The organism is Pseudomonas sp. S8 (assembly GCF_050473925.1).
In the GTDB taxonomy this organism is placed as follows: domain Bacteria; phylum Pseudomonadota; class Gammaproteobacteria; order Pseudomonadales; family Pseudomonadaceae; genus Aquipseudomonas; species Aquipseudomonas parakoreensis.
In genome coordinates this window covers 5590421-5648091 of the sequence record NZ_JBFDVZ010000016.1, presented here as the reverse complement: position 1 = coordinate 5648091, position 57671 = coordinate 5590421, and the positions used below count along the sequence as shown (strand labels likewise).

Sequence of the window (57671 nt, the reverse complement as noted above, 5' to 3'; positions counted from 1 at the left end):
CCGCCCATGCTGGCACCCAGCACGTGAAACTGCTCGATGTGCAGCGCGTCCATCAACCCCAGCGCGTCATCGGCCATGTCGCTCAGCGAGTACGGTGCCGACACCGGCAATCCGAGCTTGTAACGCAGCACTTCAAAGGTCAGGTTGGCGTCGGCCGGGGCCTGACGCCAGGTCGACAGACCGACATCGCGGTTGTCATAGCGGATCACCCGAAAACCCTGCTGACAGAGCGCAACCACCACCTCGTCCGGCCAGTGAATCAACTGGCCGCCCAAACCCATGACCAGCAACAACGCCGGATCCGAAGCACGGCCGATGCTCTGGTACGCCAGGCTCACCTGGGCCAGATCGACCCGTTCAGTCGGTACATTGACGTCGCAACGCGAAGCCGCCATCGACGGCAGGCCGAACAACAGCGCGGCCAACAGAAAAAATAAACGCATGAAAAAACACCGAAACGCAGAACCCCAGTAGAGCGCGAGTCTGATGAAGTTTGTTCAAGCGCGCTGCCACAGTTGCGTGACAGTTTGATGAAGTTTGCCGAGCGGTCATTCTCCGACAACGAATCAGGCCGGAACGGTCTGTACATCCTCTGCAACAAAACCACTCCCCCAGCGATAACCATGTACCGCATGGGCTTGTGACAGCGCGCCTCTAATAGGCATGAAAACCGGAATTACCCGGTCTGCATGCCCTCTGGAGCCCTGTCGCATGACCCATTCGCCTCCCCTTGTAACAGCCGACTTCGGCCTTGATCAGCGGCTACAGCCCAACGTCGATCAACATCTGCACCTGTTGGCCACGGCTCGTCTGAACGACTGTCACCAGCAATGGCTGGACCTCATGGCCCGGCATCCCGGGCAACCCGAAAGCGCCTGGTGGGATGCCCGCGCGCCCGGCACTGCGCTGTCACGACGCGAGCATGCCTTGAGTCTCTATCAGCAGCACTTTGAGGCCGCGCTTCAATGGGCGGCTGCCGAAGGCAAGCTCGACACCTCACAACGCCACAGGCTTGAGCAGCTTCTCACCCCGTCGAGCCAGGTCGCGGCGGATCTGCGGGTCGCGCAACCGGTACTCAATCGTGTCGATAACAGCCGGGTGCGCCTGTACGGCACGCTGCTGCTTCAGTTGGAGGAAACGCTGCTGCTTTACCTGCCCGCACACCCACAACCGTTGCTCCGCTTCGAAAAACAGGCCGACCTTGAGCGCTGGCTGGATCAGCAACCGGAGCGACTGCGAGTCTCCTCGCTGGACTTCATCGAATTCGGCAGTGATCCGCTCAAGCGCGGCGTTGAACCGCTGCTGTCGAGTTCGCCCGTCACTGGCGACAACGGGATCGCACTCGACAAGTTTTTCCCGATCACGCCCGCTCTGCCGCAAAGTGCCGGGCCAAGCGTCGATGAGGTCGCGCCCTTCGGTTTGCTGATGGCCGACATTCCCCTGGATCTGCGCCGGCAGACGCTGGCGCTTGAACAGCGTGCGCTTGACCGCTTGTTTGGCGACGCCGAGCCGAACAGTCCGCAACGTCAACAACTGGCACAACGACTCGTCGCCTTGAGCGAGGCTCAGCAGGCCAGTCATGACGCCGCATCGGCCCTGCTCGACAGTCACAATCCGCTGACCCTGCTCGAATTACGCCGCCGCTCAAACGAGCATTACCAGGCCTTGCTGCAGGCGCGTATCGCAGGGCTGCGCGCGGAGGTCGAACTGCAACGGACGCTGGAGCAACTGTCCGTCGCGGAACATCGGCGAGTCATCGCAATGCTGGACGCACCAGGACACCACCTGCCGCCAACGGACGGGGTCATCGCCTGCATATCGTTGGCAACGACAGACGACAACATCAGCGCCGTCGAGGAGCTGCCAGGTGTACTGATCATCGCCCCCCCTGCAGCGCTGGCCCCCGGTTCCACCGACAGCCTGCTGCTTTACTGGCCCGGCGAGTTTGGCGGCCTGCAATGTTTTGCTTCGCGTGCGGCACTGGAGCAGAACGTGTTCAAACACTCGCCCCAGGACGGCGGGCTGACCCTGCACCTGACACCACTGACCGATGACCCGCTCGCCTGGTCACTCGATCAGCAGCTCTATCAATGCGAACAACAGGCCGCACAGATCCTGCGCGACAACCCGCTGCCCGGCCGTGCCGGCGAGCGCCAGGCCGAGATGGAAAAGTTGCGCGAACAACACTTGCCACGCCTGACCGTGCCGATCGCGCAGGCCCGCGAACGGGCATTTGCCGAACGTCAGGCGCAAGACCGCAGCGCCGCGCTGGCCGGCAGCCTGCCCGAGTGGTTCGACAACCTCGACGCGGCGCACCGGACCACGCTCAAAGCGCTGATCAGCCACTACCTCGGCGCCATGCATCGCGCCCATGCGCTGCTCGAACGGGAGCTGCCGTCGCGTCAGGCGTTCGCCGAAAAACGCATCGACGCCCGCTTGCGCGCGGACTTCGCGCTCAAACAAAGCGTGAGCGTGAGCCTCGATCTGCCCGATTCGACGGTCTGGCAAAAAACCGTGATGGAAGGGGCTGCGCCTGGCACGCCGCAACGCAATGTCCTGACCGCGAGCGACAAGCGCAGCGATCTCGCCCTCGAACAACTGGCACAGCACAACATCGATCAAGCCATGTGGTGGCGACTGTCGTTCATGCAGGCCAGGATCCGTGCCGAGGACGAAACCGATCGGCAGCGCGTCGAAGCCGGACTCAACCCGGTCTACTTGCGCAAACTGGTGACCGAGCTCGATCTGCCCGGACGTTACGAAGAACAGATTCGCCAGGTGTTTTTCGGCGCGCCGGCAGAGCCTGCGTTTCAGCAGGCCTGGCGCCGCGAATGCCTGAGCGAGCCGTGGCGGCTGATGCTCAGGTTGCAAGGTGAATTCGCCCTGCTGCAACGGCACATCGACAGTGCCGGCCATGCCGTACTGAAGGTCGCCATCGACGCGACTTCACCCCAGGCGTATGCCGTTGATGGGAAGCGCATCGCGCTGCTGCCGGTGCACCTGACGGTCGGTGGAGAAGACACCGCGCATCAGGGACCGAGCACGCTCGCCGGGCTGACGTTCATTGTCGAACAGAACAGTGGCCTGACCCTGCTCTACCTGCCCGACAGCACCGACGCCATCTTCCTGCGGCAGTACCCGACGCTGGAACAGGCGCGAATGGATCTGTTCAGGCGTTGTATGGACAGCAAAATGGTCAATTACCTGGCCGGACGCGCCGTGAGCGGCGATTTTGCCAGCCATGTCAGCCGTATCAATCAGGCGCAATTGCGCAATTTCGACGCTCTGATCGGCGTCGGAATGGCCTGGCCGGCGACCACATCGCTGGCCATTCATCTATTGAACGTGCACATGGGCCGGTTGCTGGAAGCCCATCGCAGCAGTTCGCGTTCCAACGATGCGTTGTATCTGGAACGCTGTGCACTGAAATCCGGGGCGTTGTTCAACTATCTGAAAATGGCCATCGGCATGGTGCCGTTCGTGGGGGCGGCAGTGGCCCTGTATGACGCCTGGAACAGCGCCAATCTGGCCGTCGCGGCGTTCTTGCGCGGCGAGCTCGGGCATGGTCTGGCCGAGGTGGAAGCGCTGCTGCTGTCACTGATCGACGCGGCAATGGATGTGCTGCCCGGAACCGTCTCGGCCCCCGCAGCAGCACGTCTGGCCACCCGTCAGCGGCAACGCGCGGCCCTGGGCGGATTCGCCACCATGTCGTCGTCCTGGCAACGGGCCCGGCAGTCGCTCGACCGCTTCAAGGGTTACGAGTACGAATTCGACATTTCCCTGGCCGGCCTGCACCCGGCCACCCACGGTGTTTATCGCAACGTCTATCGTCACGCCGATGGCGATTTCATCGTTCGTCAGGGCCGCATCTATCGCGTTCAGCTCAGCGATGCACCGCGTGGCTGGAGGCTTTACGGCACTTGGATGCGCGGCTACAAACAACCGATCGCCCTCGACGACAGCGGTCAGTGGAACACCCACTATGCGGTGCACGGCACTGTCATGGACGGTGGCGGTCCTGGCGGCGGCGCAGTGCTCGGACATCTGGTCGACGGCCTGGATCCGCTTTGGCCTGCGCCGATCCGCCAGTGGCTACCGCGCTGGTGGACCGATCGACAACTGCGCCGGCAAATGACCCTGACCAACACCGCCGACAACTACACCCGGCGCCTCGATGCTCAGACCCGCGCCACCAACCAGTTGCTGGAGAACTATCAGAACCTCGATATTGCCCAGCGCAAGCCCCTGCAGACAGCCGTTGACACAGCCTGCCTGAATGACATCGACGTCGCGATCGCCCAATACGACAACCTTGTCGAATTGATGCCTCTGAGCCACGGCCGCAAACGTCTGCAGATTGAAGCCATCCAGAGCCGCTGCGCCTGGATCGTGGTCGACCGCGCCGTGCAGCGCGTCACCGTCGCTCGCGACCGCTTGCTGGAACACCTGAACCGGATCGACGCACTGGTCGCCGAGTCCGATGCCGTGCCCTTCGACCACACCAGCGTTCATATCACACTCATGGCCCGGCGCAAGCGCGCGCGCGAGGATTTCCTCAAGGAGTTCGATCAACTGCATGCGATCACCGAGCAGGCCAGACTGTGGAACAACCGCATCAGCAACCGCGCGCAGAAAGCCCGGATGGCGAAAGACATGGCCGCTATCAACCGCAACCTGGGAGACAACACGCATCACTACCTGAGAACTGCGCATCTGCTGGAAATCATTGCCCGCTACGATGCGGTCACTGACCTGTCCTGGGCGTATTTCCATACCCAGCTCAAAGACGCCCGGACCAAGGTCGGGCGCGCGTTGCTGACCCAGCATCACCTGCCAGAGGTCAGCGCCAGCCTGGTCCAGCGCAATCGGGTCCTTGAGGATTGCCTGCAGATCTATGCCGATTTCCGTCGTCAGTTGAACGCCTGGACACTGGGTTATGCACAGCATCTGGATCTGGAACAGGTCGGGCTGTTCCTCGAGGGGCTGACTCAGGTCGAAGCGCAGGCGCGGCATGCGATCAGACAACGTGCGCCAATCAAGCCGAAAGAGCCTGGCGGCAAGCAACTGTTCGAAACCGAGGACAACCAGTTGCTGATCGGCACGGAAAGCATCGACGCCGGCACCCGGGAAAAACGCATCACCATTGAAGGCATCGACGGATTCCGCGAAACCTGGCTGCCGCGCTCCGGTGGCAAATACCATCTGCAAGTGCGCACCGCCCCGACGCCAGCAACGTTGCCAACTGACGTTCAGCCACTGCTGGTCGAAGCGCGCAAACGTCTGGCAGCTGTTCCGGTTTACAGCAACAAGGTGCAGGGCTATGCCCGCCAGGACATGCTGCCGGTGGATCTGGAACACATGCTCAGCAGCGAAGCGACCGAACTGAGCACCCGTGCCCAGGCCATCGAGCGACTGTCGCCGACCGAACCGGTGGTGCTGCAACTGCACGACAAGGCCCGCGAACTGCGCCGTACCGGTCGTACGCTGCGCATTGATCAGTCACTGCGCAGCAAGACGCCCACTGAAGGCTATCTGGATTATCTGCTGCAACAGCAAGTGGTGGATATCCGCCGCGAAGGTCCGCTGCGGGCACTGGGCAAAAGGGCTGATGGACGCAAGGATTTCCTTCAGGAATACGCCGTGCGCGACCTCACCTCCACGCCGCCGCGCACGCTGTGGTACGCGCATTTTCACTACACCTCGGACAAGGTGCCGTTTGCTGACTTCGTCAAGGCGCACCTGAAATTGCCGGAGCAACGCAACCTCGGCCTGCAATGGCAGCAGGTTCAGGCCGCCAGCGGGGCACAGGTCGAGGCGATCTGGCGCGGCGATATCGGTAAACCGCTGGGTATCCGGCATTTCGCAAACCTCTAGGGCAAAAGCAGCGGGGCACGGCGATGCCCCGCTTCTGCTCGAGTGGTCGACACCACCGTCAACATGAGACAAACTCACCGCCTTCGAATTTGTCACAAGTTTTCCTCATGGGGCCAGCCGTGCTTGAAATCCGTCATCTGAAAACCCTGCATGCCCTGCGCGAGGCCGACAGTCTGGTCGATGCCGCCGACCGCCTGCACCTGACCCAATCGGCGCTGTCACACCAGTTCAAGGAACTGGAGGAGCGCATGGGCATGCCGTTGTTCGTGCGCAAGACCAAACCGGTGCGTTTCACCAGCGCCGGTCTGCGCCTGTTGCAACTGGCCGACGCGACTCTGCCGCTGTTGCGCGCCGCCGAGCGCGACATCAGTCGTCTGGCCGGCGGTACCGCCGGGCGTTTGCACATGGCGATCGAATGTCACAGCTGTTTCCAGTGGCTGATGCCGACCATCGACCAGTTCCGTGACGCCTGGCCGGAAGTCGAACTCGACCTCGCCTCGGGTTTCGCCTTTGCCCCGCTGCCGGCGCTGGCCCGCGGTGACCTGGATCTGGTGGTGACTTCCGATCCGCTGGACATCGCCGGTATCACCTACGTGCCGCTGTTCACTTACGAAGCGATGCTCGCAGTGGCGAACCAGCATCCACTGGCGAGCAAACCGTACATCGTTCCCGAGGACCTGCTGACTGAAACGCTGATCACCTACCCGGTGGAGCGCGACCGACTGGACATCTTCACCCGCTTCCTCGAACCGGCCGACATCGAACCGGCGCAGGTTCGCACCTCTGAGCTGTCGGTGATGATGATGCAACTGGTCGCCAGCGGCCGTGGCGTGTGCGGCATGCCGCACTGGGCACTGCACGAATACAGCTCGCGCGGCTATGTAAAAGCCAAGCGCCTGGGCGAAAAAGGCCTGTTCGCCACACTGTACGCCGCGATCCGTGCGGACATGCTGGATGCACCGTACATGCGCGATTTCCTGCTGACCGCCAAGGACACCTCGTTCTCGACACTGGATGGGGTTAGCGCGGTGCGCTGACACCAAGGTGCCTCATGACTGACGGTAAACCGAGAACATTTGCGAGACAAAAAGATTCATTGTGGTGAGGGGATTTATCCCCGATGGGCTGCGCAGCAGCCCTGAGACCTGTGCACTCGGTGTTTCAGATAGCCCGCGCTTGTAGGATTTGGGGCTGCTTCGCCGCCCATCGGGGATAAATCCCCTCGCCACAAAAACCTCTCACTTAGGGGGACGATCAGAGTTGTCGCCACATGTGAATCTTGTCGAAATAGTCTTCGCCGACCCGCACCGCCAATGGCTCAAGGCCGAACTGGATGAAGCCGCAACGCTGGTACAGGTTGAACGCGGCGTCGTTGCCGGCGGTGACGGTGAGCTGGAGGACTTTCAGTTCGGGATGGGTTTGGGCTTCAGCGATGGCAGCCTCGACCAGCTGATGGCCCAGGCCGTGCTGGCGAAAATCGGCTGAGACGTACAGGCCGAACAAGGTCGACTTGTGGCGGGCCTTCTCTCGCGGTTCGAACGCCAGGCCGACGATGCCGGCCAGTGTGCCTGCCTCGAACGCACCGAGCACCACATCCAGCTTGCTGGTCAGCCGCGCTTCCCACCAGCTCAGCGGCATCACCGCGCGCTCGCGCACGCTGGAGGTGAACGCCTGCGGATGGCGGTCGTAGGCTTCGAGCATCAGCTCGCGGTAAGCCAGCGCATGGCTGGCGTCGAGGCGTTCGATCCACATGCTCAGGCGGTCCTGCGTTGTTCAAGCATCAGGCGCACCGCCAGACCGGCGAGTACAAACCCCATGAAGTAACGCTGCAGCACCAGCCATGTCGGGTTGCGCACGAACCAGGAAGCAATGCCTGCCGCGAACAGCGCGATCAGCAGATTGACGCTGAAACTGACGCTGATCTGGGTCAGGCCGAGGAGGATGCTCTGGGTGAATACCGAGCCGTGTTCGGGGCTGATGAATTGTGGAAACACCGAGAGGTAGAACACCGCAATCTTCGGGTTCAACGCACTGGTGAGAAAGCCCATGGTGATCAGTTTGCGCGACGAGTCCGGGGGTAATTGCTGCGCCTCGAACGGTGAACGCGCACCGGGTTTGAGCGCTTGCCAGGCCAGCCACAGCAAATACAGCGCACCGGCCCACTTCAGTACCTCGTAGGCCATCGGCACCGCCAGAAACACCGCGCTCAAACCGGCAGCCGCGGCAAACATGTGCACGAAGAAACCACCCACCACACCGAGCAACGAGGTGACCCCGGCCTTGCGTCCCTGACAGATCGAACGCGAGATCAGGTAAATCATGTTCGGCCCCGGCGTCAGTACCATCAACAACGCGGCGGCGGCGAAGATCAACAGGTCTTGAAGCGGGATCATGGTGGACATCCTGTGCGTGGGGGATCAGGCGATCGCGGTCAGCGAGTGGCGATAAAACGGCAGGATCAGGTCGCGTGTCAATGGCGCCAGAACGACAGCAGGATCACTGACCGGATCGATCCAGATTACTTCCTCGATTTCGGCAGCGGGCGTCACATCGGCATCGATGGTCAGTTGAAAAATCTCCGCCTGCACCACAAACCCCGGCTCGTTGGCGGCGGGCGCCGAGAACTGGCCGAGAAAAGACGCCTGCGCCGGATCGATCGTCAGCCCCAGCTCTTCTTCCAGCTCGCGGGCCAGCGCGTGCACTGGCAACTCATGCGCCTCGATCTTGCCGCCCGGTTGCATGAACGCCGTGGTGCCACGCTTGCGCACCAGCAGGGTCTGGCCTTGAGGGTTGAGCAACAGCGCAGCGGCAATACGAATGAGGTTTGGAGCGACAACGGATGCAGAGGTCATGGGTCAGCCACCGGCCTGGAAAAAGCGCAAGGATCCCATGCCCGGGCTGATCACGTCACCTCACAGGTCACTCTCCCAACGCCTTGAGCGCAGTTTCATCCGCCTCCGGCAGCTTGACGAAAATCTGATACTTGCCGCCCTCCATGGCTTCAAAGGCAATCAGCTTTTCCACCAACAGCGCGCTGAGCACTTTGCCGGCGTTGAGCAGCAACATGCCGTTATCGGCATTCAGATTGCGCGCCAGAATCATCCCCGCCGCCAGGTCCCGGGTGGTCAGGACCTTGACCGACGGGTCGGCCAGGGTGATGTCGCCCAGAAATGCCGCACACACCTGAATGAAATCTTCGATCAGTTGCGGGTCATACAAGCGCCCGGCGTACTGGCGCAGGTACAGCAGCGCTTCATCGCTGTTCAAATGCCGTTCGAGGATCAGGCCGCGCTGCAACTCGACGAAATCCACCGCCAGTTTCAGCAGGCGCGAACCGAACGGAATGGCCTCGCCCTTGAGCCGGTCGGGAAAGCCGCTGCCGTCCCAGCGTTCCTGGTGATGCAGGATCAGGCGGGCCGCGTCCTTCATCGGGTCCAGCGTCATCAGCAGCGATTCGCTCTGCTTCGGATAGCTGCGATAACGTTCGCGATCGGTATGGCGCAGCAGATCCGAAGGCGTGGTCATCATGCCGTCGGTCCAGCTCAGTTTGCCGATGTTGTACAGCGCGGCGGCCATGGTCAGGTCGCGGCTGGTGGCCTCGTCCAGAGCATGCTGTTTGCAGTAGCTGCGCACCAGTTCGATGATCTGCCGATTGGTCTGCTTGGCAGGCGGCAGACGCAGATTGGCCAGCAGCGAAAACACTTCGGTGCCGGTGACGTAACTGTGTTTGAGCTCTTCGTACGCCAGATCGAGCATGTCGGCGGTCTGCTGCAGTTCAGCGGTACGCGCCGCGACATGCTTTTCCAGGGTGCTGTTGAGCAGTTTGAGCTGGTCGTTCTGCACTTGGGTCAGGCGCTCCAGACGCTGACGCTCCTGCTCGGAATGCTGATGGTCGAGCGCTTGGCGCAGGATCAGCAGCAACTCCTCGTCATTCCACGGTTTGCTGATGTAGCGATGAATCTGCCCATCGTTGATCGCCTTGATGATGGCCGATGGGTCGGCATAGCCGGTCAGCATGATGCGCACGGTCGCCGGATAGCGTTGACGGACATGCGCCAGTAACGAGGCGCCATCCATGTTCGGCATGCGCGCATCGCTCATCACCAGATCCACTGGCTGCTGCTCCAGCTTCTCCAGCGCCTGGGCACCGCTGGTCGCCAACAGGACGTCATAAGGTTGCCCCCGCAACAGGCGGCGCAGGCTGTTGAGGATTGATTCCTCATCATCGACCAGCAGCACCGTGGGGCGATGCGACGGCATCGGCGCGGATTGCTCTTGCATGGCATGGCCTCAAGCGAAACAGAGTTAACGACACACCGACCGACCGCCCCACTGGCCCGCGCCTGAGTCCAAGGCTAGATGATTTTTCAGTGCATTCACTTAAATCTTCGTCCGGCGCGGCCAGCGCAGTACCGAGGGGCCGACTATGCTGTACACGGCAAAGAACTCCATCGGCTTACAAAACAGGCAATGGCGAGGGAAAAGGATGCCCCGGATGATCACAGCACGCCTTCCCGAGGAGGGCGCGGCATGAACCCGCCCACCGCGCCGATCAATCGCCGCGTGCTCATTGTCGACGACAGTCCGGCGATCCATGACGACTTTGCCAAGATTCTCAGCCCCGTCGTTCCCGGCGACGATGGCCTGGGCGAAACCGAGAACCTGTTGTTCGGCACCCCGTCTATTCGGCACACCCCACACTTCGAGCTGGATTCGGCCTTTCAGGGCCAGGAAGCCCTGGAAAAACTCGAAGCCGCGCTGGCTGAAAACCGCCCCTACGCCATGGCCTTCATCGACATGCGCATGCCGCCAGGCTGGGATGGCCTGGAGACCATCGAACGGCTGTGGCAAGTCGACCCCAAACTGCAAGTCGCACTGTGCACGGCCTATTCCGACTACTCCTGGGAAGACATCGACCAACGCCTGGCACTGAACGACCGGCTCCTGATTCTGAAAAAGCCTTTCGACGCGATCGAGATTCGGCAGATGGCCAGCGCCCTCACGGTCAAATGGCAAATGACCGAAGACGCCGAGCTGAAAATGAGCCTGCTGGAGCACGCAGTGCAGGAGCGGACCCGGGAGCTGTCGGACGCCAACGTGATCGTGCAGAACAGTCCGACCATCCTTTACCGCTTGCGTGGCGAGCCCTCGTTCGCGCTGATGTATATCTCCCACAACATCACCCGCTACGGCCATGTCGCCGCCGATCTGGTGGGTTCGCCCGACTGGGCGAAGGTCCTGATTCACCCGGACGATCAGGCCAGCGTCGACGCGGCAATGGCCCGGGTACTGGATCGGCATGCGTCGGGCGCGTCCATCGAATTCCGCATGCGCACCGGCCAGGGCACCTGGCGCTGGGTGGAGAACCGCTACATCCCGGTACGCGATCAGGACGGCCGTCTGCTGGAAGTCGAAGGCATCATCCTCGACATCACTGAACGTCGTCAGGCCGAGGACAAACTGGCCTTGCTCGCCCGCTCCGATGGCCTGACGGGCCTGGCCAATCGCGCCACACTGATCGAACGCCTGCACCAGGCGTTTGCCGCTGCGCGACGCGGCGCGATGCCGTTTGCGGTGTTTTACCTGGATCTGGACCACTTCAAGCGGATCAATGACACGCTGGGCCACCCGGTTGGCGATCTGCTGCTGCAGGAGGTCGCCCGGCGCATCAAGTCCGGTGTCCGCGAAAGCGACGTGGTGGCGCGTCTGGGTGGCGATGAATTCGCGATCCTGCAACTGGACGTCAGTGACCCGACCCAGTCGGCGGCGATGGCCGCCAACATCCGCGACGCGTTGCTGGCGCCGTATAACCTGGCCGGCAATGCACTGCACATTTCGGTGAGCATTGGCATCAGCAGTTACAGCGAACTCAGTCTCGATGCCGACAGCCTGCTCGGGCAGGCCGACATGGCGCTGTACCGCGCCAAGGAAATGGGCCGCAATCAGTATCACTTCCACTCCGAGGACATCTCTCGGGAAGTGGCCGAGCGCATGACCCTGGTCAGCGAATTGATGACCGCCCTTGAAGGCAATCAACTGCGGCTGCATTACGCGCCGGAAGTAGATCTGCACAGCGGCAGGATTCTGGGCATGGAGGCACAAGTCCTCTGGCAGCATCCCCGGCGCGGCCTGCTGCCGGCAGCGGACTTTGTGCCGATCGCGGAGAAAACCGGCGCAATCATTCCGCTCGGACGCTGGGTGCTGGATCACGCCTGCCATCAGATGCATCTGTGGCGTAATCAAGGGGTGGCGCCGCCCGTGATGGCGATCAAGATTTCCCTGGCGCAACTCAAAAGCGGCCCGGAACTGATCTACACCGTGCTGCGCACCACCGCCCGCTGGGAGCTCGCCCCTTGGGACCTGCGGTTCGATGTCACCGAGGCCACGCTGGCCCAGACCAAGTGGACACACAACGACGCGTTGCCGCGCCTGCGTGAACTGGGCGTGACCATCGCCATCGATGATTTCGGCACCGAATATTCCTCGTTCGATTACCTGAAAACCTACCGGGTCAATCAGCTCAAACTGGCCCAGAGCGTCATCGACAATGCCGCTCACGATGTGGCCGGTGCCAACGCCTTGCGCGCCATCGTCAACTTCGCCCGGGACCTGGACATCGGTATCATCGCTGAAGGCCAGCCGTCGCCGGATCAGCCGTGCGCGCCACCTGCCGCAGCCCCGCTGCCCAGCGCGCGCGGGCTGTATTTCAGCGCGGCGGTCAGCGCCGAACAGGCCGGGCGATTGCTCAAGGACAGTGCTCACCCGGCACCGAAGGAGGACGAGTGATGAAAACGCCGTTCCCCCAGACCAACCGGCGCATCCTGATCATCGACGACACGCCGGCGATTCACGACGACTTTCGCAAGATCCTTGCCCCACAGGTTCAGGACGCCGTCGATCTGAATCAACTGGAACAGACGCTGTTCGGCACCCAGCAGACGCCGCACCTGAGCTTCCAGCTCGACTCCGCTTATCAGGGCCAGGAAGCTCTGGCTCTGGTCAAACAATCGCTGGTCAGCGGCAACCCGTATGCCCTCGCCTTCATCGACATGCGCATGCCGCCCGGCTGGGATGGCCTGGAAACCATCGAACAATTATGGCGGGTCGATCCGAACCTGCAGATTGCCTTGTGCACCGCGTACAGCGACTACAGCTGGGAGGCGATGGCCGAACGGCTGGAGTTCGGCGACCAGTTGCTGATCCTGAAAAAGCCGTTCGACAGTCTGGAAATCCGCCAGATGGCCAACGCGCTGACCTGGAAGTGGCAGCTGGCGCAGGACGCGGCGCTGAAGATGCTCAGCCTCGAGCAGACCATCGAGGCGCGGGTGCACGAATTGCTCAAAGTCTCGCATCTGCTGCAATACGACAGCCTCACGGAGCTGCCCAACAGCACCCTGCTGGGCGATCGTCTGAGCCAGGCGATTGCGGTGTGCCGGCGCCATGACAAGCAACTGGTGGTGATGTTCCTCGGTCTGGATCGCTTCAAGCGCATCAACAATGCACTGGGCCATCCGGCGGGCGACGAGATGCTCAAACGGGTCGCCCGGCAACTGCTGTCCTGCGTACGTGATTCCGACTCGGTGTTTCGTTATGGCTCGGACGAGTTCGTGGTGATCCTTGGCGACATCAACCATCCCCAGCAAACCCACGGCCTCGCGGAAAAACTGCTGGCCGCCATTCGCCTGCCGCAAGCGATTGCCGGCCACGACGTCAGCGTCACGGCCAGTCTGGGCATCAGCGTTTATCCCGCTGACGGCCTCGAAGCCATCGAGCTGATCAAGAAAGCCGAGACGGCGATGCGCAACGTCAAGGAGCACGGCCCTGACACCATTGGCTTCTTCATCGAAGCCATGAACCAACACGCCCGGGAACAGCACAGCATCGAGTCGGGCATCCGCCGCGCGCTGCATGAGCACGAATTCGTCTTGCACTACCAACCGAAAATCGACCTGCGCACGGCCACAGTGGTCGGTGCCGAAGCACTGATACGCTGGCAGAAACCGGGACACGGCTGGGTCTATCCTTCGGACTTCATCCCGGTGGCCGAGGACAGCGGTCTGATCGTGCCGCTGAGCAAATGGGTGCTGGCTGAGGCCTGCCGTCAGACCCGCGACTGGCAAGTCGCCGGACTGCCGCCGATCCGCATGTCGGTCAACACTTCGCCGATCGATTTTCGCCAGCGTGACTTCGTCGCCGGCATCGAGCGCGTGCTTGAGCAGACGGGCCTGGCCCCAGACTGTCTGGAGCTGGAAATCACCGAAGGCGTGCTGATGCAAAACGTCGAGGCGACGATGACCGCGCTCAAGCGCCTGACAACGCTGGGCACGCGCCTGGCCATCGATGACTTCGGCACCGGCTATTCCAGCCTGAGTTACCTGCGGCGGTTTCCCATCGATGTGCTGAAGATCGACCAGTCGTTCATTCGCAACCTGTGCAACGACCCCAACGATGCCGCACTGGTGAGCGCCATCATCCATCTGGGCAAGAGTCTGGGGCTGAACGTCATTGCCGAGGGTATTGAAACCGCCGAACAACTGGCCTTTCTCAAGGCGCATCACTGCGAGGAAGGTCAGGGCTACTTTTTCAGCAAGGCCCTGCCGGCAGACGCGTTTGCGCGCTTGCTGGCCGGCAGCGAACCCACGCCGTGGACGATTTGATCAACACGCTGAAAACGGCCCTGAGTCAGGGAGACGATTGCCGATGAGTCTTTTCCACCACGCCATCGTGTTGTTGCTGTGCGGGCTCTGCGCCGGGGCCAGTGCCGAGCCGCTGGACGAGCCGCTCAAACCGTTGCCCGCGGTGCCGCAGCAGGACGTCCGCCGCGTGGAACTGGGTCGGCGCCTGTTCCATGAACCACGGTTATCGATCAACAACACGCTGTCCTGCGCCAGCTGCCACCAATTGGACAAGAACGGTGCCGACAGCCGCGCCCTGTCACTGGGCTTCGACGGTAAACCGGTGGCGGTCAACACGCCGACCGTGTTCAACGCCGCCCTCAATTTCCGCCAGTTCTGGGATGGCCGTGTCGAAACGCTGGAGGAACAAAGCAACGTCGTCATCACCAGTCCCCATGAAATGGGCAGCGACTGGCGCACCGTTATCGAGCGGATCTCGAACGACCCCGACTACCGTCGCGATTTTGCCGCCACCTACCCGGACGGCGTGACCCAGGCCAATGTCCAGCAGGCGCTGGCCAGTTTCGAACGTACTTTGCTGACCCCCGGTTCGCGCTTCGATCAATACCTGTTGGGCAACACCGACATCCTCACCCTCGAGGAAAAGTACGGCTACCAGCGCTTCAAGGAATACGGCTGCATCGCCTGCCATCAAGGGGTGAACATCGGCGGCAACATGTTCCAGAAGTTTGGCGTGTTCGGCGATTACATTGCCGATCGCGGCAACCCGACCGTGGCTGATCAAGGCCGCTTCAACGTCACCCGGGACGAAGCGGATCGTGAATTTTTCAAAGTGCCGAGCCTGCGCAACGTCGCGCTGACCGCGCCCTACTTTCACGACGGCTCGGCGGACACCCTCGAAAAAGCGGTGGATGTGATGTTCCAGTATCAGTTGGGACGCACGCCGACCGAAGAGGACAAACGGCTGATTGTTCTGTTTCTCGAGACCCTGACCGGCCAAAGGGAAGGCAAGCCATGATCAACATTTCCCGTCGCCGTAGTCTGTTGTTGCTCACACTGGTCGTCCTCGCGTTGGCCTCGATCCTGCTGTTTCTGTACTTCAAGTCCAGCTCCGACCAGACCATGACATACACCGAGTCGCGGGATCTGATCCGGCAGATCAAACAGCAGAATTCGCTGTGGGAAAACGAGATTCTCAAGGCGCGGGTGGCGCTCACCCACAATTACGATCCGCTGGTGTCACCCATGACCGAGATGAACCGACTCTGGGCGCGCTTCGACGCGATCGAGGCCAGGCATGGCCGCAACGACTCGGCGCAATGGAACGACGCCCACGAGGGTTTTCTGCAGGCGATGCAGGAGAAGATCCGCCTGGTCGAACAGTTCAAATCGCACAACGCACTGTTGCGCAATTCCCTGGCCTTTTTGCCCACCGCCGAAGACGACATTCAGGAGCAACTCGCCAACCTGTCGGACCTGGATAAATTACAGCTGCAAAACATCACCACCGACACTTACGACCTGCTGCTCAGTGCCCTGGAGTTCGCCCAGGTCACTTCCGACGACAGGGCCGCCGACATCGAGGTCGGCCTGAACAAACTGAAGGTCAATGCGCAACGACTGCCGCCGGCGTTTGAAACCCCGATCAAAATCATGAGCAACCACATCAGCCTGATCGCGCGCGAGCAGCCGCTGGTCAATCAGTTGCTCGAAAGCATCGAAAACATTCCCGTGGCCGAGCGCCTGGACACCCTAACCACCCTGCTCGATCGCGATCAACAGCGCGCCGATCGGGTCGACCGCCAATACCACTTCTACCTGCTACTGTTTTCGGTGTTGCTGATGCTCTCGCTGGTGTGGCTGGCGATCCGCCTGATCGGCAGTTTCGCCGAGATCAATCGGGTCAACACGGCCCTGCAAACGGCCAACGATGCCCTGGAGCAACGGGTCGAGGAACGTACCCGCGAACTCAGGGACGCCCAGAGCGAACTGCTCGACGCGGCGCGTCAGGCCGGCATGGCGGAAATCGCCACCAACGTGCTGCACAACGTCGGCAACGTGCTCAACAGCGTGAACATCTCCAGCGACCTGATCACGCGCAAGCTGCGCAACAGCAAGACCCAGGGCCTGGGCAAGGCCATGCAGTTGATCAACGAACACCCGCATGACCTCGGCGCCTTTCTGTGCGAAGACCCCAAGGGCAAATTGCTCCCCGGTTACCTCAATCAGCTGGTGGGTGCGATTGCCCAGGAACAGCAGGAAATGGTCGACGAACTGAACCAGATGAACAAAAGCGTCGATCACATCAAGGACATCGTCGCCACCCAGCAGTCCTATGCCGGCGCCAACAGCATGACTGAACCGCTGTTCATCAATGAATTACTCGAAGACGCCTTGCGCATGAACGCCGGAGCGCTGACCCGACACCACGTCACGGTGGTCAGGGAGTACGCCGAGGTACCGCAGGTGATGGGCGATAAACACCGTTTGCTGCTGATCCTGATCAACCTCATCAGCAACGCCAAATACGCCATGTCCGACCTCAGCAACCGCCCTCGCACCATGACGCTGGCGGTAAAAATCGTCGATGACAGCTTCCTCGAAATCAGCGTCAAGGACGATGGCGAAGGCATTGCGCCGGAAAACATGACGCGGATCTTTGCCCACGGCTTCACCACCCGCAAGGAAGGCCACGGCTTCGGCCTGCACAGCTGCGCCCTGGCGGCCATCGAGATGAACGGGCACCTCACCGCGCACAGCGACGGACCGGGCAAGGGTGCGCTGTTCACCTTGCAGATTCCCCTGATCAGCGTCACGGAGAACGCATGAGCGAGCTGTCGAACCGCCGTATTCTGCTGATCGACGACATGCCGTCGATTCATGAAGACTTCCGCAAGATTCTCGCGCCACCGGCGGCGCAGTCAGTGGAACTGGACGAGATGGAGGCGGCATTGTTTGGTGCACAGGTGCGCGCCGAACGTCCGCCGTTCGAGCTGGACTCGGCCTACGGCGGCGAGGAAGGCCTGGGCAAACTGATGCAGGCCTTGCACGAACAACGCCCCTACGCACTGGCTTTCGTCGACATGCGCATGCCCGACGGCTGGGACGGCGCGAAAACCATCGAACACCTTTGGCAACAGGATCCGCTGTTGCAGGTGGTGGTCTGTACGGCCTACTCGGATTACTCCTGGGATGAACTGCTCGAACGGCTGCAGGCGCATGACCGATTACTGATTCTGAAAAAGCCGTTCGACAACATTGAAGTGCAACAAATGGCCAACACCCTGCTGACCAAATGGCAGATGACCGAACGCGCTTCCTTGCAGATGCATCACCTGGAACATCTGGTCGATCAGCGCACCGCCCAGTTCAAGCAGGCCAGCGAAGCTCTGCAGCGCGAAATCGATGAACGCAAGCAACTGGAAAGTCAGCTGGTGCAGTCGGAAAAGCTCGCTTCACTGGGGCAAATGGCGGCTGGCGTGGCCCATGAAATCAACAACCCGATCGGCTTCATCTCCTCCAACCTCGGCACCCTCGACGGCTACTTCAATCAGTTGCTCAGCGTACTCGATGCCTGGCAGACGCTGGGCGCCACGCCAGACAGCGGATCCGTGGCCCGGCTTGAGCAGCTGCGCAAAGACGCCGATCTGGATTTTCTGCTCGAAGACATTCCGGTACTGATCCGCGAATCCAAGGAAGGCATTGGCCGGGTCGGACAGATCGTCAAGGATCTGAAAGATTTCTCCCGGGTCGATACCCATCAGCAATGGCAGTGGGCGAATCTGCAGCAAGGCATCGAGTCGACCCTGAACATTGTCGCCAGCGAACTCAAGTACAAGGCTGACCTGATCAAGGAATATCAGCCGCTGCCGGATATCGAGTGCCTGCCGTCACAAATCAATCAGGTGATCATGAACCTGGTGGTCAACGCGGCTCAGGCCATGGGCCCCGAGCGCGGCACCATCACCTTGCGCACCGGGCAGCAGCAGGACACGGCCTGGGTGGAAGTCGCGGACACCGGCGCCGGGATTGCGCCGGACATCCTGCAGAAAATCTTCGATCCGTTTTTCACCACCAAACCGGTTGGCCAGGGCACCGGGCTGGGCCTGTCCCTGTCCTACGGCATTGTCAAAAAACACGGTGGTGACATTTCGGTCCGCAGCGAACCGGGCGTGGGCACGACCTTCCGCGTCGAGTTGCCGATGCGTCAGAGCCGGCCCGCGGCCTGAGGCGCCTCAGGTCGCTTCCTGAAAATCCATCTCCGGCGGCTGCCGCCGAAAGCCGCCAGTGAGCACCGCCAGATACACCACGCCAATCGCCAGCCAGCTCAAGCCCAGATACACCGCCAGATGATCAAGGCTGACCATCAGCCACACGTCCGCCAGCAGCCCGATGAACGGGAAGACCAGAAACAGCACCAGCTCACGCGGGCCTTTTTTCTCGCCTCCGATCCAGTAATGAAAAATCACCGACAGGTTGACCAGGCTGAACGCCAGGAACGCACCGAAGTTGATGAACGAGGTTGAGGTGGTCACATCGAGTTTCAGCGCCAGCAATGCCACGACCGCACACAGCAGGATGCTGTTGACCGGCGTGCCGAAGCGCGCATGCAAGGTACCGAAAAACGACTTGGGCAACACGCCATCGCGCCCCATGGCAAACAGCAGGCGCGAACCGCTGGCCTGGGCCGACAGCCCCGAAGCGAACTGGCCGACGATCAGGCCGATGAGGAAGATCGAGACGAACAGGTCGCCGCCGATGTTGCGTGCGATTTCATAGGCCGCCGAGTCGACGCTGTCGAACTGGAACGACGGGTGGGCGATCTGCACGAAGTACGACACGCCGACGAAGATCAGCCCGCCGATCAAGGTGATCAACATGATCGCCCGTGGAATGGTGCGGCGTGGGTCGCGGGTTTCTTCGGTCAGCGTACTGACCGCGTCGAAGCCGAGGAACGAATAACAGGCAATCGCCGCGCCGCTCATGATCAGCGGCATTTGCATGTCACCGTTGAAGAACGGTTTGATCGACCACAACGGCGTGCGCGCATCACCGCCGACGTAGTGCACACACAGCGCGACGAAGGCGATCAGCACCAGAAATTGCACCAGCATCAGCAAGGCGTTGATGCCGTTGGCCAGTTTCAGGCCAACGATGTTGATCGCGCTGGTGATGCCGATGAACGCCAGTACCCAGATCCACTGCGGGATCGACGGGAATGCCGAAGCAAGGTACGCCGCGCCGATCAGCCAGATCGCCATCGGCAGAAACAGGTAATCGAGCAACACCGCCCAACCGGCGATGAAGCCGAGCCTGGGGCTGATCGCCTTGCGCACGTAGCTGTAGGCGGAACCGGCAACCGGGAACGCGGCGGCCATGCGCCCGTAACTCATGGCGGTGAAGAACATCGCCACCAGTGCTGCCAGGTACGCTGCCGGGACCATGCCGGCGGTGGATTGCGCGAGGATGCCAAAGGTGCCGAGGACAATGATCGGCGTCATGTAGGCGATGCCGAACAGCACCACCGACCCTAATGACAGGGTGCGTTGCAAACGAGCCATGGGCGACTTACTCCGAATGTTATTGGATTTATGGCAGAGCCGAGTTCGGCGAATGTTTCGGGTGTGGCTTTGTTTTTTTGGGTGAGTCAGATGAATCGATAAAAGATCGCAGCCTTCGGCAGCTCCTACAGGAGTACGCAGTGCAATGGTGTAGGAGCTGCCGAAGGCTGCGATCTTTTGATCTTCAGCGCGCAGGAATCAGCAACTCACGCAATCCGCACGCGTGCTCCACCACCTCCCCCGGCAGCTTCAACCGCTGATCATCCAGATAGCGGTAATCCTGGCGCGCGACCTGCAACCGGTCGAAATCCAGCTCGACACTGAACGTCCCTTCTTCGCGCCCCGCCTCGAACAGCAACGTCCCCAGCGGATCGACCAGCGCACTGCCGCCGGCAAACATCAAGCCGTCATCCCCGGCCTCGACGCGATTGACCATCAGCGCAAACGCCTGGTTTTCCTGAGCACGGGCCATGATCGCGGTGCGGTGAGTCGGGGCGTACGGGTCCATGTTGCCGTTGGTCACGATCAGCAACTCGGCGCCCAGTTGCGCCAACGCGCGGGCGGACTCCGGGAACTCGATGTCGTAGCAGATCAGCAGGCCGACGCGCACACCGTTCCACTCGCAGGTGGCGTAGCGGTCGCCGGCCTCGAACACGCCGCGATCCGACGCCCAGAGGTGGGTCTTGCGGTATTTGAGGGCGATGCCTTCGGGGGTGATCAGCAGCGTGGTGTTGTAGAAGCGACCGTTGTCGTTCTCAGCCATGCCGATCACCACGGCGATGTTGCGCTCGCGGGCAGCGGCCAGCACCGCGCGGACGGTCGGGCCATCCAGCGGCTCGGCGATCTGTGCCACGGTGTCAGCCGTCGGGAAGCCCATCAGGTGGGTTTCCGGGAATACGATCAGTTGCGTGTCGGCACCGCACGCGGCAATCGCCGCGAGGGCGCGTTCGAGGTTGTATGCGGTGCCATTGTCACGGCCCGCCAGTTGGGCGAGTTCGACTTTCATTGCGAGTCCTTGTGGTCATGGCCGGGCCCTGAAAGATTGCCCGGTGGCTGTCTGTGGGCCAGTATGCGCAGCAAGCAACCGGCAGGGAATCACGCGGCCGGGGTAACCCGATAGGGGTAGATTCATGACCGTTTCGTTTGATGACATCACTTGGCACCGCGCCGTCGGGCAGTTGATCGACGCACTGGACAAGCCGAATTTCTGGGCACAACTGGTGCGTTTGCTCGACCAGTACGTGGCATTCGATAGCTGGGTGGTGTTGCTGTTCAGCGCCGATCAGCACCCGCAAGTGTTCGCCGAATGCCCCGCCGAGGACGGCAGCCCTGACCCGTTGTTTCAGGATTATCTGCGCGGGTTGTACTTGCTCGATCCGTTCTACATCGCCTGCCGCGAGCAGTCGCGCACCGGGCTGTATCGCCTGTCGGAGGTGGCGCCGGAGCATTTCGAGCTGACCGAGTATTACCAGCGATACTTTCGTCTGAATGTGGTCGCCGACGAAATCCAGTTCAATTGCCAGCTCGAAGGCGAACGCACGCTGTGCCTGTCGCTGGGCAGTGAACAACGTTTCACTGGCGAACAGATTGCTTTGCTGTCTTTGATCCAGCCGTGGGTGCTGGGTCTGTTGCGCCAGCGCCTGCCGTACGAAATCAACGAAACCGTGGCCCTCGCTGCCGCGCCTGCACCGGCCGACTGGCGGGTGCAACTGGAAGCGTCGGTGCAGCAACTCAAGGGTGCGCAACTGACTGCCCGGGAGCTGGATGTCGGGCGTTTGATGCTCAGCGGTTGCTCCAGTAAAGAAATCGCCCGTAAGCTGGAAATCTCCGTAGAAACCGTGAAAGTCCATAAGAAACACATGTACAGCAAGCTGGGGATCAAATCCCAGTCGGAGCTGTTTTCGATTTTTCTCCAGGCGCAGAACGCCTGATAACGCGTGGAAATGCTTACCTGTGGGAGTTGATTTGCTGTGGTGAGGGGATTCATCCCCTCACCACAATAAATCTCATCAACAGGCCCGCCTGCTGCCACAGGTTTGCAAACCATTGAGTCCGAACCAAGGAAACCGTATGAGCCTGTCACTCCTGAGCCGCTACGCCTTCTTTGCCGTCTGCGTGATCTTCACCCTCGCCAGCCTGCCCTTTCTCGAACACGACTGGCTGTGGCCAATCACCGCCGTCACCGGCGTGCTGAGCCTGCTCGGTCTGTTCGACCTGCTGCAGAGCCCGCACGCGGTGCGCCGCAACTACCCGATCCTGGGCAACATCCGCTATCTGGTCGAAGGCATCCGCCCGGAGATCCGTCAGTACCTGCTTGAATCCGACAGCGACGCCCTGCCCTTCTCCCGCGCCCAGCGCTCGCTGGTCTATTCGCGGGCGAAGAACGAAACCGCCGACAAACCCTTCGGCACGCTGATCGACGTCTATCAATCGGGCTTCGAATTCATCGGCCACTCGATGCGCCCGGCGCCCTTGAGCGACCCGAGCAGTTTCCGCGTCACCGTCGGCGGCCCGCAATGCACGCAGCCGTATTCGGCGTCGGTGTTCAACATTTCGGCCATGAGCTTCGGCTCGCTCAGCGCCAACGCCATCCGCGCGTTGAACCAGGGCGCCAAACTCGGCAACTTCGCCCACGACACCGGCGAAGGCAGCATCAGCCCGTATCACCGCGAACACGGCGGCGACCTGACCTGGGAACTGGGCAGCGGTTATTTCGGCTGCCGTACCAGCGATGGCCGTTTCGACCCGGAACGCTTTGCCGCCCAGGCGCAGAATCCGCAGGTGCGGATGATCGAAATCAAGATGAGCCAAGGCGCCAAACCCGGCCACGGCGGGATCCTGCCCAAGCACAAAGTTACCCAGGAAATCGCCGACACCCGCGGCATCCTGATGGGCGAAGACTGCATCTCGCCGTCTCGCCACAGCGCGTTTTCCACGCCGATCGAAATGATGCAGTTCATCCAGCAACTGCGTGAGCTGTCCGGCGGCAAACCGGTGGGTTTCAAGTTCTGCCTCGGGCATCCGTGGGAGTTCATGGGCATCGCCAAGGCCATGCTGGAAACCGGCATCCTGCCGGACTTCATCGTGGTCGACGGCAAGGAAGGCGGCACCGGCGCCGCACCGGTGGAGTTCACCGACCACATCGGCGTGCCGATGCGCGAAGGCCTGCTGTTTGTGCACAACACGCTGGTCGGCCTGAACCTGCGTGACAAGATCAAGCTCGGCGCCAGCGGCAAGATCGTCAGCGCGTTCGACATCGCCAGCGTGCTGGCCATCGGCGCCGACTGGGCCAACTCCGCGCGCGGCTTCATGTTCGCCATCGGCTGCATCCAGTCGCAAAGCTGCCACACCAACAAATGCCCGACCGGCGTTGCCACCCAGGATGCCCTGCGTCAACGCGCCCTCGTTGTCCCGGACAAGGCCCAGCGCGTCTACAACTTCCACCGCAACACGCTCAAGGCACTGGCAGAAATGTTGGCGGCGGCCGGTCTTGAGCATCCGTCGCAACTGTCGGCCAAGCACCTGGTGCGACGCATGTCGGCGACCGAGATCAAGCTGTTCTCGCAGCTGCATGTGTTTCTGAAACCGGGGGAATTGCTCACCGGAGAAGTGAATGGCGAGTTTTATTCGCGGATGTGGCAGATGGCGCGGGCGGACAGTTTTGAGGCGCAGGAAATAGCCGCAGCATGATGATCGATGCGCCAGCCCGATCGGCAGGCTGGCGCTCAGCTCCGTTGCTGGCGAAACAGCACAAACCGGAAAAAGCAGTACCCCAACGTCAGGTTCAGCACGCTAAACACCGTTACCGTCAGCAATCCATGCCAGCCATGCGTATCGGCAATCACGCCGATGCCGAAGCTCGCTCCCGCCATCAGCCCCATAAACAGCAAATAGCCCAACACCGACGTTTTGCTGTCAAAGGTGTAAAGCAGGTTCACGTAAAACGAAAACGCCGCCGCCACGCAGAATGCGGCGAAGTTACTGGCTGCCTGGGTCAACCCGATGGCGCTGCACAGGACGAAAAAAATCTGCCAGTGGATAAGTGCATCAGCGATGCCAATCACTGTCAGCGCAGGAAATCCTTTCATTACGGTTCCTTGCCATGGCTTGGTCCGGCTGACCTTCGAAGCTAGGGCAAGGCGCTTGAGTGGTCTACTGTCAGAAATTACAGGTGCGGGATGGATTGCGACGGACGGTCAGGATTACCACTGCAGCAACCTGCCGTGGGGCGGTTCCTTCATGACGATGAAAGCGTAATCGCCAATCAGGTAAATCCGGTAATACAGGCTGTCCACCAACGCAGGAAAACCCTGATAACCAACGCGTGTGGCGTTGCGCCGTTCGCGTTCGGCGACCACGTTGGTGATGCCTGCCGACGGCAGATTTTCCGCGAGGATGAAGTAGTCGACGTTGAGCAAATAGTGCAACACCGGCAGCTGTTTGAATGAACCGGCCGCACTGGCCAGCCAGCGATCGGAGTAGCTGACCGAGAGGTAAATCCGTTTCGCTTCACGCAGCTCACGATGGGCGGCGATGTCGTGGCTCAGGCTGTACAGCGCGCTGTTGGCAAAGGTTTTCTGCAGGCTCAGCACCCGGCCATAGGCGAAGGACAGCGAGAGTGTCGCCAGCAGCGCAATGATCAGCAGCAAGGGCAATCGGCGGTGCCCGGACGCCAGCGCAACGTGCGCCAGATAGAACAGCCCCAGCAGTAACACGCCGAACCCCATCAGGGTCCGCGCGCCTTCATTGAAATCCCGAAACAGCAGGGTGATTCCGGGCACCAGCAAGACCAGAACGGGCAGCGTGAGCAAACACAGCAGCAGGCTTGGCCAACGGCGTTGGCGGCCCCGAACCAGACGCAGACAGCCCGCGAATGCACACAACACCAGTGCAGCGAAAACCCACGAGTAGCCGCCGTGAAACAGCAGCGCAACATTCTGTAGCACCCGGGAGAAATTGATGCCGATCTGCAACAGCGGGTGGGTGTCCGGGTTCAACAGATCCGTTCTTCGCAACGTCTCCATGAACGGATAAGCCGTGATGCTATAGATCAGGATGCCGAGGCCCGCTTGTGCGAGCTTCCAGCCCAGCATCCGCAGGATCTGCGGCCACTGCGTTTGCCGCTGAACAGCCCTGATCAACTCGACACCACACAGACCGAGAAACACATTGAGGCTGATCTGATACAGCCCGATCGCCAGTGCCAGCAACGCCGCCGGTACCAGCCAGCGCTGTACCCGCGATGAAGCTTCGAACGTGATGGCGTAGATCACCGCGACCATGCTCAAGACCATGATCGGGCCATCGTATTGATAGGACAGGTTCTGCAGCAGAAACGGGTTGTACCAGAGCGGCAACGCGACGATGCAGCAGGCCAGCGTCGGTTCGACAAAGTAGTGAACGGTCAGCCGAGTCAGCGCCAGACTCATCGCCACGACGGCGAGCAACAGGGGTAACGGATAGATGTTCGGTGCCGCCCCGGTGAGCGTCAGCGCCTGATAAAACCAGTCGGCAAACAATCGGCCCTGCCCGGCCCAGGCATTCGCGGCGGCCAGCGTGCGCCAGTTGTCGTCAATGTAGGGGAAGTCGGCGAGGATCAGCGGCAGGGCGTACAACGCAGTGGCAAGCAGGAAGAACAGCATGACTTGCCGCTGACTGAGCTCTCGCTCGAGAAATGCGCTCGCCCTCATGTCTGCGCCTCGGTTACTGCCGCGCGGGAATGCTGAGTGATACAGGTTTGAGCCTTGCTTCTGGGTTTGTATCGCTCTTTCAGACCGGCGGTAACACGGCAAAAGATCGCAGCCTGCGGCAGCGCTTACATGGGAAATGTATTAACCCTGTAGGAGCTGCCGAAGGCTGCGATCTTTTGCTTTTGCTATCGACTACATCAAGTCGCCGAACGCACCGCGCCCTGCGTTTCACCGCTCGGCTGCAACTTGAACACGTAGAACAACACCGTCAGCAGCACCAGGAACGCCGGCCCCACGTACAGTGCCACGCGGGTGTCCGGGAAGTACGCCATCAGGCCGACCACCAGCACCAGGAACGCCAGCGCGAAATAAGAGCTGACCGGGTACAGCCACATCTTGTATTTCAGGCCGGCACGTTCGCTGGCGCTCAAACCTTTGCGGAATTTCAGTTGCGCCAGCAGGATCATGACCCAGGTCCAGATCGCGCCGAAGGTGGCAATCGACGTCACCCAGACGAAGACTTTCTCCGGCACCAGGTAGTTGAGCAGCACACCGATCAGCAGCGCGAAAATCGACAGCAGCAGTGCCCGGCGTGGCACGCCGTTGGAGGTCTTGGCGAAACCGGCCGGGGCCTGACCGTTCTGCGCCAGGCTGTACAGCATGCGCCCGGTGCTGAAGATGCCGCCGTTGCACGACGACAGTGCCGCCGTGATCACCACGAAGTTGATGATGCCAGCAGCGGTCTTGATGCCCAGACGCTCGAAGGTCATCACGAACGGGCTGCCTTGAGTGCCGATTTCGTTCCACGGATAAATCGACAGGATCACGAACAACGCGCCCACGTAGAACAGCAGAATGCGCCAGAATACCGAGCCGATCGCATCGGGAATGGTTTTCTGCGGATTCTTCGCTTCACCGGCGGTCAGGCCGATCATCTCGACACCGAGGTAGGCGAACATGACCATTTGCAGGGACATCAGCACACCGGTCACGCCGTTGGGCATGAAGCCGCCATGGGCCCACAGGTTGGAAATCCCCAGCGCCACGCCGTCGTTGCCAAAACCGAAGGCAATGATGCCGACGCCGCCGATGACCATGGCGATGATGGTGACGATCTTGATCAGGGCGAACCAGAACTCGAATTCACCGAAGGCCTTTACCGCGATCAGGTTGATCGAACCCATGCTGACCAGCGCCGCCAGGGCCCAGATCCAGCGCGGCACATCGGGGAACCAGATGCCCATGTACACGGCGACCGCCGTGATTTCCGCGACGCAGGTCACCAGCCACAGGAACCAGTAGTTCCAGCCGGTGAGAAAGCCCGCGAGCGGGCCGAGGTAGTCCTGGGCATAGCGGCTGAACGAACCCGCCACCGGGTTGTGCACGGCCATCTCGCCGAGGGCGCGCATGATCACCAGGATCGCCAGGCCGCCGAGAATGTAGGAGAGCATGATCGCCGGACCGGCCATTTCAATGGCCTTGGCCGAACCCAGGAACAGGCCGACACCGATACAGGCGCCGAGCGCCATCAGGCGGATATGCCGTTCACCGAGTTCGCGTTTGAGCGGGCCGCCGTGAGCGGTCTCGCCATGGGGCAGGTGATTGCCGACTGGCATAGGGATACAACCTCGTCTTGTTATTGGATATGACCGCCGAGTGGCGAAGCGTCGACCGATAGGCCTGAACTTCCCGAAACCGCGCCGGCCTCGTGGGCAAACGCGTCTCGCAGGTCCCGACCTGCAAGATCAGCGGGGCGTGCAGTATAAAAAGCTTGTGACAGGGCTTTTCACTCTATAAACCGCAACATTCAGCGGGAAATCTCGGCATTCCGCCGGTTTACGGAGAGGCATTACCTGGACTCCGTAGGATTTTTCCCCACTAAAAAGGCCAGCGAGTATTGCACAGCATTGGTGCACCGTCATGCCCCTGTGGTGACTTCAATTTTCCCAACCCCACCTGAAAAACGAAAATTCCTACGGCATTTACAGATCTCCCAAGAGCAATCCGCCGCTAGCCTTCAGACCTTGATTACTGAACGCAGGGAGCGAACATGCCAGTCAAACCAAATACCTACCGTCTTCGTTTAGGCCGACATTCCGAAACAGGCCGAGCCTATTTCGTCACTTCAGTTGTGTATGACCGCCAGCCGATATTTTCCGACTGGCGCACAGGCCGTTTATTGGTTGCAGAGTTTCGCCATGCCCATGAACAAGGCTTAATAGAATCCATTGCGTGGGTGATCATGCCTGATCACTTTCATTGGCTGATGCAGTTGAGCAGCGGCAGTCTGGGCGCTGTTGTTGGCGCGGTTAAGGCGCGTTGCACCCAAACCGTTAACAGGAAAACCGGTCGTCGCGGCCGATTGTGGCAAACCGGTTTCCACGACCGGGCGATTCGTGACGGCGAAGACTTGAAACCGTTCGCCCGTTACATCATTGCCAATCCGCTACGAGCAGGATTGGTGGAGCGGATTGGCGATTACCCGCTTTGGGACGCCTGCTGGCTCTAGGCCCATTACTGAAACTAAATTATGTCAATTCATCTGTGGCGAGGGGATTTATCCCCGATGGCCTGCGCAGCAGGCCCAAGCTCTTCAAATGCGGTCATCATTGGTGAGGGGCCGCTTCGCGCCCCATCGGGGATGAATCCCCTCACCACAGATAAGTCCCCTCGCCACAGATAACCTCCACAGCCAGCGACTTCAGTTTTGTTCAGATGACTTCCCCGCACATTTTTTTCCCCATCACCAACCACCGTCTAAGCTTCAGTCAAGTCCGATCAATCTGCGTGAATGGATCAATCGACTATGGGCGCTTTGTGGCAAACCGATTCGAGTAAAGCCGTGGTTCCGACTGAACGTGTGGATGAAGCGCCTGTCCCCCCCAAAAAACGCCGCAACCGGCATGGCTGGAAGGCGTTCTGGTTATTGCTGCTGATTATTGCCATCGTCGTGGGTCTGGCCGCGAGCAAGGAGATGCGCACCTCGCGTTTTCAGGCCCGGGAGCTGAGCCAGTACGCCGCCTCGCTCAAATATCAGCTGGAACCGGGCCCCAGCGAAGCGATCCGCTACCCGGGCAACGGGCCGTTCGATCTGCGTCTGGGTTACAGCTCTCTCGATGAATTCTTGCCGCGCCTGCTCAAGCGCGACTACGTGATCACCGAGCAGACGCGGTTTTCTCCGGCGCTGCTGAGCTACACCGACAAAGGCCTGTTCGTGCCCTATTCGGAAAAGATCCAGGCCGGGCTGTCGATTACCGATTGCCGCGCTGCGCCGTTGTATCAGTACAAGTACCCGCAGCAGCTGTATTCGAGTTTTGCAGCCATTCCGCCGGTGGTGGTCAGCAGTTTGCTGTTCATCGAAAACCGCTTTCTGCTCGATCCCAAGCAACCGCTGGCCAACCCGGCGGTGGACTGGCCGCGCTTCGGCATGGCCGCCTGGTCGCAGGTGGCGAAGCTGCTGCACCTGCCGGGGCAATCGGCGGGCGGCAGCACTTTGGCGACGCAACTGGAGAAGTACCGGCACTCGCCCGATGGCCTGACGGTGTCCGGTGCGGAGAAGATCCGCCAGATGATTTCCGCCAGCGTGCGCGCCTATCAGCCCGGGCCGCAAACCCTCGGCGCGCGGCAGAACATCATCCGCGACTACCTCAACAGCGTTCCCCTCTCCGCCGTGCCGGGGCATGGTGAAGTCCATGGCATGGCCGAAGGTTTGCGGGTCTGGTACGGCAGCGACTTCAACCAGGCCAATGCACAGCTGAACAGCCCGGCCACCGACCCGAAAACCATGGCCGACAAAGGCCTGGCCCTGCGCGAAATGCTCTCGCTGATGATCGCCCAGCGCCGTCCTTCGCATTACCTGACCAAGGGCCGTGAAGAACTCGCCGACCTCACCGACAGCCACTTGCGCCTGCTCAAGCAGAACGGCGTGATCGACAGCGCACTGGCCGATGCCGCGCTCGCGAGCAAGGTCACTTACCGCGACTGGCAGACCCAGCCGACCCTCCAGCCGATCGAAACCAACAAGGGCATCAGCGTTGCCCGCAGCCGTCTGGCGACGATGCTCAATCGCCCGCTGTACGACCTCGATCGGCTCGACCTGTCAGCCACCAGCACCTTGCAGGGCGATCTGCAAACCCAGGCCACCGACTACCTGAAAAAGCTCGCCGATCCCGCGTTCGCCGGGCAGATCGGTCTGATTGGCGAACGCCTGCTCACCCCCACCAGCACCACCCAGGTGCGCTACAGCTTCACCCTGTTCGAACTGACCCCGGACGGCTCGCGGGTACGCGTGCAGACTGACAGCACCGATCAGCCGTTCGACATTAACGAGGGCAGCAAGCTGGAGCTCGGCTCGACGGCGAAAATGCGCGTGCTCACCACTTACTTGCAGATCATCTCCGAACTGCACGACAAGTACGGCGCCATGAGCGTGCCGGAACTGAAGAAAGTCGAGGTGCCGGATCAGGATCGTCTCAGTCAGTGGGTGATCGATTATCTGATCCAGAACAAGGATCACGACCTGTCGAAAATGCTCGGTGCCGCGCTCGACCGCAAATACTCCGCCAGCCCCGGCGAGGCGTTTTTCACCGGTGGCGGCCTGCATGTGTTCCATAACTTTCGCAAGGAAGACAACGGCCGCATGCCGACCTTGCGCGACGCCCTGCGCGAATCGATCAACCTGCCGTTCATTCGCCTGATGCGCGATGTGGTGCGCTACGTCACCTACTCCGGCCCCAACAGCAGCGCCGAACTGCTCAAGGACGACCGCGACCCGCGACGTCAGGAATACCTGGCCAGTTTTGCCGATCGCGAGGGGACCTCTTTCCTGCTCAAGTTCTGGAAGAAGTACAAGAACAAGGACACCCAGGCGCGCCTCGACACCTTCCTCGACAGCATGCGCCCGACGCCGATCCGCATGGCCGCCGTGCATCGTTACCTGCTGCCCAATGCCAGTCAGGAAGACTTCAACAGCTTCGTGCGCGCGCACCTCAAAGGCGCCAAGCTCACCGAAAAACTCACCGACGATCGCCTGATCCGGCTGTACGACGCCTACGGCCCGGGCACCTACGATCTGCCGGATCAGGGCTTCATCGCCAAGGTGCACCCGCTGGACCTGTGGTTGATGGGCTACCTGCTGCACAACCCGGATGCCACCTTCAGTCAGGTCGTCAAGGCCAGCCAGTTCGAGCGTCAGGAGGTCTACAGCTGGCTGTTCAAGAGTAAACACAAGGGCGCCCGTGACAGCCGCATCCGCACCATGCTCGAAATCGAAGCGTTCCTCGAGATTCACCAGCGCTGGCAGAAAGTCGGCTATCCGTTCGACCATCTGGTGCCGTCGCTGGCCACCGCCATTGGCAGCTCCGGCGATCGTCCTGCCGCGCTGGCCGAACTGATCGGCACCATCCTCAACGACGGCGTGCGCATGCCGACCCTGCGCATCGACAGCCTGCACTTTGCCGCTGGTACACCCTATGAAACGCGCCTGACCAACGACCCGCACGTCGGCAAACGGGTGATGCCGTCGGAGGTCGCGACGGCGATGCGCGAAGCCCTTTCGCAAGTGGTGGACTCGGGCACGGCGAAACGCGTTTCCGGCAGTTTCAAAACCGCCGACGGCACGCCGTTGGTGATGGGTGGCAAGACCGGCACCGGCGACAACCGCATCGAAGCCATCGGCTCCGGCGGGCGGATCCTCAGTTCCAAGTCGATCAACCGCACCGCGACCTTCGTGTTCTACATCGGCAACAACCACTTCGGCACGCTTACCGCGTTCGTCCCCGGGCGTTCGGCGGAGAACTTCAAGTTCACCTCGGCGCTGCCGGTGCAGGTGCTCAAGGGCATGGCGCCGATCCTTTCGCCGTATCTGCAGCCGGGTACGCAAACCCTGTGCCAGCCCGACCCGATGACCGCAGCACGTTAGGCTGGCGCCTGGGTGGTAACGGAGTATTTTTTGCCGTTGAATTTCCGCTGTTTCGCGGCGTAAACACGCCGCGCTTCCAACCTGTTTTTGCGCTTTTTTCGCGCCGGGTCATTTCTTAGTCTGATCGTTCCATTTTGATCAACGGACGATCAGGCCATGCCCAACCCTTCCCTGACACTGTATCGATCGCAGCAGACGCCTTCTGCCCAAGGTCATAAAAGTGTCCATCACGATCTGGTTAAAGATGCCCTTCCCGACTGGCTGTACAAGGCTTCGGCAGCACGAGTCGAATCATTGAAAAACATCACCTTGACCATGCCTGCATGGCATCGCAGCGCTGCGGCCAGCGAGCATCAACGGCTCAAGGATGAAATGCGCCAGGCATGGACCGCGCAGAACAACATCGATCGCGCACTGAGCAAGCTGCAGGATGCGCGCACCTTCGCCAGACCCTTGCTGCAACAGGCCTTGAAGACGCGCTTCGGTGTCGAGGACGATGTCGAGGACACCTGGGTGCGGCTGTACATGCCAGTCAAAACGTCCTGGTGGGCGCATGACTTTGCCAACGGCACGCAGAGTCGCACGGTGTCGCTGCTGGACGCGGCATTGCATAACTTTTCCAGCGACGAAACGTTCACTGCCGACTCCTGCTTTATCACCCGTCCCGATGCGCTCGGGCAGTTTTCGGTCAAGGCACTCAAGCACAAGATCAGCTTCGAGCAGTTCAAGGCATTGTGTCGCGAGTTGGATATCGGCGCGCGCTACCAGGCCCACTTGCACGAATTCGTGCTTTCGAAAAACCAGGTAGCCCGTCAGTACCTGCAGCTCAAGGTGACGCACAGCCAGAAACAGACACTGCGAGTCGCCGCGCGCATGGCCCTGCTCAAGGGCGACATCGACCGTCAGGCATTTGAAGTGGTGCAAGGCATGCTCGAAGACCGTGCACAAGTACTGTGGCACGGCAAGGCTGTGCGCTATCACACGCTGACGATGATGGACACACCGCTGACAGGCATTGTACTGGTCAGCGCCGACCCGCTTGCCGCCACGCGGCCCCTGCCGGTTCTGGCCTATGTGCCCCACGACCCGGAGCACCCACTCAAGCAATATCCCGATTCACTGGCGTTCATGGCCGAGCTGACCCGCCAGTTGCGCGACACCTCTCCGTCCTCGTCTTACCAGCGGTTTTTCAGTCAGTTTGTCCCGCAGCGCCAGCGAGGCTATTTCTTCGCCCGACTGAATGAGCGCCTCAGCCATGTGACATGGCAGGCGACGCCCTCCGGGTCGAACTTGCCCAACTGGCGCGATACGCCTGTGAATCATCCCAACCTGCAATTTCGCGTAGCGCCGGTTCAACAGGATCGCGAAACACGCTTTACCGGCGACCTGTGGCAGTACCTCTACCAACAGAAACTCAACAAGATTCTCAACGATGCCCGGGAGATTGCGATAGCCACCGAATACGCCGACCGCATGGCCCGCTGGGCATGGTGGGACAATCTGGAAAAAATCCTGACGGACATGCTCAATCTGGCGATGCTGGTGGCCGTGCCCTTCGTTCCCGAGCTGGGCGTATTGATGCTGGCCTATACCGCGTACCAGGTCACCGATCAGATTGTCGAGGGAATCGTCGACCTGGCCGAAGGTCACTTGGCCCAAGCCGGTGCTCAAGCCATCGGTGTGCTGGAAAGTATCGTGCAACTGGGGATTTTCGCTGCCGGTTCCAAGCTGGGTAGCGCGGCACTGGTCAGGCTCTCGCCGTTTTTTGAAAGCCTGAAGCCGGTAAAACTCAGCGACGGCCAGACGCGCCTCTGGAACCCCGACCTCACTCCGTATCGTGTGACCGACCAGATACTGCCCGCCACCACCCGTCCCGATGCGCAAGGCTTGCACCCGCTGGGCAGCAAGCACGTGGTGAAGCTGGATCAGCAGGTGTTCGAGGTGACCCGGGATCCACTGAGCGGTGAACACCGGATTCGTCATCCACGCCGCCCCGACGCCTACGCGCCGACACTCAGGCACAACCGCCATGGCGCATGGGTCTGTGAATCGGAAAACCCGCGCCAGTGGCAAGGCCCGCAGTTGATGCGCCGAATCGGCCACGCCACCGATGGATTCAGCGATGCGCAACTGGAACAGATTCGCCAGTTGACCGGCACCGATGAGAACATCCTGCGGCGCATGCATGTGGAAAACGCGCCGCCCCCGCCTCTGCTGGCCGATACCCTGCTGCGCCTGGCAAGCCAGCCGGCACCGGAGGACGCGGCGCCGGCTCTTTCTGCCCCGGCCGCCCGGGTACTGCGTGACTGCCCGCAACTGACGCCGGTGCTGGCCGAACGTGTTATTAGCCAAGCCCGTCCGCTGGAGATGCAGCGGATCACCCTGCGACAGCAGGTGCCGTTGCGTCTGAAAACCCTGGCTCGCGAGCTGGAGTTTGAGGTGCAGTCGGTTCGAGCGGCGCAAGGGCTGCAACGCGAAGCGCTGATCACGGTCGAGAGCGAACGCCTGGCCTTGGGCGCGTTGCGTCATCACAGCGATGCCTTTGGCGCGCTGCGGATCGACATCCGTGACGGAACATTCGACGGCCCCCTGCGCAGCAGTGCCGGCGCCGAGTCGGCCGAGCGGGTCCGGGTGCTGGTGCGCACTGGCGAGAACCTTTATCAGGTGCGCGATGGCTCGAATCAACTGCTGCGCCGGGCTTGCGGTCTGTATGAAGCGATTCTCTACGCGAGCGAACATCAGGGCCGAAGCGTACTGGGTTACAGCACCGGCGATGCCGAGCAGCTCAAGCAATGGATCATTGCCAAAACCACCGCCCCGAGCGAACGGCGCACGGTGCTGGCCGAACCGCCGATCCGCCCCGTTGTTCAATTCGACACCCAACTGTTGGTGCGCGGAGGCGGTTTGAGCCGAGACGGCGCGAGCCTGCATGAACGCATCGAGGATCTGCATCCGCACTTCACTGCGCGCGAGGTCGATGCCTTCGCCCAGGCCTTGACCGAACAGGGCGAACCGCTCAAAGCCATCGAGGCGATGGAGAACGATCTGGATGAACTGCGTGAAACGGTCAATCGCTGGCGCTATCAGCAACCGGACACCTGGGGACCGGGCAGCCATGATTTTCGCGATGGCGGCGGATTACACATCCACAACCGTCTGCTGGCTTGTTTTGAACGCAAGACCGAACACTTGGGACAACGCAGCGATCCATCCTCTTACGCGCTGGATCTGTCGCGCGAAATGCTTCCCCTGAACCTGGAAACCTGGTGGGCCAAACGTCCGGAACTGAAAAAATTCCTCGACAAGGTCACCGTGCTCAAACTCGATAACACACGCTTTGCCACTGATTCCAGCGGCTTGCTCAAGGACTTCCCCCACCTGATCGAACTGAGCGCCAAAGGCTGCGACCTGCCCCGTTTGCCAGAGCGCATCGGCACGTCCTTGCGCCGCCTCGAGCGCTTGCGTCTGAGCGATAACAAGATTGTGCTGGATGCCGCCGCCGTCGAGCGTTTACGCAGCCTGACGTACCTGGAAGTGCTGAAACTCGATGACAACCCGCTGGGGCTGTCGCCGAACCTGTCACGCATGCCCAGGCTCAAGGTGGTGGGCCTGAAAAACACCGGGCTGACCGCCTGGCCTGAAGGCATTCTGGCCAGACCTCGTCCCCGTGGCTTTTTGCTCGACCTGCGCGGCAATCCGCTGACGACAATTGCGGAGGTGATCAGCGGCTCCGAGGCACAGTGGCTGGTGGCACGTACGCGCCTGGACGTGGTCAGCCTGTCTGAGGTCAATCAGGTGATCTATCAGACCCATCGACGCGCGGTGGGCCTGCCCGAGGAGACGGTGCTGCCGGCCGATCCCACGCGCAACTTCTCGATCATTTCCGCGTTTGGCGCCGATTATTGGAGTGACGTGCCCGGTTGGGGCATCAACCGGGAAACGCCTTGGTCGGAGCTGGTGGAGGAACCGGCTGCGCAACCGTTCATGGCGACGCTGCTCGGTGTACGCGAATTCGCCGACTACCGCGCCGGCGGTGAACTGCGCCAGCAACTGATGCAGCGTGTGTGGCGCATGCTCGATGCCGTGCACCACGACAGTCGGCTGCGGGAAAAACTGTTCACCATGGTGGTCGCTCCGGTGGACTGCGCGGACGCCGGCGCTCAGTTGTTCAACCACATGGGCATCAACGTGCTGGCTTCCGAGGCCTATGCCTACGCGATCGGCTCCCGGGAACTGGAAAACAGACTGGTCACCCTGGCCCAGGGCGCGGCGCGCCTGGAACAGGTGAACGACATTGCCCGTGCGGACGTCGACAGCCGAGGCGGCAATCCTGACGATGTCGAAGTCTATCTGGCGTATCAGACCGGCCTGGCCAGACGCCTGGGCCTGCCCTGGCAGACCGAATCCATGTTGTTCCGACCGGTGTCGGGCGTGACTGACGCGATGATTGATACGGCGTACGACACGGTGCTGGCACTGGGTGAAGGCGATGGCCTGGTGGACAAGATGCTCGAACAGGACTTCTGGCAGAACTACCTGCAAGAACAGTTTCCAGCGCGCCTGGCCTCGAACAAGCATCGCTACCTGAAGCTGTTCGAACAACTGGAAACCTTACGCGAAGTGCAGCAGGAATGGCTGGATTCGACCACGGATCAACAGCGCGCCGAGCGGCGCAGCCGACTGCGCGAACTCGCTGCCGATCTGCCGATCCCCGACACCGTGCTGTTCGCTGATACACCGATCAGCGAAGCGACCTATAACCGCGTGCTGATCGATTTGGTGGATGAGGAAAAGGCTCTGGCCAGACGCTTGACTCGTGATGCCATGAGACGCGCCGGTCTGTAACGGTAAACCGCGCTGGCACAATCGCAGGCGTGCGCCGCCGAGCAATGGTGCCAGCGCAGTCCGGTGGCAGAACGGCTTTCAGCCAGTCTGCCACCGGAAAAGGAGCGCCATGGCGGTGTTAGACACCCGAGGGAGGAGTGGCACTGAAGATCAGTTGTACGGTGCCATGATAGGTCCCGGGTTTGTAGCCATCGGCAGGCACCTTCGGCTGGATCTCCAGTGCAAAGCGCCCACCTTTTCTGGCCTGCTCCGCCGAAACCACTTCCCGGGGGATGGGATCATGGCTCAACGGCTGACCATTGAAACTGACCTGCAAAAAGATAGCGTCCCGCCCGTTGAACAGATAGGGCTCGGCGTCCAGCCGCGCTTCGATTGCGCTGGTGCTGTGTTTGACATCGAAATTCTTGCGCAGCCCCTGCAAGGTCGAGGTATGAATATTCCACGGCAACGTCTGTTGCAGGTGAATCCAGTTGGCTTCGGCGGGAAGCACATAGAAGTCCAGAGTCGGTATATCCACCGACACCTCGAACGTGCGCGCTTCCCTGGCCGCGAACGCTTGCGCACTTGCCAGCGCCATCACGCTGCACAAAGCGATGGTCGATTGCTTGATCATGTCAGCTACCTGTTGCGTCGAAAAAAGCGGCAGGGCGAATCCCTCGTTTGCCGCCGCGGGTTACTGGCTGGCGACGCGCAGCGTTTTTCTGGCTGCACCTTCGACCAGGTTGAAACGGTATTCCCGGCCCGGTTTCTTCTCGAATTCGAACGACTTGCCGGCCAGTAGGTGGTGCTTGGTGGTCGGCTCGCATTCGGTCTCTTTCTTTTGCGAGCAGTTGCGAAACTCATCGATCACCACCACCGTATTGCCGTTGTTACGCAGCCGATAAACCTCGGCACTGTCATCGATGACCGTGTCGAACCGAGCATTTTTCGGCCGGACAAAGAACACCGTGCCAAACCCGGTCATGACATTGACGCCGGCCGAGAGGTTTTCCTTGTAAGCCTCGCGTTCTTCGCTGGAAACGGCGAACTGGTCTTCCTTTTCCGGCACCACCGGCACGAAGCGCACCCGGAAATAGCGCTCGGTATCGCGCTTGCCCATCAGCACCAGACGGGTGGCCTGCATGCCGTTGGCCGGCACAATCAACCGTGCCGGACTGGCCATCAGTCCATCACGGCTGCTGCCATCGGCTTGCTGCCTGACCGGGACTTCGCGGTGGCTGCCATCAGCGTCGTAAATGATCTCCAGAATGTTGACCTTGACGAAGGCTGTGCCGTCGCCGCTGTTGAACACGCGCTTGAGATAGGTGCTCTTGTCGCTGTCGAGATAGTCGTAGACCGTTCCGACATTGATTTGCGGTCCGGCCTGAACACCTGAGCAAAACAGGCTCAATCCCAGTAAAACCCATAGACCTTTCATACCTGTGAACCTCATGAAGTTGAACACGGCGCTGACACGCCTCATCGATCTACGGCCCATCAAATGTCCGAATCCCAGATCACCGTGACATTGCCGACATAGGTGCCCCCCTGCCCGGGCATCAATATGATCGGCAGAACATATTCCGGGATCTCGAAGTGCAGGACACCGGCGCCTCTATCCACATAAAAACCGGGCTGGAACTGTTGCGCGCTCGCTTGACCTACATGCAGACGACGACGGTTGACCGGCTGTCCGGAAAGGTCGGTCAAGCCACTGGGCAACGTGACGCTGACCTGTACTTCGATGTAGTTGTTCGCCGAAGCCGGGTTGTGAATCACACATTCGAAAATGCCGCGGGAGTCGCATTCCAGATGCATCTTGAAACGCGATGAGGCCGAAATATGAAAAGGCTGATCGCGAAACAGTCGCACCGGTTTGCGTCCGGCCTGCAACCAGCTTTGCCAGCCACCGGCAGGCACCAGGCGGACTTTTTCCCCGCCGGGCGGAATGTCGACTTTCAAGGTGTGCTGAACTTCCAGGTTGAAATCCAGCGTCAGGTCGGTGTCGTCAGGAATCATCACGTCACCAAAATCGAAATCGCCTCCAGGTCCCATGCTGTATTTCAACGTACCGGTGTAATTGCCGGCCGACATTTTCAACGGGTCGGGGGTGCGTAATTCGTAGGCAAAATCGAGGTAGCCATACGTCATCCCGGGGATGTTGAATTGAGCAGTTTTGACGCAGGAACGTTCATCGGGAACCTTCCAGAAAAAAGCGTATGTCTCCGCCCCGAAGAAGCCTATTCCCGAGGTACCACAGGGCGGAGTCGGATTGACCCAGCTATACCCGTGCCACAGGCGGTTGTGACCTTCACTTGGGGTCGAGGATCCCGTCAGGCTGGCCGCTGAATGACTCAGCACATAATTGGAACCCACACCTGAGATACGCACCTGAAGATTGCTGGCTTCGCCGGTTTCGGTATTGTTGACGGTCAAGGTGCGCCATGCCCCCGGCACCTTGAACATTGCACTGTTGCGCTGGCTGGCATTGGCCTGCATGGGCTTATTGGAGTTGACCCGGGTCATCAGCCGCAGGCTGAAGGTATCGATGTCGCGGCAGATTTGCGGGTAGTACTCGCAGTACCCGGTTGAAGGTGTCTGGTTGATGAACTCGTTTTTCTGCGGGTTGGCCGGATCGGGTTTGAACAACGCTCTGATTTCCAGTGACGCCGCCTCAATGGGCGGTGCCGCCAACAACCCCAGCAGACACAACCACTGACCACGGCGCAGCCAGCCCGACGCGCATTTTTTGAAGCTGACCATTCAACTGGCCTCCTGTCGTGTGAACGAGACGTCGGCCAATGTGTCGGGGGAGCAGCGCAGATCGCCGATCATCAGCACGTTGCTTTCACTGCGGTGTTTGGCGGTATCGAGCCGGAACTGGCACAACAACTGGTCGGCGTAGCGCACTTCCAGGGTCGGTGAGCCGACATGCATTTCCATCGAGAAGAACCCGTCGACCTCGCTCACCCCACGGCTGGCGTGGTTGATCACGTGGTGGCCCTTGAGCGGCCGCCCCTGCGGATCAAGCAAGCGTCCAAGCACGGTCACGGTTTTCATCACGCGCACCTTGCGGTACTCCACGCCGCCCTTGTTCAGGTGGTAGCGGGTGCGTGCCGGTTCGATATTCGCGGCGGGGGCGTGATTGCCTTCGAAGTCAAAGCTCACCGAGCTGTTCTTGTAGGCGGTCAACGGGATGAAATTGCGCCCCACCCGCAACGCCGCGCTGCCTGCGCCGAGATCGTCGGCACGCAAGGCAATGTCGTCGATGTCTGACTCGACATCGACAATCATCCCGGCGCCGCGCCCCAGATGCTGGCTGGTCATGACCAGTTGCTGGCCTCCCATGACAATCGTGCTGTCGAGATTGAGGCCGCCAGTGAAGTTGCCGTTGTAGGACGAGCGCTGAAGAAAGCCGTCGCCATTGACCTGATCGGTGCGAAAGTTGGCCAGACTCGCCAGGCCGACACCGTACGTATCGGTCAGCGCGGTGACCGACACGCTTTGCAGAACATGGTCCTGCAGGTCTTTGCGATAGCCGAACGAGCCGTTGTTGTCGCGGCTGCCATCACGGGCGGTACGGCTGCCGATACTGGCGGACAATTGCTGGCTCGGCCCGCCCAGCGCCATGTTGATACTCAGGTCGATCCCGCGATTGCGTGCATCGCCGCTGCTGTAACTGCCCGGCCGATCAAACAGCGACAGGCGCCAATTGGCGTCGCTGCCAAACAGTTCGGTGCGTTGCGTCCAGCCCAGGTCCATGCCCACGCCTTCGACGTTGCCTTCGCTGTGCGAGACCCGCGCACTCAGAGAGTTCTTGCGACTGATGCGGTGGTTGAGCGCCAGCGACGAGTTGCTGGTTTCGCCGGTGAACACGTTGCGCTGGCGTACGCGGGTGCCATCGGGCAGCGTGTCGTAGCTGTTGCGGGTGTCGAGCCAGCTGCGGTTGTGGCTGACCACCAGACTGCCGGCGCCATAGTTGTACAAGCCCTGCACATCGGCGCCGGTGCCGTGATCTTCGGTCTGGTAAAGGTTGGCGTAGAGGCTGATGCTGTCCGCCAGGCTCCAGTCGATCGAGCTGCCGTACTGCAACGTATCGCGGACCTGGCGCGCCGACAGGCCGAGGATCACTCGCGGGTGCAACAAATAGTTGAGCGCGGCGCCGGCGGTGAGATCGCCGCTTTGCTGTTCCTCCCAATTGCTCAGCAGTTTGCTTTCCTGCCCGGCGAACACGTTGTAGCGCCAGCGCTCGTCGAGGTTTTGCCAGTTGACCGGTTTGTAGACCAGCTCCTGAGTGGTCGAGGTGGTCTGGCCATCCTCGATCAGACGCACTTCCACCTCATAAATGCCACCGGGCAGCGGCCGGGTGTCGAGGGTCTGCAGACCGGCAGTGACTGACTGGGTGTTGATCAACAGTCCATCGCGATAGATCTCCACCGATGCCTGGCGATTGGCGGTGACGAAAATCGGGTAGACGCTGGGCCGCGGGCTATCGACCGCCAGACTGTCGGAGCTGCCATACATCACGCCGACCGCCGTGTCCGGGCTGGTGCCGAACGAACGGGGCTGGCGGGTCAGGCCTTCGGAATTGGGGGTGAAATAGCCCAGACGGAAAAAACTGCCCTGCAGTTCGCGCTGGGTGTAGAGCTCGTGCACCGCGTGATAGGTCTTGGTGTCCGGCCCGCCGAGGCGCGCCAGCTGCATATTGAAGGACTGGCTCCAGTTGCCGAGACTGGCACTGGCTTCCAGGCCGAAGCGTCCGCCCAGATCCTGATCCTGGCCGCCGTTGAGGTTCAGCTGATTGCGCAACATCAAGCCGTGGCTGCCACCTTCCGGCTGTTCATGAAAACGCTGGACCTGCAGATCGCGCTCGGCGTTTGCAGTGGCGATCGACAGCAGCGAGTTTTGCAGGTTGTAATGCAACTCCAGCAATTGCTCGGGGCACTGTCCGCTGCATTTGCCGAGGGCCACACCGGGTTTGAGAATGCTGGCCCACGTTTGCTGTTCGATCGCGCTGAAACGGCTGTCACTGGTGTCGGTGAAGTCGAGCAAGGTAATGCGATCATCGCGTGACAACACAATCATTGCCTCGCCCAGCGGTTGTTGATCAAGTTCGACACGAACCGCCAAAGGCACATCAAAGAAATGCTCTTCGAAGTCCGCCGGCAGACCTTTCGCCTGAGCCAGCAAACTTCGCGGGGTATTATCGACTGGAGGCGGCGCCGCCAGTACGCTGCTGCTCAAAAGCAACGCAAGCGCAGTCGCGATGGGCGTCATCGGATACATGAATTAATACTCTGATTACCGGAAGTAAAAGCCCGGCCGGGCAACTTGCAAGTTGCAAATCGCCGACCGGTTACGCCACTTGAACAAGTAACGTCAGGTATTGCCGTTCTTACTTAAACCGAAGGTTCGACGACCAGCATGACCACACCGGTGTAGTCGCCTGCGGCCGGTTTGGCACCGGTGGCGCTGATCTTGAACGGTGCGCGATAACGGGTATTGGACTCGGTATCACCCACCACTTCCTGCGAAGTGGTGGTCAGTGTCTTGCCGTTGAGTTCAACCTTCAGATCGATGGTCTGGTTGCCGGCGATGAGCTTCGGCACGCCTTCCAGACGCGCGTGAACCTTGCCTGCGGTATGCAGCACATCGAAGTGGCCGTTGACTTCGCGCATCGAAGCGGTCGCCGGGTTGTAGCTCATGTCCTGATCCTTGTTGACCAGATCGGCATCCACCGGCACCGCATAGAAGTCGTCAGCCGGAACGTGCGCCACGATGCTGATCGAGTGCTTGGCTTCGGTCGCGGCAAACGCCATCGAGGCGCTCATGGCCAATACAGTCAGAGGGGCGGCAAAGGCGAGTTTCTTGAACATCATTGAATACCTGTCTTATATAAATTAGTTGAGTCGTCAACCAGTCAAGGCGAACGGAACAGTCACGAGCAGTCCGTGTTCACCGCTAACTTTCAACGCCGAAGCATGTTCAACCAATTCATCTTCAAAGTAAGCAGGCAACGTCCTGCGACCTTGTAGCCTGGACGCCATTAGATGAGAAAGAAAAAACCACGAAATTCAGGAAAGTTCCTGTCCGACTGTAAGATACAGGCTACAGCGCGCCACCCGAGTGACTGTACGCGCCACAACTTTGCAGCAACTTCCGTCAGACATGTACGACACTTTGCCGGAAATAAAGGGCGAAACAGAACATTAGAGACTCAGCACTAATCTGCGCCTTTGTCGGGGGATTTAATACTGCGTTTTCTTGATCATTTTGCGGTTTTTTTTGGCCGCAGATTCGATCGATCAGGTGTGCACCGTTGGTCAGTCCCCCTTGCACGACAGATAAGATATATCTTAAGTTGTATCTAAACACGACGAGAGAGAAGGAAAATGAGAGACCATCATGCCCCCCATCACCACCGCGAACACGGCGACGGCCGTGACGGCTTCGAAAAACGCCCCGGCCGTGAACGCGGCGGACGCGGCCCACGGGTGTTCGCCCCGGGCGACCTGAAATTGTTACTGCTGGCGCTGATCGCCGAACAGCCCTGCCACGGCTACGACCTGATCCGCCAGATCGAAGGCATGTTCGACGGCGCGTACAGCCCAAGCCCCGGGGTGATCTACCCGACCCTGACTTTCCTCGAAGAAAGCGACCTGATCAGTGGCGACGCCGAGGCCGGCAAAAAACGCTACAGCGTGACCGACACCGGTCGTCTGTCGTTAAGCGAGCAAGCCGTCGCACTGGACGGTGTGCGCATGCGCATCGACGTCAGCAAACGTTCGTTGCGCGGCCATGACCGGCCGCCGGAAATCCACGAGGCCGTGCACAACCTGCGCCATGCCCTGCAAATGCACCACGGGCGCTGGAGCGCCGAAGAAATCCTGCGTGTGCGTGACCTGCTCAACGACACCGCCAAAGCCATCGTCGACGGCCCCGCCGTTCAATCTGCCCCGGAGAAAGCCGAATGACTGCAGTCGATACGCAAACCATTCACCGCGTGATGCACGACATCAAACGCCGCAAGCTCGAAGTGCTGCGCGTGGTCGACCTGACCCCGCGCATGCGCCGCATCACCCTCGGCGGCCCGGAGCTGGCCGGGTTCATCAGCCTGGGCACCGACGATCACGTCAAACTGCTGTTCCCGCAGAGCGCCGAACAGGCTGCAGCGCTGGAGACCATGGTGCTCGGCGCGGGCAAGGACAATGGCCCGATGCCCGAGATGCGCGACTACACCCCGCGTCGCTATGACCTGGAAAAACTCGAGCTGGACATCGACTTCGTCCTCCACGGCGATGGCCCTGCCTCGACTTGGGCCGAACAGGCCCAGCCTGGGCAATTCCTGCACATCGGCAGCCCGCGCGGCTCGATGATCGTGCCAGACATCTTCGACAGCTACCTGCTGATCGGCGACGAAACCGCCCTGCCCGCCATCGCCCGGCGCCTCGAAGGTCTGGCGGCCAATCGCAAGGCGCTGGTGGTGATCGAAGTGGAGAACGGTGCCGAGCAACAGGTGCTGGAGAGCGCGGCGCAGGTCAACGTGATCTGGGTGCTGCGCGAGGGTGGCAAGGACAACCTGCTGACCACCGTCAAACAGTTGCAGGTGCCCAAGGGCAATCTGTATGCATGGGTAGCGACCGAGACCAAAGTCTCGCGGCAGATCCGCCGAGTGCTGCTGGATGAGCATGGACTCAATGAGCAGTTCGTCAAAGCCGTCGGCTACTGGCGCGCGGAAGGTTCCGCAGAAGAGTGATATCCCTTGTAGGAGCTGCCGCAGGCTGCGATCTTTTGATCTTGTTTTTGAACAATCAACGTCAAAAGATCGCAGCCTGCGGCAGCTCCTACAGGTGCTCTAACTTCGTGCAAATCTCCAGCGATCCAGGCCGATCACCAGCAAGCCAATCAGCACAAACCCCACCAATATCCCCCCGGCATTGATGAACACCTGTGCATAACCGAGCAGCGCCACATCAATGAACGGATACGCATACGCACCGAGCAGATGCCCGCGCAGCAACGCGTAAATGAAATACACCAACGGGTAAATCAGCCACAGCGGCAGGTGCCAAAGGCGCAACGTGCCTTTGGGTACGCAAAACCACCAGTAGCCGAGAAACAGCAGCGGCATCACGTCGTGCAGCAGTTCGTCAGCGATAAACTGCCAGCCCTGCGGATGCCACAAATGCCGCAGCAGAATGCTGTAGGCGAGACCGACCACGGCAATGCTCACGGCAATCCCGCTGCTGACCCACGGCTGCAGAAACCAGCGGCGCGCGGCGGATTCACGCCGGGTAACCGCACAGGTCAGCACGCTCGCCACCAAGGTATTGGTCAATACAGTGAAGTAACTGAAGAAGCTCACCAGCCCGCCCAGCAGACTGGCGTCGACACTCAGCCGTGCGAGGAAAATCAGGTACAGCTGAATGCTCAGCCCGGCCCAACCGAGGCTGGCGATGACCGTGATCAGGCGTCGCCGCATAACGGCGTCCATCTCAGAGCGGTCGCTTGGTGCGCATCAGTTTCACGTACAAGCGCTCGACCTTCTCCCGTGCCCAAGGCGTTTTGCGCAGGAACGTCAGGCTCGACTTGATGCTCGGATCGCTCTTGAAGCAGCGGATATCGATACGCTCGGCCAACCCCGACCACTCGTAATGCGCCACCAGCGCATTGAGGATCTGTTCGAGGGTGACGCCATGCAGCGGATCAGGAGAGTGGTCGTTCATGCCAAGCCTTTGGACGGAGTGAAAATGCACAAGCCGCGCACCTTAGCCGAGGGGCCGGTCAGGTGGAAGGCCTTGCATCAAATGTAGGCCAACCGGAGAAGATCGCAGCCTGTGATCCGCGCCACAATGCGCCCGTTTGACGCACTGTTACCGAATCCGAAACGCTGCATGTCTGCAAAAGCCCTTTGTCTTTTTGTTACAGATCATTATCCTGCCGCCCTTCAGCTGAATCGCTTCACTGCCTGCGTCAAATTGAAGCGCTCGGTTCACCCCCAGAAAACATCAAAAAAAGACTGATCCATGCCTGATTTTTCCTTCTCCCGAGACAGCGCTATCTCAGCCCTGCGCCTGCTCGGTGGCTGCACCGCGCTCGGCCTCGCCACCTTCGCTCAGGCGACCCCCGCCTTCGACAGCGACTCACCGTGGATGCTCGGTGACTGGAACGGCACCCGTAGCGAACTCGCGGAAAAAGGCTACGACTTCAAACTCGATTACACCGGCGAAATGGGCAGTAACCTGCACGGCGGCTACGACCACGATCGCACCGCGCGTTACAGCGATCAGTTCGGTCTGGGCACACACCTGGACCTGCAAAAAATCCTTGGCTGGGACGACGCCGAGTTTCAGCTGACCATCACCAAACGCAGCGGCAACAACATCAGCAACGACCGGATCAACGATCCGCGCGTGGGCGGCTTCACCTCGGCCCAGGAAGTCTGGGGCCGTGGCCAGACCACGCGCCTGACGCAGATGTGGTACCAGCAGAAATTCTTCGATCAGAAGCTCGACATCAAGGTCGGCCGTTTCGGTGAAGGCGAAGACTTCAACAGCTTCCCGTGCGACTTCCAGAATCTGGCGTTCTGCGGCTCGCAGGTCGGCAACTGGGTCGGCGGCATCTGGTACAACTGGCCAGTCAGCCAGTGGGCGCTGCGGGTCAAATATCACCTGACGCCAGAGTTGTACGCGCAGGTCGGCGCTTACGAGCAGAACCCGTCGAACCTCGATCGCGGCAACGGTTTCAAACTCAGCGGCAGCGGCACCCAGGGCGCCGTGCTGCCGGTGGAGCTGGTGTGGACGCCAAAGCTCAATGGCCTGCCGGGCGAATACCGCGCCGGTTACTACTACAGCAACGCCAAGGCCTCTGACGTCTATAAAGACCAGAACGGCCAGCCTGCCGCGCTGAGCGGCGAAGCCTATCGCAGCGCGTCGAGCAAGCACGGCGTGTGGTTCGGCGCCCAGCAGCAAATCACCAGCATCGCCAGCGATTACTCGCGCGGCTTGAGCGTGTTCGCCAACGCGACGATGCACGACAAGAAAACCAACGCCATCGACAACTACGTGCAGGCCGGCGTGGTCTACAAAGGCCCGTTCGATGCCCGCGCCAAGGACGACATCGGTTTCGCCCTGGCCCGCGTCCACGTCAACCCGGCCTTTCGCAAAAACGCCGAAGCGAGCAATCAGGCGCACGCCGTCTACGACTATGACGACCCGTCCTTCCTGCCGCCGCAGGACACCGAATACAGCGCCGAACTGTATTACGGCGTGCACGTTGCCAACTGGCTGACCGTGCGCCCGAACCTGCAATACATCCGCCATCCCGGTGGCGTGAACGACGTCGATGACGCGCTGATCGCGGGGATCAAGATCCAGTCGTCGTTCTAAAAAACACTGAAGAAACCTGTGGGAGCTGGCTTGCCAGCGATGGGATTTCACATTCGCCATTATCGTCGGCTGACACTCCGCCATCGCTGGCAAGCCAGCTCGCACAGGGATCGGGAAAAATTCGTTAGCTAGACAAGTTTTTATCTGAACCATACCCGCGCCCAATCGTCATCTAAAGTGACTACAGCGCGGGACTACATAAACGTCACGGAGAATCACACTATGAGCACCGAAAGTGCTTCGAGTCGGGGCCGTCTGCTACCGAGCCTGCTCGGCATTCTGCTTCTACTGATGGGCCTGGCCATGCTGGCCGGAGGGGTCAAGCTGAGCATGCTCGGCGGCTCGCTGTACTACCTGCTGGCCGGTATCGGCATCGCCCTGTCCGGCATTCTGTTGCTGCTGCGCCGTCGTGCAGCGCTGGGCCTGTACGCCATTGTGCTGTTCGCCAGCACGGTCTGGGCCCTGTGGGAAGTCGGTCTGGACTGGTGGCAACTGGTGCCGCGCCTGGCCCTGTGGTTCGTCCTCGGCATCGTGATGTTGCTGCCGTGGTTCCGTCGTCCGCTGCTGCTCAATGGCCCGGCGCCGATGGGCACTGGCGGTCTGAGTGTGGCCGTGGTGCTGGCCGGTGTCACCGCTCTGGCCAGCCTGTTCACTCACCCGGGTGAAACCTTTGGTGAACTGGGCCGCGACACCGCGGACATGACCAGCACCGCACCGCAAATGCCTGATGGCGACTGGCAGGCCTATGGCCGCACCGAATTCGGTGACCGCTACTCGCCGCTGAAGCAGATCACCCCGGCCAACGTCGGCAAGCTGCAAGAAGCCTGGCGCATCCAGACCGGCGACCTGCCGACGGCCGATGACCCGGTCGAGCTGACCAACGAAAACACCCCGCTCAAAGCCAACGGCATGCTCTATGCCTGTACCGCGCACAGCAAAGTGCTGGCGCTGGACCCGGACACCGGCAAGGAAATCTGGCGCTTCGACCCACAGATCAAAAGCCCGGTGGGCTTCAAGGGCTTCGCCCACATGACCTGCCGTGGCGTGTCGTACTACGACGAAGCGGCTTACGCCAAGTCGGAAAACGCCGCGTCCGCCGTCATCTCCGAAGCCGGCAAAGCCGTTGCTCAGGCCTGCCCGCGTCGCCTGTACCTGCCAACCGCCGATGCCCGTCTGATCGCCCTGAACGCCGACACCGGCAAGATCTGCGAAGGCTTCGGCAACAACGGCGTGGTCGACCTGACCCAAGGCATCGGCCCATTCACCGCCGGTGGCTACTACTCCACCTCGCCAGCGGCGATTACCCGTGATCTGGTGATCATGGGCGGTCACGTCACCGACAACGAGTCGACCAACGAGCCATCGGGCGTGATCCGCGCCTTCGATGTGCGCGACGGTCACCTGGTGTGGAACTGGGACAGCGACAAGCCGGACGCCACCGAGCCATTGGCCCCGGGCGAAATCTACAGCCGCAACTCGGCCAACATGTGGTCGCTGGCCAGCGTCGACGAAAAACTCGGCATGGTCTTCCTGCCACTGGGCAACCAGACGCCTGACCAGTGGGGCGCTGACCGCACCCCAGGCGCCGAAAAATTCAGCGCCGGCATCGTTGCCCTCGACCTGGCCACCGGTAAAGTGCGCTGGAACTACCAGTTCACCCACCACGACCTGTGGGACATGGACGTTGGCAGCCAGCCAACCCTGCTCGACATGAAAACCGCCGACGGCGTGAAACCGGCGCTGATCGCCCCGACCAAACAGGGCAGCCTGTACGTCCTCGACCGTCGTGACGGCACGCCGATCATCCCGATCAAGGAAATCCCGGTTCCGCAAGGCGCCGTGAAAGGCGACCACACCGCACCGACCCAGGCCCGTTCGGACCTCAACCTGCTGGCCCCGGAATTGACCGAAAAGGCCATGTGGGGCGCGAGCCCGTTCGACCAGATGCTGTGCCGCATCCAGTTCAAGGAACTGCGCTACGAAGGCCAATACACGCCTCCGTCGGAACAGGGCAGCCTGATCTACCCGGGTAACGTCGGCGTGTTCAACTGGGGCGGCGTCTCGGTCGACCCGGTGCGCCAGATGCTGTTCACCAGCCCGAACTACATGGCCTTCGTCTCGAAAATGGTGCCACGCGAGAAAGTCGCCGCCGGCAGCAAACGCGAAAGCGAAACCGCTGGCGTGCAACCGAACACCGGCGCGCCCTACGCGGTGATCATGCACCCGTTCATGTCGCCACTGGGCGTACCGTGCCAGGCCCCGGCCTGGGGCTACGTCGCCGGTATCGACCTGACCACCGGCAAAGTCGTGTGGAAACGCAAGAACGGCACCAGCCGCGACAGCTCGCCAATCCCGATCGGTTTCACCCTGGGCGTACCAAGCATGGGCGGCTCGATGGTCACCGCGGGCGGCGTCGGCTTCCTCAGCGGCACCCTCGACCAGTACCTGCGCGCCTACGACGTGAACACCGGTAAAGAACTGTGGAAATCGCGTCTGCCGGCTGGCGGCCAAGCGACTCCGATGACCTACACCGGCAAGGACGGCAAGCAATACGTCCTGCTCGTGGTGGGCGGTCACGGCTCGCTGGGCACCAAGATGGGTGACTACGTGATTGCGTACAAACTGCCGGAATAAGTTTTAGCGGCGGTAATAGAAAGGCGATGCTCCGTGAGGGGCATCGCCTTTTTTGTGCCCACCCAATATCCCTGTAGGAGCTGCCGAAGGCTGCGATCTTTTGACTTTGATTTTTAAAAGCCAGATCAAAAGATCGCAGCCTTCGGCAGCTCCTACAGGAAAATGTGCTGGTCTATGGGAAATGTGTTCGTCCTACAAATGCTGGTGATTGCGCGGAGTTTTCCGACAGGTCGCGTCGGTTGTGCCTCGGAAGTTGGCTGGATAGGCTCTGGTGGTCGCTGGAAATTCAGCGGCCGGGCGTCGCGGCCCGAGCAATCCATTCGATTTGATGCATAATCGCCAGCCCAAACGGGAGCGCTCAGGTGCTCTGTGTTTGGTTTGATGGTGGCTGTGCGCGGGATACCTTCGGGTATGCCGAGATTGCCGAATGGCTCGGTCCGCGAACCCGCGTACAGCTGCCACCCTCAGTCGCGTCGCGGCGATTGAGAGTGACAGCCCCACTTCTCATTCGGAGCTTCACCATGATCAAACCCACACCCAATCCCCCCGAAACCTCCCCCTACGAATCCCTCGATTCCAGAAAACTCCACGACGCCGCCGAGCGTGCGCTGTATCACTACCTGAAACCCTCTGCCGCCGCGGTGAGATTCCACAAACCCAGCAGCATGTTCCAGGTCGCCCCCGACATGGACAACGAAAGCCTGCTGGTTCACGCCTGCGAATCACTGGCCCAAGCCAGCCTCATGACCAGCGACATCGCCGCGTACATCGACATCCCGCAGCGCCGGACGATACTGGCCATTCAGCAAATCATCATGCTCGCCGAACTGGCGGTGAACCGAGTGCTGGATAACCACGAAATCTCGCAGTCTCCAACACACAACTAATCCCCTGCTCGCGAAGGCGCCAGCACATTCAATATTCAAGGTGCCTAACCCACCGCTTCGCGAGCAGGCTCGCTCCCACAGGTAAATTGAGTGCATTCAGCCAGAACATGGCCGGCTGTCAGGCCGCCATCGCTGGCAAGCCAGCTCCCACAGTTTTGATTTGTGCATGCCCCATGCGGCGCAGCCGCCCCACTCAAAACAATGAGCGCAAGCTCGAGTACCGCTCTTGATCTCCCACAGGTAAATTGAGTGCATTCAGCCAGAACATGGTCGGCTGTCAGGCCGCCATCGCTGGCAAGCCAGCTCCCACAGTTTTGATTTGTGCATGCCCCATGCGGCGCAGCCGCCCCACTCAAAACAATGAGCGCAAGCTCGAGTACCGCTCTTGATCTCCCACAGGTAAATTGAGTGCATTCAGCCAGAACATGGTCGGCTGTCAGGCCGCCATCGCTGGCAAGCCAGCTCCCACAGTTTTGATTTGTGCATGCCCCATGCGGCGCAGCCGCCCCACTCAAAACAATGAGCGCAAGCTCGAGTACCGCTCTTGATCTCCCACAGGTAAATTGAGTGCATTCAGCCAGAACATGGTCGGCTGTCAGGCCGCCATCGCTGGCAAGCCAGCTCCCACAGTTTGATTTGTGCATGCCCCATGCGGCGCAGCCGCCCCACTCCAGGATGAGCGTTAGCTCGGCTGCAGCTCTTGATCTTGATCCACGGGCGACGTCGGAAGGCTGAGTGGAGGGATTGATCCGGGGGTGGGAGCGCAGCGACCGTTTGGCGAAGCCAAACACAGCGAGAGGAGGTGCAGCGAAGCAAACCGTAGGCGCTGCCCCCGGATCAATCCCGGAGCGAAGGGACCCCGAGCCCCAGCGAGCGGGCCGAACGCAGGAGCAAGCCTTTTTTTGCTTACTTTTTTGAGGCGTTTGTCAAAAAAGTGAGTCGCCGTAAGGGCGAAACCCTAAGTAGCCGTTACCAAAAAAACGGATATACACCCAAAACCCCAAGAACCTGGTCGGCCCAAAGGCCGCCAAGTCCCAAAGCAAACCCTGTCAAAACCCTGAACACACAAGCAGAAACACCGCCCCCCATTGAAACCACCCCAAGCCTGCCCCATCTAAGACCCATACCCCATTGCGCAGGTGCCCCAATGAGCGACCAGCAAGAATTCCCGGACAACCCCGACGACTACACCGAAGCCGAACACATCGAACACCATTCCACCGGCAAAGGCCTCGCCCTGCCCGGCCAGAACCTGCCGGACAAGGTCTACGTCATCCCGATCCACAACCGCCCGTTCTTCCCGGCCCAAGTGCTGCCGGTCATCGTCAACGAAGAACCCTGGGCCGAAACCCTCGATCTGGTCAGTAAATCCGAACACCACTCCCTGGCCCTGTTCTTCATGGACACGCCCCAGGAAGACCCGCGCCACTTCAACACCAAAGCCCTGCCGGAATACGGCACGCTGGTGAAGGTGCACCACGCCAGCCGCGAAAACGGCAAACTGCAGTTCGTCGCCCAGGGCCTGAGCCGCGTGCGCATCAAGACCTGGCTCAAGCACCACCGCCCGCCGTATCTCGTTGAAGTCGAATACCCGCACCAGCCCACCGAGCCGACTGACGAAGTCAAGGCCTACGGCATGGCGCTGATCAACGCGATCAAGGAGCTGCTGCCGCTCAACCCGCTGTATAGCGAAGAGCTGAAGAACTACCTCAATCGCTTCAGCCCCAACGATCCGTCGCCGCTGACCGACTTCGCCGCCGCCCTCACGTCGGCGACAGGCAATGAGCTGCAGGAAGTGCTCGACTGCGTGCCGATGCTCAAGCGCATGGAAAAAGTCCTGCCGATGCTGCGCAAGGAAGTCGAAGTCGCGCGCCTGCAGAAAGAGATCTCGGCGGAAGTTAACCGCAAGATCGGCGAGCACCAGCGCGAGTTCTTCCTCAAAGAACAACTCAAGGTGATCCAGCAGGAACTCGGCCTGACCAAGGACGACCGCAGCGCCGACCTTGAACAGTTCGAACAACGCCTGGAAGGCAAAGTCCTGCCGGCGCAGGTGCAAAAGCGCCTTGAAGAAGAAATGAACAAACTGTCGATCCTCGAAACCGGCTCGCCGGAATACGCGGTCACCCGCAACTACCTCGACTGGGCGACCTCGGTGCCGTGGGGCGTGTACGGCGAGGACAAACTCGACCTCAAACACGCGCGCAAGGTGCTCGACAAACACCACGCCGGCCTCGACGACATCAAGGACCGCATCCTCGAATTCCTTGCGGTCGGTGCCTATAAAGGCGAAATCAGCGGCTCCATCGTCTTGCTGGTCGGCCCGCCGGGCGTGGGTAAAACCAGCGTCGGCAAATCCATCGCCGAATCCCTTGGCCGGCCGTTCTACCGCTTCAGCCTCGGCGGCATGCGTGACGAAGCCGAGATCAAGGGCCACCGCCGCACCTACATCGGCGCGCAACCGGGCAAACTCGTCCAGGCGTTGAAAGACGTCGAAGTGATGAACCCGGTGATCATGCTCGACGAGATCGACAAGATGGGCCAGAGCTACCAGGGCGACCCGGCCTCGGCGCTGCTGGAAACCCTCGACCCGGAACAGAACGTCGAATTCCTCGATCACTATCTCGACCTGCGCATGGACCTGTCGAAAGTCCTGTTCGTGTGCACCGCCAACACCCTGGATTCGATCCCCGGGCCGTTGCTGGACCGCATGGAAGTGATTCGCCTGTCGGGCTACATCACCGAAGAAAAAGTCGCCATCGCCAAGCGCCACCTGTGGCCAAAACTGCTGGAAAAAGCCGGTGTATCCAAAGGCAGCCTGAGCATCAGCGACAGCGCGCTCAAGGCCTTGATCGACGGTTACGCCCGTGAAGCCGGGGTGCGCCAGCTGGAAAAACAGATGGGCAAACTGGTGCGCAAAGCGGTGATGAAGCTGATTGAGGACCCGAAAGCGGTGATCAAGCTCGGGCCGAAAGACCTCGAAGCCTCGCTGGGTCATCCCGTGTTCCGCAACGAACAAGTGCTGTCCGGCACCGGTGTGATCACCGGTCTGGCCTGGACCAGCATGGGTGGCGCCACCCTGCCGATCGAAGCCACACGCATTCACACGCTCAATCGCGGTTTCAAACTCACCGGGCAACTGGGCGATGTAATGAAAGAGTCGGCGGAAATCGCCTACAGCTACGTCAGCTCGCACCTGAAGTCGTTCGGCGGCGATCCGAAATTCTTCGACGAAGCCTTCGTCCACCTGCACGTGCCGGAAGGTGCCACACCAAAGGACGGCCCGAGCGCCGGCGTGACCATGGCCAGCGCCCTGCTCTCGCTCGCCCGCAATCAGCCGCCGAAAAAAGGCGTGGCGATGACCGGTGAACTGACCCTGACCGGGCACGTGCTGCCGATTGGCGGGGTGCGTGAAAAGGTCATCGCGGCGCGGCGGCAGAAGATCTTCGAACTGATCCTGCCGGAGCCGAACCGGGGCAACTTCGAGGAATTGCCGGATTATCTGAAGGAAGGGCTTACCGTGCACTTCGCCAAGCGTTTTGCGGATGTGGCGAAAGTGCTGTTCTGACAGAGCTTTAGCGCCTGACCTGGCGCTATCGCTGGCAAGCCAGCGATGGCGTCAGTTCTGATAACACTGGACTGCCCGACTGTCACACTTTGTCTCATCTTCAGTTATGCTCGCCGTTCGTCGTCAACGTCGGAGCCACTGAGCCTATGTCCCCCACTCGCCTGTTTATCCCCCTCGCCCTTTCTCTGCTGGCAGCCTGCGCCACGCAACCGAAACAGAACGTGACCGTGGAAAAACAGAGCGAATGCCCCGTGCGTCTCACCAACGGACAACACCTGATTGTGATGCTGCCGAGCAATCCCACCACCGGCTACCGTTGGGCGATTCAGGACTCGGCCGGTGGCGTGCTGCGCGCGCTCAGCCCCGAGGTCTACAGCAGTCCGAAAGACTCGGGGATGGTCGGTGCGGGCGGATTCTCCACCTGGCGCTTTCAGGCCTTCGCCACCGGCACCGGGCGCCTGCGCCTGACCTCGCAGCAACCTTGGGAACCGGAAGTTGAACCGGCAGAAACCTTCGACTGCGCGATTTCGGTGAACTGATCGTGGGCTGGCTGATTCTGGCACTGATGGGCGCGGCGACATTTCTCTACGGCGTCAGCACCCATGCGGCGTTGCTGTGCCTGTTGGTCAAACCGTTGCCGGTGCTGGCGCTGCTCGGCTGGCTGCACGATGCACCACCCAGCGACTATCGGCGCTGGATCAGCCTCGGGCTGATTTTTTCTCTGCTCGGTGACGTGTTGCTGGCGTGGCCGGGGGATTTGTTTGTGTTTGGCCTGGGTGCGTTTCTGGTGGCGCATCTGGCGTACCTCAAGGCTTACCTCAGCGATTGCAAACGTCTGGCGCTGTTGCCGCTGGTGCTGGCGCTCGGCGTTGGCGCAGTGTTGCTGGGGATGCTGATTTCCAGCGGTCTTGGGCCATTGCTGGTGCCGGTGGTCGTCTATGGCAGCGCGATCAGCGCCATGCTCTGGCGCGCCCTCGCCCGCCTCGGCACCGACGTGCCCAAGCGCTCGGCGCTGCTGGCGGCGGCGGGTGCGCTGGCGTTCGTGTTTTCAGACAGTGTGATTGGTATTGATCGTTTCGTATCGCCATTCCACGCGGCGCCGTACGTGATCATCCTCAGTTACTGGCTGGGGCAGTGGGGGATCGCCGCTTCGGCGTTTTCCGTGAAACACCGCTAATTTTGTAGTGAGGGGATTTATCCCCGATGGGCTGCGCAGCGGCCCCGAAAGTTGTCATTCAGTTATGTCAGACAGACCGCAGCCACAGGTTTTGGGGCTGCTTCGCAGCCCATCGGGGATAAATCCCCTCGCCACGTCGGACAACCCAAGCATCCCAGCGCCACTTTGGCTAAAATGCCGGCCTTTTCCATCGACACCGCCGGAACCGCCGTGAGCAAAGAACCCGATCGCATTTTCGCCCAGCCGATGGCCCAGGTGCCTGACTTCGCCTTCAACGAGGACGTGGTGCGGGTGTTCCCGGACATGATCAAGCGCTCGGTGCCGGGTTACCCGACCATCGTCGAAAACCTCGGCGTGCTCGCGGCGCAATTCGCCCAACCGAACAGCGTTCTGTACGACCTCGGTGCTTCGCTCGGCGCTGTCACTCAAGCGCTGCGCCGTCACGTGCGCACCGACGGTTGCCGGGTGATCGCGGTGGATAACTCGGCGGCGATGGTCGAACGCTGCCGCGAGTACCTCAACGGTCAGGATTCGATGTTCCAGGAGCTGCTCCCGGTCGAGGTGATCGAAGGCGACATTCTCGCCCTCGAATTCAAACCGGCTTCGGTGGTGGCGCTGAACTTCACCCTTCAATTCATTGCGCCCGAGCAGCGTACCGCGTTGCTGTCGCGCATCCGTCAATCGCTGCTGCCCGGCGGCGCGTTGATTCTGTCGGAAAAGCTGCGCTTCAACGATCCCGAAGAACACGCGCTGCTGACCGATCTGCACGTCGCGTTCAAACGCGCCAACGGCTACAGCGAACTGGAAATTGCCCAGAAGCGCAGCGCCATCGAAAACGTCATGAAGCCCGACAGCCTCGAAGAACACCGCGAACGCCTGCTGGCCGCCGGGTTCTCGAAAGTCGTGCCGTGGTTCCAGTGTCTTAACTTTGCCTCGTTGATTGCCTTGCCATGATTGATCTGTCCCCCCTCGCCCGCCGTCTGGCCGGCACACCGCTGGCCGACTGGGCCAACACCCTGCAAGGGCAACTCGACAAGAAAATGGAGAAAGGTCACGGCGATCTCGAGCGCTGGCAGAGCGCGCTGGACGCTCTGCCGAAGATCCAGCCGACCGAAGTCGACCTGCTCGACGGCCTGAAACTGGACACCGATTGCGACGACGAAACCCGCGCACAAATGCGCACCGCGCTGATGGGCCTGTCGCCGTGGCGCAAGGGGCCGTTCGATCTGTTCGGCGTACACGTCGACACCGAGTGGCGCTCGGACTGGAAGTGGTCGCGGGTCGCCCCGCATCTGGATCTGAAGGGCAAACGCATCCTCGATGTCGGTTGCGGCAACGGCTACTACATGTGGCGCATGCTCGGCGCCGGTGCCGACAGCGTGATCGGCGTCGACCCGAACTGGTTGTTCTTCTGCCAGTTCCAGGCCGTGCAACGCTACCTGTCCGAGCCGAATGCCTGGCACCTGCCGTTCCCGTTCGAAGACCTGCCGCCGAACCTGGAAGGCTTCGACACGGTGTTCTCCATGGGCGTGTTCTACCACCGACGCTCGCCGATCGAGCATTTGCTGGCGCTCAAGGATTGCCTGGTCAAGGGCGGTGAACTGGTGCTGGAAACGCTGGTGGTTGAAGGCGACAAACATCAGGTGCTGGTGCCGGAAGACCGCTACGCACAGATGCGCAACGTGTGGTTCCTGCCGTCGGTGCCAGCGCTGGAGTTATGGCTGCGCCGGGCAGGCTTCACCGACATCCGCTGCGTGGACGTCAGCACCACGACGGTTGAAGAACAGCGCGGTACCGAGTGGATGAAGTATCAGTCGCTGAGCGACTTCCTCGATCCCGAAGATCACAGCAAGACCATCGAAGGGCTGCCGGCGCCGATGCGGGCGGTGATTGTCGCTCGCAAATAAAGCAGAATCTAAAGATCGCAGCCTTCGGCAGCTCCTACATCGATCCCTGTAGGAGCTGCCGAAGGCTGCGATCTTTTGATCTTAATCCCGGTTTGCCCGCCGCGCCCGGAAAAATTCGGTCAACACCGCCCCACACTCCTCCGCCAACACCCCACCTTCATACAGCACCCGGTGATTCAAAAAGCCCTGGGTAAAGAACTGCCCCTGACTCTGCACAATCCCGGCCTTGGGCTCCAGTGCGCCATACACCACGCGAGCAACCCGCGAATGCACGATCAGCCCGGCGCACATGCTGCACGGTTCCAGCGTCACGTACAGCGTGCTGCCCGGCAGGCGATAGTTGTTTACGGCCTGGGCAGCGGCGCGGATCGCGACCATTTCCGCGTGGGCACTCGGGTCGCTGGTGGTGATCGGGCAGTTGTAGCCGCGACCGATGATTTCACCGTCCTGCACCAGTACCGCGCCCACCGGCACTTCGCCGAGGGCGGCGCCTTGGGCGGCGAGATCCAGGGCTTCGCGCATGAAGTCGCGGTCACGGCTGCGGTCGATGATCGCGGCGGGGCGAATCTGGCGCATCACTTCACCTCGATGGCGGCCATCAGGCCGGT

General features: G+C 60.9%; 41 protein-coding genes (2 of these 41 running past the window's edge). 22 read left to right on the top strand and 19 right to left on the bottom strand.

Going from position 1 to position 57671, the window contains the following annotated elements:
* A protein-coding gene (locus tag AB1J88_RS26705; RefSeq protein ID WP_222018498.1) for an alpha/beta fold hydrolase crosses the window boundary here: on the bottom strand, positions 1 to 443 show its beginning. The gene continues 577 nt to the left of window position 1, outside the view; the window shows 443 of its 1020 coding nt (coding positions 1–443); its start codon is at positions 441 to 443; the stop codon falls past the left edge of the window.
* A gap of 268 nt (positions 444 to 711) precedes the next feature.
* Here AB1J88_RS26705 and AB1J88_RS26700 point away from each other — a divergent pair, with 268 nt between their 5' ends.
* Together AB1J88_RS26700 and metR are read left to right on the top strand one after the other, a co-directional pair.
* Positions 712 to 5874 carry a dermonecrotic toxin domain-containing protein gene (locus tag AB1J88_RS26700; RefSeq protein ID WP_430292336.1) on the top strand — a complete coding sequence of 1721 codons (5163 nt, stop codon included), beginning with the start codon at positions 712 to 714 and terminating at the stop codon, positions 5872 to 5874.
* 119 nt (positions 5875 to 5993) lie between these two features.
* A complete protein-coding gene (gene metR, locus AB1J88_RS26695; RefSeq protein ID WP_047296309.1) occupies positions 5994 to 6911 on the top strand; it encodes a transcriptional regulator MetR in 918 nt (305 codons plus the stop codon).
* Between the two features lie 217 nt (positions 6912 to 7128).
* Here metR and AB1J88_RS26690 read toward each other — a convergent pair whose 3' ends face one another.
* The 4 genes from AB1J88_RS26690 to AB1J88_RS26675 all read right to left on the bottom strand — a co-directional run bounded on the left by AB1J88_RS26690 (position 7129) and on the right by AB1J88_RS26675 (position 10155).
* Positions 7129 to 7626 carry a GNAT family N-acetyltransferase gene (locus AB1J88_RS26690; RefSeq protein WP_108183684.1) on the bottom strand — a complete coding sequence of 166 codons (498 nt, stop codon included), beginning with the start codon at positions 7624 to 7626 and terminating at the stop codon, positions 7129 to 7131.
* Between the two features lie 2 nt (positions 7627 to 7628).
* The gene (locus AB1J88_RS26685) at positions 7629 to 8267 is read right to left on the bottom strand and encodes a LysE family translocator (protein ID WP_430292335.1); all 639 of its coding nucleotides are present in this window, start codon (positions 8265 to 8267) and stop codon (positions 7629 to 7631) included.
* Positions 8268 to 8291: 24 nt separating this feature from the next.
* On the bottom strand, positions 8292 to 8726 hold the full coding sequence (locus AB1J88_RS26680; RefSeq protein WP_041068318.1) for an NUDIX hydrolase: 435 nt from the start codon (positions 8724 to 8726) through the stop codon (positions 8292 to 8294).
* A 67-nt stretch (positions 8727 to 8793) separates the two neighbouring features.
* Positions 8794 to 10155, bottom strand: coding sequence for an HD domain-containing phosphohydrolase (locus AB1J88_RS26675; protein ID WP_430292333.1), 1362 nt, complete (start codon positions 10153 to 10155; stop codon positions 8794 to 8796).
* Positions 10156 to 10404: 249 nt separating this feature from the next.
* On the opposite strand from AB1J88_RS26675, the gene AB1J88_RS26670 reads away from it, so the two are divergent.
* From AB1J88_RS26670 to AB1J88_RS26650, 5 genes are read left to right on the top strand one after another with little or no spacing between them, the layout of a single operon-like run.
* Positions 10405 to 12660, top strand: coding sequence for an EAL domain-containing protein (locus tag AB1J88_RS26670; RefSeq protein ID WP_430292331.1), 2256 nt, complete (start codon positions 10405 to 10407; stop codon positions 12658 to 12660).
* A complete protein-coding gene (locus tag AB1J88_RS26665) occupies positions 12660 to 14531 on the top strand; it encodes a putative bifunctional diguanylate cyclase/phosphodiesterase (RefSeq protein WP_430292330.1) in 1872 nt (623 codons plus the stop codon). Before AB1J88_RS26670 ends, AB1J88_RS26665 begins: the two co-directional genes overlap by 1 nt.
* Before the next feature lie 43 nt (positions 14532 to 14574).
* Complete coding sequence (locus tag AB1J88_RS26660) at positions 14575 to 15528, top strand: cytochrome-c peroxidase (RefSeq protein ID WP_430292328.1); 954 nt, start codon at positions 14575 to 14577, stop codon at positions 15526 to 15528.
* On the top strand, positions 15525 to 17339 hold the full coding sequence (locus AB1J88_RS26655; protein WP_430292327.1) for a DAHL domain-containing protein: 1815 nt from the start codon (positions 15525 to 15527) through the stop codon (positions 17337 to 17339). Before AB1J88_RS26660 ends, AB1J88_RS26655 begins: the two co-directional genes overlap by 4 nt.
* A complete protein-coding gene (locus AB1J88_RS26650; protein WP_430292326.1) occupies positions 17336 to 18739 on the top strand; it encodes an ATP-binding protein in 1404 nt (467 codons plus the stop codon). Before AB1J88_RS26655 ends, AB1J88_RS26650 begins: the two co-directional genes overlap by 4 nt.
* Before the next feature lie 6 nt (positions 18740 to 18745).
* On the opposite strand, the gene AB1J88_RS26645 is transcribed toward AB1J88_RS26650, so the two are convergent.
* Entirely contained in the window at positions 18746 to 20071 is a 1326-nt protein-coding gene (locus AB1J88_RS26645) for an APC family permease (protein ID WP_108183689.1), read from the bottom strand.
* Between the two features lie 184 nt (positions 20072 to 20255).
* Positions 20256 to 21077, bottom strand: a complete 822-nt coding sequence (locus AB1J88_RS26640; protein WP_145594723.1) for a carbon-nitrogen hydrolase family protein — start codon at positions 21075 to 21077, stop codon at positions 20256 to 20258.
* Positions 21078 to 21201: 124 nt separating this feature from the next.
* Here AB1J88_RS26640 and AB1J88_RS26635 point away from each other — a divergent pair, with 124 nt between their 5' ends.
* On the top strand, positions 21202 to 22002 hold the full coding sequence (locus AB1J88_RS26635) for a helix-turn-helix transcriptional regulator (RefSeq protein ID WP_041068300.1): 801 nt from the start codon (positions 21202 to 21204) through the stop codon (positions 22000 to 22002).
* A 139-nt stretch (positions 22003 to 22141) separates the two neighbouring features.
* Positions 22142 to 23761, top strand: a complete 1620-nt coding sequence (locus AB1J88_RS26630; protein ID WP_430292325.1) for an FMN-binding glutamate synthase family protein — start codon at positions 22142 to 22144, stop codon at positions 23759 to 23761.
* A 35-nt stretch (positions 23762 to 23796) separates the two neighbouring features.
* Here the strand turns inward: AB1J88_RS26630 and AB1J88_RS26625 are convergent, their stop codons facing one another.
* The 3 genes from AB1J88_RS26625 to AB1J88_RS26615 form a co-directional block, all read right to left on the bottom strand.
* A complete protein-coding gene (locus AB1J88_RS26625) occupies positions 23797 to 24159 on the bottom strand; it encodes a GtrA family protein (RefSeq protein WP_086791754.1) in 363 nt (120 codons plus the stop codon).
* A 114-nt stretch (positions 24160 to 24273) separates the two neighbouring features.
* Positions 24274 to 25761 carry a glucosyltransferase domain-containing protein gene (locus AB1J88_RS26620; RefSeq protein WP_430292324.1) on the bottom strand — a complete coding sequence of 496 codons (1488 nt, stop codon included), beginning with the start codon at positions 25759 to 25761 and terminating at the stop codon, positions 24274 to 24276.
* A 197-nt stretch (positions 25762 to 25958) separates the two neighbouring features.
* The gene (locus AB1J88_RS26615; RefSeq protein WP_095668395.1) at positions 25959 to 27377 is read right to left on the bottom strand and encodes an amino acid permease; all 1419 of its coding nucleotides are present in this window, start codon (positions 27375 to 27377) and stop codon (positions 25959 to 25961) included.
* A 434-nt stretch (positions 27378 to 27811) separates the two neighbouring features.
* Here AB1J88_RS26615 and AB1J88_RS26610 point away from each other — a divergent pair, with 434 nt between their 5' ends.
* The 3 genes from AB1J88_RS26610 to AB1J88_RS26600 all read left to right on the top strand — a co-directional run bounded on the left by AB1J88_RS26610 (position 27812) and on the right by AB1J88_RS26600 (position 36526).
* Entirely contained in the window at positions 27812 to 28270 is a 459-nt protein-coding gene (locus AB1J88_RS26610; protein ID WP_222018484.1) for an REP-associated tyrosine transposase, read from the top strand.
* A gap of 297 nt (positions 28271 to 28567) precedes the next feature.
* Positions 28568 to 31681: a transglycosylase domain-containing protein gene (locus AB1J88_RS26605; protein ID WP_430292322.1), complete on the top strand. Its 3114-nt coding sequence runs from the start codon at positions 28568 to 28570 to the stop codon at positions 31679 to 31681.
* A 156-nt stretch (positions 31682 to 31837) separates the two neighbouring features.
* The gene (locus AB1J88_RS26600; RefSeq protein WP_430292321.1) at positions 31838 to 36526 is read left to right on the top strand and encodes a dermonecrotic toxin domain-containing protein; all 4689 of its coding nucleotides are present in this window, start codon (positions 31838 to 31840) and stop codon (positions 36524 to 36526) included.
* A 118-nt stretch (positions 36527 to 36644) separates the two neighbouring features.
* Here the strand turns inward: AB1J88_RS26600 and AB1J88_RS26595 are convergent, their stop codons facing one another.
* From AB1J88_RS26595 to AB1J88_RS26575, 5 genes are all read right to left on the bottom strand, one after another.
* Positions 36645 to 37139 (bottom strand): CS1 type fimbrial major subunit, encoded by a 495-nt coding sequence (locus AB1J88_RS26595; protein ID WP_222018481.1) that lies wholly within the window; start codon positions 37137 to 37139, stop codon positions 36645 to 36647.
* A 60-nt stretch (positions 37140 to 37199) separates the two neighbouring features.
* Complete coding sequence (locus tag AB1J88_RS26590; RefSeq protein ID WP_430292319.1) at positions 37200 to 37943, bottom strand: molecular chaperone; 744 nt, start codon at positions 37941 to 37943, stop codon at positions 37200 to 37202.
* Positions 37944 to 38002: 59 nt separating this feature from the next.
* Positions 38003 to 39268, bottom strand: a complete 1266-nt coding sequence (locus AB1J88_RS26585; protein ID WP_430292318.1) for a hypothetical protein — start codon at positions 39266 to 39268, stop codon at positions 38003 to 38005.
* Positions 39269 to 41791 carry a TcfC E-set like domain-containing protein gene (locus tag AB1J88_RS26580; RefSeq protein ID WP_430292316.1) on the bottom strand — a complete coding sequence of 841 codons (2523 nt, stop codon included), beginning with the start codon at positions 41789 to 41791 and terminating at the stop codon, positions 39269 to 39271.
* Between the two features lie 113 nt (positions 41792 to 41904).
* Positions 41905 to 42381, bottom strand: coding sequence for a CS1 type fimbrial major subunit (locus AB1J88_RS26575; protein WP_174376817.1), 477 nt, complete (start codon positions 42379 to 42381; stop codon positions 41905 to 41907).
* Positions 42382 to 42897: 516 nt separating this feature from the next.
* Here AB1J88_RS26575 and AB1J88_RS26570 point away from each other — a divergent pair.
* Positions 42898 to 43479, top strand: coding sequence for a PadR family transcriptional regulator (locus tag AB1J88_RS26570; protein WP_041068268.1), 582 nt, complete (start codon positions 42898 to 42900; stop codon positions 43477 to 43479).
* The gene (locus tag AB1J88_RS26565; RefSeq protein WP_430292314.1) at positions 43476 to 44261 is read left to right on the top strand and encodes a siderophore-interacting protein; all 786 of its coding nucleotides are present in this window, start codon (positions 43476 to 43478) and stop codon (positions 44259 to 44261) included. Before AB1J88_RS26570 ends, AB1J88_RS26565 begins: the two co-directional genes overlap by 4 nt.
* Before the next feature lie 99 nt (positions 44262 to 44360).
* Here the strand turns inward: AB1J88_RS26565 and AB1J88_RS26560 are convergent, their stop codons facing one another.
* Together AB1J88_RS26560 and AB1J88_RS26555 are read right to left on the bottom strand one after the other, a co-directional pair.
* Entirely contained in the window at positions 44361 to 44999 is a 639-nt protein-coding gene (locus tag AB1J88_RS26560; protein WP_222018477.1) for a Pr6Pr family membrane protein, read from the bottom strand.
* A gap of 1 nt (position 45000) precedes the next feature.
* Positions 45001 to 45231, bottom strand: coding sequence for a VF530 family DNA-binding protein (locus tag AB1J88_RS26555; RefSeq protein WP_041068262.1), 231 nt, complete (start codon positions 45229 to 45231; stop codon positions 45001 to 45003).
* 300 nt (positions 45232 to 45531) lie between these two features.
* On the opposite strand from AB1J88_RS26555, the gene AB1J88_RS26550 reads away from it, so the two are divergent.
* From AB1J88_RS26550 to cmoB, 8 genes are all read left to right on the top strand, one after another.
* Entirely contained in the window at positions 45532 to 46893 is a 1362-nt protein-coding gene (locus AB1J88_RS26550) for a carbohydrate porin (RefSeq protein WP_430292312.1), read from the top strand.
* Positions 46894 to 47115: 222 nt separating this feature from the next.
* Positions 47116 to 49527 (top strand): glucose/quinate/shikimate family membrane-bound PQQ-dependent dehydrogenase, encoded by a 2412-nt coding sequence (locus tag AB1J88_RS26545; protein WP_108183705.1) that lies wholly within the window; start codon positions 47116 to 47118, stop codon positions 49525 to 49527.
* A gap of 521 nt (positions 49528 to 50048) precedes the next feature.
* Positions 50049 to 50414 (top strand): DUF6124 family protein, encoded by a 366-nt coding sequence (locus AB1J88_RS26540; protein WP_430292311.1) that lies wholly within the window; start codon positions 50049 to 50051, stop codon positions 50412 to 50414.
* Positions 50415 to 51561: 1147 nt separating this feature from the next.
* The gene (gene lon, locus AB1J88_RS26535; protein WP_041071865.1) at positions 51562 to 53979 is read left to right on the top strand and encodes an endopeptidase La; all 2418 of its coding nucleotides are present in this window, start codon (positions 51562 to 51564) and stop codon (positions 53977 to 53979) included.
* A 146-nt stretch (positions 53980 to 54125) separates the two neighbouring features.
* Entirely contained in the window at positions 54126 to 54518 is a 393-nt protein-coding gene (locus AB1J88_RS26530; protein WP_041071863.1) for a protease inhibitor I42 family protein, read from the top strand.
* Between the two features lie 2 nt (positions 54519 to 54520).
* Positions 54521 to 55156: a lysoplasmalogenase gene (locus tag AB1J88_RS26525; protein ID WP_198760190.1), complete on the top strand. Its 636-nt coding sequence runs from the start codon at positions 54521 to 54523 to the stop codon at positions 55154 to 55156.
* A 174-nt stretch (positions 55157 to 55330) separates the two neighbouring features.
* Complete coding sequence (gene cmoA / locus AB1J88_RS26520) at positions 55331 to 56110, top strand: carboxy-S-adenosyl-L-methionine synthase CmoA (RefSeq protein WP_430292309.1); 780 nt, start codon at positions 55331 to 55333, stop codon at positions 56108 to 56110.
* The gene (gene cmoB / locus AB1J88_RS26515; protein ID WP_430292307.1) at positions 56107 to 57063 is read left to right on the top strand and encodes a tRNA 5-methoxyuridine(34)/uridine 5-oxyacetic acid(34) synthase CmoB; all 957 of its coding nucleotides are present in this window, start codon (positions 56107 to 56109) and stop codon (positions 57061 to 57063) included. Before cmoA ends, cmoB begins: the two co-directional genes overlap by 4 nt.
* An 81-nt stretch (positions 57064 to 57144) precedes the next feature.
* On the opposite strand, the gene tadA is transcribed toward cmoB, so the two are convergent.
* Entirely contained in the window at positions 57145 to 57639 is a 495-nt protein-coding gene (tadA, locus tag AB1J88_RS26510; protein WP_086791725.1) for a tRNA adenosine(34) deaminase TadA, read from the bottom strand.
* Positions 57639 to 57671, bottom strand: the final stretch of a protein-coding gene (locus AB1J88_RS26505) for a multicopper oxidase family protein (protein WP_430292306.1). The gene runs 1344 nt beyond the window's last position; only the last 33 of its 1377 coding nucleotides appear in the window; the start codon falls outside the window, past its right edge; it ends in the stop codon at positions 57639 to 57641. Before AB1J88_RS26505 ends, tadA begins: the two co-directional genes overlap by 1 nt.

Bases quoted from the DNA above. Each gene is read 5' to 3' on its own strand.
- cmoB (WP_430292307.1), top strand. From the start codon at position 56,107: ATGATTGATCTGTCCCCCCTCGCCCGCCGTCTGGCCGGCACACCGCTG.
- AB1J88_RS26700 (WP_430292336.1), top strand. From the start codon at position 712: ATGACCCATTCGCCTCCCCTTGTAACAGCCGACTTCGGCCTTGATCAG.
- AB1J88_RS26570 (WP_041068268.1), top strand. From the start codon at position 42,898: ATGAGAGACCATCATGCCCCCCATCACCACCGCGAACACGGCGACGGC.
- AB1J88_RS26645 (WP_108183689.1), bottom strand. From the start codon at position 20,071: ATGGCTCGTTTGCAACGCACCCTGTCATTAGGGTCGGTGGTGCTGTTC.
- tadA (WP_086791725.1), bottom strand. From the start codon at position 57,639: ATGCGCCAGATTCGCCCCGCCGCGATCATCGACCGCAGCCGTGACCGC.
- AB1J88_RS26685 (WP_430292335.1), bottom strand. From the start codon at position 8,267: ATGATCCCGCTTCAAGACCTGTTGATCTTCGCCGCCGCCGCGTTGTTG.
- AB1J88_RS26555 (WP_041068262.1), bottom strand. From the start codon at position 45,231: ATGAACGACCACTCTCCTGATCCGCTGCATGGCGTCACCCTCGAACAG.
- AB1J88_RS26675 (WP_430292333.1), bottom strand. From the start codon at position 10,155: ATGCAAGAGCAATCCGCGCCGATGCCGTCGCATCGCCCCACGGTGCTG.
- AB1J88_RS26600 (WP_430292321.1), top strand. From the start codon at position 31,838: ATGCCCAACCCTTCCCTGACACTGTATCGATCGCAGCAGACGCCTTCT.
- AB1J88_RS26655 (WP_430292327.1), top strand. From the start codon at position 15,525: ATGATCAACATTTCCCGTCGCCGTAGTCTGTTGTTGCTCACACTGGTC.
- AB1J88_RS26610 (WP_222018484.1), top strand. From the start codon at position 27,812: ATGCCAGTCAAACCAAATACCTACCGTCTTCGTTTAGGCCGACATTCC.
- AB1J88_RS26690 (WP_108183684.1), bottom strand. From the start codon at position 7,626: ATGTGGATCGAACGCCTCGACGCCAGCCATGCGCTGGCTTACCGCGAG.
- AB1J88_RS26650 (WP_430292326.1), top strand. From the start codon at position 17,336: ATGAGCGAGCTGTCGAACCGCCGTATTCTGCTGATCGACGACATGCCG.
- AB1J88_RS26635 (WP_041068300.1), top strand. From the start codon at position 21,202: ATGACCGTTTCGTTTGATGACATCACTTGGCACCGCGCCGTCGGGCAG.
- AB1J88_RS26605 (WP_430292322.1), top strand. From the start codon at position 28,568: ATGGGCGCTTTGTGGCAAACCGATTCGAGTAAAGCCGTGGTTCCGACT.
- AB1J88_RS26680 (WP_041068318.1), bottom strand. From the start codon at position 8,726: ATGACCTCTGCATCCGTTGTCGCTCCAAACCTCATTCGTATTGCCGCT.
- AB1J88_RS26530 (WP_041071863.1), top strand. From the start codon at position 54,126: ATGTCCCCCACTCGCCTGTTTATCCCCCTCGCCCTTTCTCTGCTGGCA.
- AB1J88_RS26670 (WP_430292331.1), top strand. From the start codon at position 10,405: ATGAACCCGCCCACCGCGCCGATCAATCGCCGCGTGCTCATTGTCGAC.
- AB1J88_RS26665 (WP_430292330.1), top strand. From the start codon at position 12,660: ATGAAAACGCCGTTCCCCCAGACCAACCGGCGCATCCTGATCATCGAC.
- AB1J88_RS26545 (WP_108183705.1), top strand. From the start codon at position 47,116: ATGAGCACCGAAAGTGCTTCGAGTCGGGGCCGTCTGCTACCGAGCCTG.
- lon (WP_041071865.1), top strand. From the start codon at position 51,562: ATGAGCGACCAGCAAGAATTCCCGGACAACCCCGACGACTACACCGAA.
- AB1J88_RS26580 (WP_430292316.1), bottom strand. From the start codon at position 41,791: ATGTATCCGATGACGCCCATCGCGACTGCGCTTGCGTTGCTTTTGAGC.
- AB1J88_RS26560 (WP_222018477.1), bottom strand. From the start codon at position 44,999: ATGGACGCCGTTATGCGGCGACGCCTGATCACGGTCATCGCCAGCCTC.
- AB1J88_RS26565 (WP_430292314.1), top strand. From the start codon at position 43,476: ATGACTGCAGTCGATACGCAAACCATTCACCGCGTGATGCACGACATC.
- cmoA (WP_430292309.1), top strand. From the start codon at position 55,331: ATGCCGGCCTTTTCCATCGACACCGCCGGAACCGCCGTGAGCAAAGAA.
- AB1J88_RS26630 (WP_430292325.1), top strand. From the start codon at position 22,142: ATGAGCCTGTCACTCCTGAGCCGCTACGCCTTCTTTGCCGTCTGCGTG.
- AB1J88_RS26640 (WP_145594723.1), bottom strand. From the start codon at position 21,077: ATGAAAGTCGAACTCGCCCAACTGGCGGGCCGTGACAATGGCACCGCA.
- AB1J88_RS26595 (WP_222018481.1), bottom strand. From the start codon at position 37,139: ATGATCAAGCAATCGACCATCGCTTTGTGCAGCGTGATGGCGCTGGCA.
- AB1J88_RS26550 (WP_430292312.1), top strand. From the start codon at position 45,532: ATGCCTGATTTTTCCTTCTCCCGAGACAGCGCTATCTCAGCCCTGCGC.
- AB1J88_RS26615 (WP_095668395.1), bottom strand. From the start codon at position 27,377: ATGCCAGTCGGCAATCACCTGCCCCATGGCGAGACCGCTCACGGCGGC.
- AB1J88_RS26540 (WP_430292311.1), top strand. From the start codon at position 50,049: ATGATCAAACCCACACCCAATCCCCCCGAAACCTCCCCCTACGAATCC.
- AB1J88_RS26585 (WP_430292318.1), bottom strand. From the start codon at position 39,268: ATGGTCAGCTTCAAAAAATGCGCGTCGGGCTGGCTGCGCCGTGGTCAG.
- AB1J88_RS26625 (WP_086791754.1), bottom strand. From the start codon at position 24,159: ATGAAAGGATTTCCTGCGCTGACAGTGATTGGCATCGCTGATGCACTT.
- AB1J88_RS26590 (WP_430292319.1), bottom strand. From the start codon at position 37,943: ATGAAAGGTCTATGGGTTTTACTGGGATTGAGCCTGTTTTGCTCAGGT.
- AB1J88_RS26620 (WP_430292324.1), bottom strand. From the start codon at position 25,761: ATGAGGGCGAGCGCATTTCTCGAGCGAGAGCTCAGTCAGCGGCAAGTC.
- AB1J88_RS26660 (WP_430292328.1), top strand. From the start codon at position 14,575: ATGAGTCTTTTCCACCACGCCATCGTGTTGTTGCTGTGCGGGCTCTGC.
- AB1J88_RS26575 (WP_174376817.1), bottom strand. From the start codon at position 42,381: ATGTTCAAGAAACTCGCCTTTGCCGCCCCTCTGACTGTATTGGCCATG.